General features: G+C 72.7%; 60 protein-coding genes and 1 pseudogene (1 of these 61 only partly in view). 27 read left to right on the forward strand and 34 right to left on the reverse strand.

Features of this window, described 5'->3' with window-relative positions; translation table 11 throughout:
* Positions 1-459 precede the first annotated feature (459 nt).
* The 3 genes from A6Q81_RS07865 to A6Q81_RS07875 form a co-directional block, all read right to left on the reverse strand.
* Positions 460-1,857, reverse strand: a complete 1,398-nt coding sequence (locus A6Q81_RS07865) for a class II fumarate hydratase (protein ID WP_067859356.1) — start codon at positions 1,855-1,857, stop codon at positions 460-462.
* Positions 1,858-1,933: 76 nt separating this feature from the next.
* Entirely contained in the window at positions 1,934-3,634 is a 1,701-nt protein-coding gene (locus A6Q81_RS07870) for a fumarate hydratase (protein WP_286690093.1), read from the reverse strand.
* Between the two features lie 22 nt (positions 3,635-3,656).
* On the reverse strand, positions 3,657-4,280 hold the full coding sequence (locus A6Q81_RS07875; RefSeq protein WP_286690094.1) for a polyamine aminopropyltransferase: 624 nt from the start codon (positions 4,278-4,280) through the stop codon (positions 3,657-3,659).
* 114 nt (positions 4,281-4,394) lie between these two features.
* Between A6Q81_RS07875 and A6Q81_RS07880 the strand changes: the two genes are divergently transcribed.
* Entirely contained in the window at positions 4,395-4,751 is a 357-nt protein-coding gene (locus A6Q81_RS07880; RefSeq protein WP_067859348.1) for a VOC family protein, read from the forward strand.
* 30 nt (positions 4,752-4,781) lie between these two features.
* Here the strand turns inward: A6Q81_RS07880 and A6Q81_RS07885 are convergent, their stop codons facing one another.
* Positions 4,782-5,681, reverse strand: a complete 900-nt coding sequence (locus tag A6Q81_RS07885) for an alpha/beta fold hydrolase (RefSeq protein ID WP_067859345.1) — start codon at positions 5,679-5,681, stop codon at positions 4,782-4,784.
* A gap of 65 nt (positions 5,682-5,746) precedes the next feature.
* Between A6Q81_RS07885 and A6Q81_RS07890 the strand changes: the two genes are divergently transcribed.
* The gene (locus tag A6Q81_RS07890; RefSeq protein ID WP_286690095.1) at positions 5,747-6,355 is read left to right on the forward strand and encodes a GrpB family protein; all 609 of its coding nucleotides are present in this window, start codon (positions 5,747-5,749) and stop codon (positions 6,353-6,355) included.
* A 9-nt stretch (positions 6,356-6,364) separates the two neighbouring features.
* Here the strand turns inward: A6Q81_RS07890 and A6Q81_RS07895 are convergent, their stop codons facing one another.
* From A6Q81_RS07895 to A6Q81_RS07920, 6 genes are read right to left on the reverse strand one after another with little or no spacing between them, the layout of a single operon-like run.
* The gene (locus A6Q81_RS07895; protein ID WP_286690096.1) at positions 6,365-7,084 is read right to left on the reverse strand and encodes a class I SAM-dependent methyltransferase; all 720 of its coding nucleotides are present in this window, start codon (positions 7,082-7,084) and stop codon (positions 6,365-6,367) included.
* Positions 7,085-7,130: 46 nt separating this feature from the next.
* On the reverse strand, positions 7,131-8,138 hold the full coding sequence (gene glpX / locus A6Q81_RS07900) for a class II fructose-bisphosphatase (protein WP_144433772.1): 1,008 nt from the start codon (positions 8,136-8,138) through the stop codon (positions 7,131-7,133).
* Between the two features lie 29 nt (positions 8,139-8,167).
* A complete protein-coding gene (locus tag A6Q81_RS07905; protein ID WP_286690097.1) occupies positions 8,168-9,223 on the reverse strand; it encodes a sulfate/molybdate ABC transporter ATP-binding protein in 1,056 nt (351 codons plus the stop codon).
* Positions 9,220-10,065 (reverse strand): ABC transporter permease, encoded by an 846-nt coding sequence (locus A6Q81_RS07910; RefSeq protein WP_335338723.1) that lies wholly within the window; start codon positions 10,063-10,065, stop codon positions 9,220-9,222. The genes A6Q81_RS07905 and A6Q81_RS07910 overlap by 4 nt, the downstream gene beginning before the upstream one ends.
* Positions 10,062-10,832: a molybdate ABC transporter substrate-binding protein gene (gene modA / locus A6Q81_RS07915; RefSeq protein ID WP_286690098.1), complete on the reverse strand. Its 771-nt coding sequence runs from the start codon at positions 10,830-10,832 to the stop codon at positions 10,062-10,064. The genes A6Q81_RS07910 and modA overlap by 4 nt, the downstream gene beginning before the upstream one ends.
* On the reverse strand, positions 10,829-11,218 hold the full coding sequence (locus A6Q81_RS07920; RefSeq protein ID WP_286690099.1) for a TOBE domain-containing protein: 390 nt from the start codon (positions 11,216-11,218) through the stop codon (positions 10,829-10,831). The genes modA and A6Q81_RS07920 overlap by 4 nt, the downstream gene beginning before the upstream one ends.
* 80 nt (positions 11,219-11,298) lie before the next feature.
* On the opposite strand from A6Q81_RS07920, the gene A6Q81_RS07925 reads away from it, so the two are divergent.
* Positions 11,299-11,829 (forward strand): DUF4245 domain-containing protein, encoded by a 531-nt coding sequence (locus tag A6Q81_RS07925; RefSeq protein ID WP_286690100.1) that lies wholly within the window; start codon positions 11,299-11,301, stop codon positions 11,827-11,829.
* Here A6Q81_RS07925 and A6Q81_RS07930 read toward each other — a convergent pair.
* Positions 11,808-12,050, reverse strand: a complete 243-nt coding sequence (locus A6Q81_RS07930) for an exodeoxyribonuclease VII small subunit (protein ID WP_067859329.1) — start codon at positions 12,048-12,050, stop codon at positions 11,808-11,810. The genes A6Q81_RS07925 and A6Q81_RS07930 overlap by 22 nt on opposite strands.
* Positions 12,040-13,254, reverse strand: coding sequence for an exodeoxyribonuclease VII large subunit (gene xseA, locus A6Q81_RS07935; RefSeq protein WP_286690101.1), 1,215 nt, complete (start codon positions 13,252-13,254; stop codon positions 12,040-12,042). The genes A6Q81_RS07930 and xseA overlap by 11 nt, the downstream gene beginning before the upstream one ends.
* Before the next feature lie 190 nt (positions 13,255-13,444).
* On the opposite strand from xseA, the gene A6Q81_RS07940 reads away from it, so the two are divergent.
* The 3 genes from A6Q81_RS07940 to A6Q81_RS07950 are packed head-to-tail and all read left to right on the forward strand — an operon-like array spanning position 13,445 to position 15,810.
* Positions 13,445-14,434, forward strand: coding sequence for a 4-hydroxy-3-methylbut-2-enyl diphosphate reductase (locus A6Q81_RS07940; RefSeq protein ID WP_067859325.1), 990 nt, complete (start codon positions 13,445-13,447; stop codon positions 14,432-14,434).
* A gap of 18 nt (positions 14,435-14,452) precedes the next feature.
* Entirely contained in the window at positions 14,453-15,349 is an 897-nt protein-coding gene (locus A6Q81_RS07945) for a serine hydrolase domain-containing protein (protein ID WP_067859323.1), read from the forward strand.
* Positions 15,346-15,810, forward strand: a complete 465-nt coding sequence (locus tag A6Q81_RS07950; protein WP_286690102.1) for a hypothetical protein — start codon at positions 15,346-15,348, stop codon at positions 15,808-15,810. The genes A6Q81_RS07945 and A6Q81_RS07950 overlap by 4 nt, the downstream gene beginning before the upstream one ends.
* Positions 15,811-15,837: 27 nt before the next feature.
* On the opposite strand, the gene ggt is transcribed toward A6Q81_RS07950, so the two are convergent.
* Entirely contained in the window at positions 15,838-17,667 is a 1,830-nt protein-coding gene (gene ggt / locus A6Q81_RS07955; protein ID WP_286690103.1) for a gamma-glutamyltransferase, read from the reverse strand.
* A gap of 135 nt (positions 17,668-17,802) precedes the next feature.
* Between ggt and A6Q81_RS07960 the strand changes: the two genes are divergently transcribed.
* Positions 17,803-18,243, forward strand: a complete 441-nt coding sequence (locus tag A6Q81_RS07960) for a YdeI/OmpD-associated family protein (protein WP_286690104.1) — start codon at positions 17,803-17,805, stop codon at positions 18,241-18,243.
* Here the strand turns inward: A6Q81_RS07960 and A6Q81_RS07965 are convergent.
* The 3 genes from A6Q81_RS07965 to A6Q81_RS07975 are packed head-to-tail and all read right to left on the reverse strand — an operon-like array spanning position 18,233 to position 19,907.
* Positions 18,233-19,063 carry a class I SAM-dependent methyltransferase gene (locus A6Q81_RS07965; RefSeq protein ID WP_286690105.1) on the reverse strand — a complete coding sequence of 277 codons (831 nt, stop codon included), beginning with the start codon at positions 19,061-19,063 and terminating at the stop codon, positions 18,233-18,235. The genes A6Q81_RS07960 and A6Q81_RS07965 overlap by 11 nt on opposite strands.
* A gap of 1 nt (position 19,064) precedes the next feature.
* Positions 19,065-19,514, reverse strand: a complete 450-nt coding sequence (locus A6Q81_RS07970) for a DUF6542 domain-containing protein (RefSeq protein ID WP_067859310.1) — start codon at positions 19,512-19,514, stop codon at positions 19,065-19,067.
* Positions 19,515-19,574: 60 nt separating this feature from the next.
* Positions 19,575-19,907, reverse strand: a complete 333-nt coding sequence (locus A6Q81_RS07975; protein WP_286690106.1) for an antibiotic biosynthesis monooxygenase family protein — start codon at positions 19,905-19,907, stop codon at positions 19,575-19,577.
* A 54-nt stretch (positions 19,908-19,961) separates the two neighbouring features.
* Here A6Q81_RS07975 and A6Q81_RS07980 point away from each other — a divergent pair, with 54 nt between their 5' ends.
* From A6Q81_RS07980 to A6Q81_RS08005, 6 genes are all read left to right on the forward strand, one after another.
* The gene (locus A6Q81_RS07980) at positions 19,962-20,522 is read left to right on the forward strand and encodes a GNAT family N-acetyltransferase (RefSeq protein WP_286690107.1); all 561 of its coding nucleotides are present in this window, start codon (positions 19,962-19,964) and stop codon (positions 20,520-20,522) included.
* The gene (locus A6Q81_RS07985) at positions 20,519-21,091 is read left to right on the forward strand and encodes a GNAT family N-acetyltransferase (protein ID WP_286690108.1); all 573 of its coding nucleotides are present in this window, start codon (positions 20,519-20,521) and stop codon (positions 21,089-21,091) included. Before A6Q81_RS07980 ends, A6Q81_RS07985 begins: the two co-directional genes overlap by 4 nt.
* A gap of 11 nt (positions 21,092-21,102) precedes the next feature.
* A complete protein-coding gene (gene ychF / locus A6Q81_RS07990) occupies positions 21,103-22,191 on the forward strand; it encodes a redox-regulated ATPase YchF (RefSeq protein WP_286690109.1) in 1,089 nt (362 codons plus the stop codon).
* Between the two features lie 107 nt (positions 22,192-22,298).
* Entirely contained in the window at positions 22,299-22,532 is a 234-nt protein-coding gene (locus A6Q81_RS07995; RefSeq protein WP_286690110.1) for a FitA-like ribbon-helix-helix domain-containing protein, read from the forward strand.
* Positions 22,529-22,948: a type II toxin-antitoxin system VapC family toxin gene (locus A6Q81_RS08000; protein ID WP_286690111.1), complete on the forward strand. Its 420-nt coding sequence runs from the start codon at positions 22,529-22,531 to the stop codon at positions 22,946-22,948. Before A6Q81_RS07995 ends, A6Q81_RS08000 begins: the two co-directional genes overlap by 4 nt.
* Positions 22,949-22,972: 24 nt before the next feature.
* Complete coding sequence (locus tag A6Q81_RS08005) at positions 22,973-23,311, forward strand: glyoxalase superfamily protein (RefSeq protein ID WP_286690112.1); 339 nt, start codon at positions 22,973-22,975, stop codon at positions 23,309-23,311.
* A 78-nt stretch (positions 23,312-23,389) separates the two neighbouring features.
* On the opposite strand, the gene A6Q81_RS08010 is transcribed toward A6Q81_RS08005, so the two are convergent.
* Together A6Q81_RS08010 and A6Q81_RS08015 are read right to left on the reverse strand one after the other, a co-directional pair.
* Positions 23,390-23,803 (reverse strand): hypothetical protein, encoded by a 414-nt coding sequence (locus A6Q81_RS08010; RefSeq protein ID WP_286690113.1) that lies wholly within the window; start codon positions 23,801-23,803, stop codon positions 23,390-23,392.
* 64 nt (positions 23,804-23,867) lie between these two features.
* On the reverse strand, positions 23,868-24,353 hold the full coding sequence (locus tag A6Q81_RS08015; protein ID WP_286690114.1) for a DinB family protein: 486 nt from the start codon (positions 24,351-24,353) through the stop codon (positions 23,868-23,870).
* Positions 24,354-24,410: 57 nt separating this feature from the next.
* On the opposite strand from A6Q81_RS08015, the gene rnhA reads away from it, so the two are divergent.
* Positions 24,411-24,872: a ribonuclease HI gene (gene rnhA / locus A6Q81_RS08020; protein WP_286690115.1), complete on the forward strand. Its 462-nt coding sequence runs from the start codon at positions 24,411-24,413 to the stop codon at positions 24,870-24,872.
* 206 nt (positions 24,873-25,078) lie between these two features.
* Here rnhA and A6Q81_RS08025 read toward each other — a convergent pair whose 3' ends face one another.
* The gene (locus A6Q81_RS08025; RefSeq protein ID WP_286690116.1) at positions 25,079-25,399 is read right to left on the reverse strand and encodes a hypothetical protein; all 321 of its coding nucleotides are present in this window, start codon (positions 25,397-25,399) and stop codon (positions 25,079-25,081) included.
* 47 nt (positions 25,400-25,446) lie between these two features.
* Positions 25,447-26,685: a YibE/F family protein gene (locus A6Q81_RS08030; RefSeq protein WP_144433769.1), complete on the reverse strand. Its 1,239-nt coding sequence runs from the start codon at positions 26,683-26,685 to the stop codon at positions 25,447-25,449.
* 27 nt (positions 26,686-26,712) lie between these two features.
* Here A6Q81_RS08030 and A6Q81_RS08035 point away from each other — a divergent pair, with 27 nt between their 5' ends.
* Together A6Q81_RS08035 and A6Q81_RS08040 are read left to right on the forward strand one after the other, a co-directional pair.
* The gene (locus A6Q81_RS08035; protein ID WP_286690117.1) at positions 26,713-27,495 is read left to right on the forward strand and encodes a phosphotransferase; all 783 of its coding nucleotides are present in this window, start codon (positions 26,713-26,715) and stop codon (positions 27,493-27,495) included.
* A gap of 62 nt (positions 27,496-27,557) precedes the next feature.
* Positions 27,558-28,448, forward strand: a complete 891-nt coding sequence (locus A6Q81_RS08040) for a bile acid:sodium symporter family protein (protein WP_286690118.1) — start codon at positions 27,558-27,560, stop codon at positions 28,446-28,448.
* On the opposite strand, the gene A6Q81_RS08045 is transcribed toward A6Q81_RS08040, so the two are convergent.
* Positions 28,390-29,136 (reverse strand): YqjF family protein, encoded by a 747-nt coding sequence (locus A6Q81_RS08045; protein ID WP_236749736.1) that lies wholly within the window; start codon positions 29,134-29,136, stop codon positions 28,390-28,392. The genes A6Q81_RS08040 and A6Q81_RS08045 overlap by 59 nt on opposite strands.
* A 10-nt stretch (positions 29,137-29,146) precedes the next feature.
* Entirely contained in the window at positions 29,147-30,751 is a 1,605-nt protein-coding gene (locus A6Q81_RS08050) for an ABC-F family ATP-binding cassette domain-containing protein (RefSeq protein WP_286690119.1), read from the reverse strand.
* Between the two features lie 224 nt (positions 30,752-30,975).
* Here A6Q81_RS08050 and A6Q81_RS08055 point away from each other — a divergent pair, with 224 nt between their 5' ends.
* Both A6Q81_RS08055 and A6Q81_RS08060 read left to right on the forward strand, forming a co-directional pair.
* Positions 30,976-31,410 (forward strand): cupin domain-containing protein, encoded by a 435-nt coding sequence (locus A6Q81_RS08055; protein WP_286690120.1) that lies wholly within the window; start codon positions 30,976-30,978, stop codon positions 31,408-31,410.
* A gap of 24 nt (positions 31,411-31,434) precedes the next feature.
* Positions 31,435-31,719, forward strand: coding sequence for a hypothetical protein (locus A6Q81_RS08060; protein ID WP_286690121.1), 285 nt, complete (start codon positions 31,435-31,437; stop codon positions 31,717-31,719).
* A gap of 73 nt (positions 31,720-31,792) precedes the next feature.
* Here the strand turns inward: A6Q81_RS08060 and A6Q81_RS08065 are convergent, their stop codons facing one another.
* Positions 31,793-33,907 carry a prolyl oligopeptidase family serine peptidase gene (locus tag A6Q81_RS08065; protein ID WP_286690122.1) on the reverse strand — a complete coding sequence of 705 codons (2,115 nt, stop codon included), beginning with the start codon at positions 33,905-33,907 and terminating at the stop codon, positions 31,793-31,795.
* 83 nt (positions 33,908-33,990) lie between these two features.
* On the opposite strand from A6Q81_RS08065, the gene mshB reads away from it, so the two are divergent.
* From mshB to A6Q81_RS08080, 3 genes are all read left to right on the forward strand, one after another.
* Positions 33,991-34,881: an N-acetyl-1-D-myo-inositol-2-amino-2-deoxy-alpha-D-glucopyranoside deacetylase gene (gene mshB / locus A6Q81_RS08070; RefSeq protein WP_286690137.1), complete on the forward strand. Its 891-nt coding sequence runs from the start codon at positions 33,991-33,993 to the stop codon at positions 34,879-34,881.
* Positions 34,878-35,231, forward strand: coding sequence for a hypothetical protein (locus A6Q81_RS08075; RefSeq protein WP_067859261.1), 354 nt, complete (start codon positions 34,878-34,880; stop codon positions 35,229-35,231). Before mshB ends, A6Q81_RS08075 begins: the two co-directional genes overlap by 4 nt.
* Positions 35,232-35,391: 160 nt before the next feature.
* Positions 35,392-37,503, forward strand: coding sequence for a VanW family protein (locus A6Q81_RS08080; protein WP_067859258.1), 2,112 nt, complete (start codon positions 35,392-35,394; stop codon positions 37,501-37,503).
* 56 nt (positions 37,504-37,559) lie between these two features.
* On the opposite strand, the gene A6Q81_RS08085 is transcribed toward A6Q81_RS08080, so the two are convergent.
* Entirely contained in the window at positions 37,560-39,221 is a 1,662-nt protein-coding gene (locus A6Q81_RS08085) for a phospho-sugar mutase (RefSeq protein ID WP_286690123.1), read from the reverse strand.
* 34 nt (positions 39,222-39,255) lie between these two features.
* Positions 39,256-40,047, reverse strand: coding sequence for a purine-nucleoside phosphorylase (locus A6Q81_RS08090; protein ID WP_253025876.1), 792 nt, complete (start codon positions 40,045-40,047; stop codon positions 39,256-39,258).
* Between the two features lie 180 nt (positions 40,048-40,227).
* On the opposite strand from A6Q81_RS08090, the gene A6Q81_RS08095 reads away from it, so the two are divergent.
* On the forward strand, positions 40,228-40,434 hold the full coding sequence (locus A6Q81_RS08095) for a hypothetical protein (protein WP_286690124.1): 207 nt from the start codon (positions 40,228-40,230) through the stop codon (positions 40,432-40,434).
* Positions 40,435-40,553: 119 nt separating this feature from the next.
* Here the strand turns inward: A6Q81_RS08095 and A6Q81_RS08100 are convergent, their stop codons facing one another.
* Positions 40,554-41,372, reverse strand: a complete 819-nt coding sequence (locus A6Q81_RS08100) for an aldo/keto reductase (RefSeq protein WP_286690125.1) — start codon at positions 41,370-41,372, stop codon at positions 40,554-40,556.
* Positions 41,373-41,485: 113 nt separating this feature from the next.
* Entirely contained in the window at positions 41,486-42,604 is a 1,119-nt protein-coding gene (locus tag A6Q81_RS08105; protein ID WP_253025882.1) for a citrate synthase 2, read from the reverse strand.
* An 80-nt stretch (positions 42,605-42,684) separates the two neighbouring features.
* Here A6Q81_RS08105 and pdxH point away from each other — a divergent pair, with 80 nt between their 5' ends.
* Positions 42,685-43,341: a pyridoxamine 5'-phosphate oxidase gene (gene pdxH / locus A6Q81_RS08110; RefSeq protein ID WP_286690126.1), complete on the forward strand. Its 657-nt coding sequence runs from the start codon at positions 42,685-42,687 to the stop codon at positions 43,339-43,341.
* A gap of 22 nt (positions 43,342-43,363) precedes the next feature.
* Here pdxH and A6Q81_RS08115 read toward each other — a convergent pair whose 3' ends face one another.
* Positions 43,364-43,642 (reverse strand): hypothetical protein, encoded by a 279-nt coding sequence (locus A6Q81_RS08115; protein ID WP_253025884.1) that lies wholly within the window; start codon positions 43,640-43,642, stop codon positions 43,364-43,366.
* Positions 43,643-43,692: 50 nt separating this feature from the next.
* Here A6Q81_RS08115 and A6Q81_RS08120 point away from each other — a divergent pair, with 50 nt between their 5' ends.
* Positions 43,693-44,949: an MFS transporter gene (locus A6Q81_RS08120; RefSeq protein WP_286690127.1), complete on the forward strand. Its 1,257-nt coding sequence runs from the start codon at positions 43,693-43,695 to the stop codon at positions 44,947-44,949.
* 200 nt (positions 44,950-45,149) lie between these two features.
* Here the strand turns inward: A6Q81_RS08120 and A6Q81_RS08125 are convergent, their stop codons facing one another.
* The 3 genes from A6Q81_RS08125 to A6Q81_RS08135 form a co-directional block, all read right to left on the reverse strand.
* Positions 45,150-46,454, reverse strand: a complete 1,305-nt coding sequence (locus tag A6Q81_RS08125) for a hypothetical protein (RefSeq protein WP_286690128.1) — start codon at positions 46,452-46,454, stop codon at positions 45,150-45,152.
* An 81-nt stretch (positions 46,455-46,535) separates the two neighbouring features.
* Entirely contained in the window at positions 46,536-47,255 is a 720-nt protein-coding gene (locus A6Q81_RS08130) for a hotdog family protein (RefSeq protein WP_286690129.1), read from the reverse strand.
* A gap of 38 nt (positions 47,256-47,293) precedes the next feature.
* Complete coding sequence (locus A6Q81_RS08135; RefSeq protein WP_286690130.1) at positions 47,294-48,649, reverse strand: cryptochrome/photolyase family protein; 1,356 nt, start codon at positions 48,647-48,649, stop codon at positions 47,294-47,296.
* 46 nt (positions 48,650-48,695) lie between these two features.
* On the opposite strand from A6Q81_RS08135, the gene A6Q81_RS08140 reads away from it, so the two are divergent.
* Entirely contained in the window at positions 48,696-49,385 is a 690-nt protein-coding gene (locus tag A6Q81_RS08140; RefSeq protein ID WP_067859227.1) for an iron-dependent transcriptional repressor DtxR, read from the forward strand.
* Positions 49,386-49,433: 48 nt separating this feature from the next.
* Here A6Q81_RS08140 and A6Q81_RS08145 read toward each other — a convergent pair whose 3' ends face one another.
* The 3 genes from A6Q81_RS08145 to A6Q81_RS08155 are packed head-to-tail and all read right to left on the reverse strand — an operon-like array spanning position 49,434 to position 52,452.
* On the reverse strand, positions 49,434-50,339 hold the full coding sequence (locus tag A6Q81_RS08145; protein ID WP_286690131.1) for an NAD(P)H-binding protein: 906 nt from the start codon (positions 50,337-50,339) through the stop codon (positions 49,434-49,436).
* A 2-nt stretch (positions 50,340-50,341) separates the two neighbouring features.
* On the reverse strand, positions 50,342-51,148 hold the full coding sequence (locus tag A6Q81_RS08150; RefSeq protein ID WP_286690132.1) for a DUF1295 domain-containing protein: 807 nt from the start codon (positions 51,146-51,148) through the stop codon (positions 50,342-50,344).
* Positions 51,145-52,452: an SAM-dependent methyltransferase gene (locus tag A6Q81_RS08155; protein WP_286690133.1), complete on the reverse strand. Its 1,308-nt coding sequence runs from the start codon at positions 52,450-52,452 to the stop codon at positions 51,145-51,147. The genes A6Q81_RS08150 and A6Q81_RS08155 overlap by 4 nt, the downstream gene beginning before the upstream one ends.
* A gap of 128 nt (positions 52,453-52,580) precedes the next feature.
* Here A6Q81_RS08155 and A6Q81_RS08160 point away from each other — a divergent pair, with 128 nt between their 5' ends.
* The gene (locus A6Q81_RS08160) at positions 52,581-53,030 is read left to right on the forward strand and encodes a PGPGW domain-containing protein (protein ID WP_286690134.1); all 450 of its coding nucleotides are present in this window, start codon (positions 52,581-52,583) and stop codon (positions 53,028-53,030) included.
* Between the two features lie 301 nt (positions 53,031-53,331).
* Positions 53,332-53,547, forward strand: a pseudogene (locus A6Q81_RS17210) (S8 family serine peptidase); its annotated part runs 42 nt beyond the window's last position; the annotation flags it as partial.

Raw genomic sequence — 53,547 nt, forward strand, 5'->3', positions numbered from 1 at the left:
TATCGAGACCATTCCAAGCAGACGCTGGTGGTTGGGTCGCGCTGAGCCGTTGTCGGGTGGTCTCGATACGCAGGACTTCGCAAGCTCGTCCTGACTACTCGACCAGCGGATCCTGCCGCTGGTCGAGTAGCGCGGAGCCGCGAGGGACGAGCGTGCTCCGGGCGTATCGAGACCATTCCAAGCAGACGCTGGTGGTTGGGTCGCGCTGAGCCGTTGTCGGGTGGTCTCGATACGTCAGGACTTCGCAAGCTCGTCCTGACTACTCGACCAGCGGCGGGTTCCGCTGGTCGAGTAGCGCGGAGCCGCGAGGGACGAGCGTGCTCCGTGCGTATCGACACCACTCTGGGCTGTCGCTGGGGGTTGGCCCGCGCTGAGCCGTTCGCGGGTGGTCTCGATACGGCGACGCGGCGTTCGTTCCTCACGCGCGGCGCCTGCTCGACCAGCGGAGCTGGACGCTGGTCAGGGGTGGGTCATGCTCATGACGTCGAGGGCGGCGTCGAGCTCGGCCTCGGTCAGGTCGCCGCGCTCGACGTAGCCGTCCTCGACCACGACCTCGCGGATCGTCTTGCGCTCCTTGACGGCCTTCTTCGCGACCTTCGCGGCGTTCTCGTAGCCGATGTGGCGGTTGAGGGGCGTCACGACCGAGGGGCTCGACTCCGCCAGCTCGAGGCAGCGCTCGACGTTGGCCGTGATGCCGTCGACGCACCGGTCGGCGAGCACGCGCGACGTGTTGCCGAGCAGCCGGATCGACTCGAGGACGTTGCGGCCGATGACGGGCAGCTGCACGTTCAGCTCGAACGACCCCGACGCGCCGGCGTAGGTGATGGTCGCGTCATTGCCGATGACCTGCGCGCAGACCATGAGCGTCGCCTCCGGCAGGACGGGGTTCACCTTGCCGGGCATGATGCTCGACCCGGGCTGCAGGTCGGGCAGGTTGATCTCGCCCAGGCCGGTGCGCGGGCCCGAGCCCATCCAGCGCAGGTCGTTGCAGATCTTCGTGAGGCTGACCGCGACCGTGCGCAGCGCGCCGGACAGCTCGACGATCCCGTCGCGCGCGCCCTGCGCCTCGAAGTGGTCGGTGGCCTCGGTGATCGGCAGGCCGGTGTCGGCGGCGAGGATCTCGATGACGCGCTGGGGGAAGCCGGCGGGGGTGTTGATGCCGGTGCCGACGGCGGTGCCGCCCAGCGGGACCTCGGCGGCCGACGGCAGCGCACGCTCGACGCGGGCGATGCCCTTGCGCACCTGCGCGGCGTAGCCGGCGAACTCCTGGCCGAGCGTCACGGGCGTGGCGTCCATGAGGTGCGTGCGACCCGACTTGACGACCTCGGCGAGCTCCTCGGCCTTGCGCTCGAGCGACTGCGCGAGGTGGTCGAGGTCGGGCAGCAGCTGGTTGACGGTCGACGCCGTCGCGGCCACGTGGATCGACGTCGGGAAGACGTCGTTGCTCGACTGCGACGCGTTGACGTGGTCGTTCGGGTGCACGTCGCGACCGAGCGAGCGGGTCGCGAGCGTGGCGATGACCTCGTTGGTGTTCATGTTGCTCGACGTGCCGGAGCCGGTCTGGAAGACGTCGATGGGGAAGTGCGCGTCGTGGGCGCCGCTGGCCACCTCCTGCGCGGCCGCGACGATCGCGTCCGCGAGGTCGCCGTCGAGGATGCCGAGCTCGGCGTTCGCCCGGGCGCACGCGGCCTTGATCTGCGCGAGCGCCTTGATCTGGGCCGGCTCGATCGGGGTGCCGGAGATCGGGAAGTTCTCGACCGCGCGCTGCGTCTGGGCCCGCCAGAGAGCGTCGGCGGGGACCCTCACCTCACCCATGGTGTCGTGCTCGATGCGCCAGGCCGTGTCGTTCTCGCTCATGCCCCCACGCTAGCGCGAGCCGTCCGGACGGCGACCCGGACGTCGCGAAGGGGTGGGAGGGCGCGGGGGAGGCGGGTTACTGGGCCGAGCGCACCCGCAGGCCCGTGACGGGCACGGTCACCGTCCCCGACGGGTCGGTGAAGAAGTCGTTGCCCTTGTCGTCGACGACGATGAAGGCCGGGAAGTCCTCGACCTCGATCTTCCAGACCGCCTCCATGCCGAGCTCGGGGTACTCGATGACCTCCTGGCTGCGGATGCAGTCCTGCGCGAGCCGGGCGGCGGGTCCGCCGATGGAACCCAGGTAGAAGCCGCCGTAGGCGTCGCAGGCCTCGGTCACCTGCTTGCTGCGATTGCCCTTGGCGAGCATGACCAGCGACCCGCCTGCCTCCTGGAAGCGTCGCACGTAGGAGTCCATGCGGCCTGCGGTGGTGGGGCCGAACGAGCCCGACGCCATGCCCTCGGGCGTCTTGGCCGGTCCGGCGTAGTAGACGGGGTGGTCCTTGAGGTACTGCGGCATCGGCTCGCCGGCCTCGAGCCGCTCGGCGATCTTCGCGTGGGCGATGTCGCGGGCGACGACGAGCGGGCCGGTGAGCGACAGGCGCGTCTTCACCGGGTACTGCGACAGCTGCGCCCGGATCTCGTCCATCGGCCGGGTCAGGTCGACCTGCACGACCTCGCCGCCACTGATGTCCTCGGCCGTGCCGGCGTCGGGCATGTACTGCGCGGGGTCGGTCTCGAGCTGCTCGAGGAAGACGCCCTCGGGCGTGATCTTCGCCCGCGCCTGGCGGTCGGCCGAGCACGAGACCGCGATCGCCACCGGGCACGACGCGCCGTGACGCGGCAGGCGCACGACGCGGACGTCGTGGCAGAAGTACTTGCCGCCGAACTGGGCGCCGATGCCGAAGGACTGGGTGAGCTCGAAGACCTGCTGCTCGAGCTCGACGTCGCGGAACCCGTGCGCGCTCATCGAGCCTTCCGTGGGCAGCTCGTCGAGGTAGTGCGCGGAGGCGTACTTGGCCGTCTTGAGGGCGAACTCCGCCGACGTCCCGCCGATCACGACGGCCAGGTGGTACGGCGGGCAGGCCGCGGTGCCGAGGCTCTTGATCTTCTCGTCGAGGAACTCCAGGAGCCGTGTGGGGTTCAGGATCGCCTTCGTCTCCTGGAACAGGAAGGACTTGTTGGCCGAGCCGCCGCCCTTGGCCATGAAGAGGAACGAGTACTCCGGGGTGGGCTTGGTGCCGGGGGAGGAGTAGAGCTCGATCTGCGCCGGCAGGTTGGTGCCGGTGTTCTTCTCCTCGTAGGTGGTGAGGGGTGCGAGCTGGCTGTACCGCAAGTTGAGCTGCGTGTACGCGTCGTGCACACCGCGACTGATGGCCTCGGCGTCGTCGGCGCCCGTGAGCACGCCCTCGGACTTCTTGCCCATGACGATCGCGGTGCCGGTGTCCTGGCACATCGGCAGCACGCCGCCGGCGGAGATGTTGACGTTCTTCAGCAGGTCGAGCGCCACGAAGCGATCGTTGCCCGACGCCTCGGGATCGTCGATGATCTTCCGCAGCTGCGCGAGGTGCGCGGGCCGCAGGTAGTGGCTGATGTCGTGCATCGCCTCGGCCGTGAGCCGGCGCAGCGCCTCGGGCTCCACGTGCAGGAACGTGCGGGTGCTGCCGTCGGGGAGCACGACCTCGGAGGTCGAGACGCCCTCGGTCGTGACGAGGCGGTACGGGGTCTCGTCAGGACCCGTCGGGAGCAGGTCGGAGTACAGGAAGTCTGCGTCGGCCACGGGCAGACGATAGCGTCCGCGCTCAGCGCGCGCGGCCGGTCAGCACCCAGTAGTGCTCGGAGCGTCCCTGGAGGTCGACGGGGACGGCGACCGCCCGGACGTCGTCGAGCAGGGCCGCGAGCCGTGCGCGCAGGGGGGCAGAGTCGGCCATCGACCAGACGGCCAGGGTCCCGCCGGGCCGCAGCACGCGGGCGGCGTCGGCGAGACCGTCGGCCGCGTACACGGCGGCGTTCGTCTCGTGCACGAGGAAGTCGGGACCGTTGTCGACGTCGAGCAGGACGGCGTCGAGGCACGCGTCGGGCTGTGCGGCGACGACGTCGCGCACGTCGCCGACCGCGACGGTGCAGCGTGGGTCGTCGAGGACGGCCGGGCCGGCCCCGGCGCCTGCGCGCACGGCCGCGACGACGCCGGCGTGCAGCTCGGCGACCACCAGACGCTCGACGTCGCCGGCCAGGAGCGTCTGGGCCGTGTAGCCGAGGCCGAGCCCGCCGACGAGCACCTCGCGGGCGCCGACGTCGAGCACGAGCTCGGCGAGCAGTCGTTCGCTGGACGTCTCGACGTCGTCCATGACGAACACGCCGTTGACCCGCAGCTCCGTGGCGCCGTCGGCCCGGACCCGCACCACGACCTCGGCTGCTTCGTCCACGCCCGCACCCTAGCGCCCGAGCTTCACCACGTTTCGGTACGTGATCGCCCGTTCCGGGCGGCGGCGAGGGCGATGACGTACCGAAACGTCGGGGGAGGGGCCTAGCGTCGGGTCATGGCACACACCCACCACGGCATCGACTACATCGAGATCCCTGCGCCCGACCTCGCCGCCGCGCAGCAGTTCTACGGTGACGCGTTCGGCTGGCGCTTCACCGACTACGGACCCGACTACGTCGGCATCCAGCGCGTCGAGGGGGAGGGCGAGGCGGGCGGGTTCGACCCCACCGGCACGCCGTCGACCACCGGTCCCCTCGTCCAGCTCTGGTCGGCCGACCTCGAGGCGACCCGCGACGCCGTCGTCGAGGCCGGCGGCACGGTCGTCGACGACGTGTTCGCGTTCCCCGGCGGCCGCCGCTTCCACTTCACCGATCCCGCCGGCAACCGGCTCGGTGTCTGGAGCGACGTCTAGTCCGCACGGTGTCCCGCGTCGGGGCCGTGGTCAGGCGTGCTGGGCGCGCTCGACGGTGCGGACGATCGCCTCGACGATCTGGTCGTAGAGCTGGCTCGGGAGGTCGTGGGCCATGCCCTCGATCTCGACGTGCTCGGAGCCCCGCAGCGCCGCGGCCGTCGCCTTCCCGCCGGACCGGTGGACCAGCGGGTCGCGCGTGCCGTGGATGACGGTGGCGGGGACGTCGAGCCTGGCGAGGTCGGCCGTGCGGTCGGGCTGGGTCAGGATCGCCATCACCTGGCGCGTCACCCCGCTCGCCGACCAGCCGCGGTCGTAGGTCTCGTAGGCGCGGTCGCGCGCGAACTCGGGGTCGGTCGGGTAGTCCGGCGACGCGATCATCTGGGTGCCTCGCAGCGAGCGCTCCACGTACTCGTCGCGCGTGTGGCCGGCCTTGCTGAGCAGGGCAGGCAGCAGCTTGGGGTTCTGGTAGCCGACGGTGCGCCGGCCCGTGGTCGACATGATCGACACGAGCGAGCGCACCCGCTCGGGGTGCGCCACCGCCATCGTCTGGGCGATCATGCCGCCCATCGAGACGCCCACGACGTGCGCGGCCTCGACGTCGAGGTGGTCGAGCAGCCCGAAGGCGTCGTCGGCGAGGTCGCCGATCGTGTACGGCGGCGTGGTGAGGCCCACCAGCGCCTTCGCGAGGTCGATCCGGCTCACGCGGTGCTGGCGCAGCTTGGTGGAGCGGCCGGTGTCGCGGTTGTCGTAGCGCACGACGAACAGCCCGTGCGCGACGAGCTGCTCGCAGAACGCGACGTCCCACCATCCCATCGGGCCGCCGAGGCCCATGACCAGCAGCACGGGAGGGTCGGCGGGGTCGCCGAACGTCTCGTAGCAGAGGTCGATGCCCGACGGCAGGTGCGCGAACTGTTCTCCGGAGCCGGCCATGCAGGTGATGGTACGAGGAGTCGGGGGCTGGGGCAGGCCGGACGAGACCGGATACGGTCGTCGACGTGGCCACGCCCGAGGAGATCGTCCGCTTCGACGACGTCGAGCCCCCGCCAGGTGCGTCGCCGTGGGTCGACGGGGCCGGGCCCGGACGCGACGTCGTCGTGGTCGAGCCCGACCCTGCCTGGACCGAGCAGGCTGCCCGGCTCGTCGACACCGTGGGGGCTGCGCTCGGCAGGACCGCCGTGAGCGTCGAGCACGTCGGGTCGACGTCGGTGCCGGGCCTCGCGGCCAAACCGCTGCTCGACCTCCTCCTCGTGGTGCCCGACCCCGACGACGAGGACGCCTACGTGCCGGCGCTGGAGTCGCAGGGCTTCCGGCTCGTGGTCCGTGAGCCGTGGTGGCAGGGCCACCGTCTGCTGCGCCACCACGACCCGCGCACCAACCTGCACGTCTTCCACGCGGACGGCGCGGAGGTCGCGCGCATGCGGATGTTCCGCGACTGGCTGCGCACCCACCCCGACGACCGCGACCTCTACGCCGACGCCAAGCGTGCCGCGTCGGCCGCAGCGAGCGACGCAGGCGAGCACGTCATGCAGTACAACGCCCGCAAGCAGGACGTGGTGCGCGCGATCCACGCCCGCATGTTCGCGGCGCACGGGTACCCCGTCTGACGCCGGCGCTCAGGCAGGTCTGCGGAACAGCGCGGTGAGCAGGAACGCCTCGCCGAAGCGACCCGTGCCCCGCTGCTCGCGCATGGGGCGGACCTCGACGGGCTCGAGGTCGTCGAAGATCCACCGCAGGTCGTCGGCGGTGAACGCGATCCCGCCCTCGAGCCCGCCGCGCAGGTAGAGCTGTTCGTCGGGCGCCCCCGTGCCCATGAAGCCGTCGTGGAAGCACACGACGCCGAACCAGCCGCCGGGAGCGAGCACGCGGTCGAGGAGGCGCCGGTAGGCGACGCGACGGTGGGGCGGCAGGTGGTGCAGGCAGCCGGAGTCGTACACGAGCTCGTAGGGCCCGGCGAGCACGTCGCCGACGCCGCCGAACGCGTCGCCCACGTGGTACCGCGGCGACGCGCTGGCGTGGTCCTCCTGCTCCCGCGCCCACGCGACCGCGGTCGCCGAGAGGTCGACGGCATCGACGGCGGCGCCGACGGACGTCAGGTAGCGGCTGTTGCGGCCCGTCCCGCAGCCGAGGTCGAGGGCGCGTCGGGGCCGCACCTCGCCCGCCTCGACCCAGGCGGCCAGGTTCTCGTCAGGGGCGTCGACGAAGAACGGCACGGGCCGGGACCGGTCGGTGTAGAAGTCGTCCCACCAGGCCGCGCCGGCGCCGTCGGTCCAGCGGTCGGCGGTCGACGTGAACAGGTCGTCCATGAGCGCGAGCACGTCGTCGACACTGCGCACGTGCCGCGCCCGTGGTCGCTCCTGCACCTCGACCCCCGACGTCGGCTCAGCGCTCGTAGTCGATGGCCGAGTAGGCCTTGAGCTTCGTCAGCTGGTGCTCGCTGGTGATCTTGCGGATCGTGCCGCTGCGCGAGCGCATCACGAGCGACTCGGTGAACGCCTTGCCCTTGGCGTAGCGGACGCCGTCGAGCAGCTCGCCGTCGGTGATGCCGGTGGCGACGAAGAAGCAGTCGTCGGCGACGACGAGGTCGTCGGTGAGCAGCACCCGGTCGAGGTCGTGCCCGGCGTCGATGGCGCGCTGGCGCTCGTCGTCGTCGGTGGGCGCGAGCCGACCCTGGATGACACCGCCGATCGCCTTGATGGCGCAGGCCGTGATGATCCCCTCGGGCGTGCCGCCCGTGCCGACGAGCAGGTCGACGCCGGTGTCGGGGCGCGCCGCGACGATGGCACCGGCCACGTCGCCGTCGCTGATGAACTTGATGCGCGCACCCGCGTCGCGGATCTCCTGCACCAGGGCGGCGTGGCGGGGCCGGTCGAGCACGCAGACGGTGACGTCGCTGTTGCTGATGCCCTTGGCCTTGGCGACGAGGGCGATGTTCTTGGACACCGGGAGGCGGATGTCGACCTGGTCGGCGGCCTCCGGGCCGGCCACCAGCTTCTCCATGTAGAAGACGGCCGACGGGTCGTACATGGACCCGCGGGGCGCGACGGCCATGACCGAGATCGCGTTGGGCATGCCCTTCGCGCACAGGGTCGTGCCGTCGATCGGGTCGACCGCCACGTCGCACTCGGCGCCGGAGCCGTCGCCGACCTGCTCGCCGTTGAACAGCATGGGCGCCTCGTCCTTCTCGCCCTCGCCGATGACGACGACGCCGTCCATGGTGACGGTGTTGATGAGGCTCCGCATCGCGTTGACGGCGACGCCGTCGGCGCCGTTCTTGTCGCCGCGCCCGACCCAGCGACCGGCGGCCATGGCACCGGCCTCCGTGACACGGACGAGGTCCAGGGCGAGGTTGCGGTCCGGGGCTTGGGCGGCGGGCTGCAGGCTTTCCACGCTCCGCACCCTACCGGCGTCGGCGCCGGTCAGAGGCCGTGCACCTGCACTTCGCTCGCCTTGACCACCAGGTGGACGCGTCGACCGGGCTCCAGGAGCAGGTCGGCGACGGCGTCGACCGTCACGTCGGCACTGACGACGTCGGTGCGCACGAGTGCTCGCCGACCACGCGGCTCGACGGCCGTGACCGTGGCCGGCCAGACGTTGCGGGGGCTGCCGGCGGGCGCCTCCAGGTGCACGGCGACGGCGGCCGGGTCGAGCACGGCCACCGCGGGCGCCCCGGCCGGGGGCGTGGAGCCGGAGGCGTGGACGACGAGTCCCTCGGGCGTGTGCAGGCCCGGTGACGTCGCCGTGCCGCGCAGCAGGTTGAGCCCGGCGAGCTCGGCGGCGAAGACGCTGCGCGGCTGCTCGAGCACGCGCTGGGTGGGGCCGACGTCGACGACGCGGCCGTGCTCGACGACGGCCAGCGTGTCGGTGAGCAGCAGGGCGTCCAGCACGTCGTGGGTGACGAGCACGGCGGTGCGGCCGGCGTCGCGACGTCGACGCAGCACCTGCGCGAGGATCGTTCGCAGCTGCGGGACGACGGCGGCGTCGAGCGCGGCCATCGGCTCGTCGAGCAGCAGCACGCCAGGATCGGGGGCGAGAGCGCGCGCGAGGGCCACCCGCGCTGCCTGCCCGCCCGACAGCGTGCCGGGCCGCCGGTCGGCGAGGTCGGTGCACCCGAGCTCGGTCAGCCGGTCGTGGGCGATCCTCTCCGCCTCGGCGCGCGAGGCCCCACGGCTGCGCGGCCCGAAGGCGACGTTCGCGACGACGTCGAGGTGGGGGAACAGCAGCGGCTCCTGCGCGAGCAGCCCGACCCCGCGTGCGTGCGGCGGTGTCCACCGACCCGTCGCGGTGTCCACGAGCACGCGACCGTCGACCTCGAGGCGCGCGTGCGGGGGTCGCAGCGTGCCGGCGAGCGCCGCGAGCACGGTCGACTTGCCTGCGCCGTTGGGTCCGACCAGCCCCAGCGTGCTGCCGGCGGCGACGTCGAGCGCGAGGTCGACGTCGCGCTCGGGCACCTGCACGCGCAGCGCGATGCTCATGAGCGACCCTCGCGGCCGCGCACGAGCACGATGACGAGCACGGCCACCACGACGAGCAGCAGGGAGAGCGCGACGGCGGCGTCGGGGTCGGTCTCGCGCTGCAGGTAGATCTCGAGCGGCAGCGTGCGGGTGACGCCCTGCAGGCTGCCCGCGAAGGTGATGGTGGCACCGAACTCCCCGAGCGCCCGCGCGAACGCGAGGACCGCGCCGGACACCAGGCCAGGGAGGACGAGCGGCAGGCTGACCCGGCGCAGCACGGTCGAGGGCCGGGCCCCGAGCGTGGCGGCGACGGTCTCGTAGCGGTGCCCGGCGGTGCGCAGGCTGCCCTCGAGGCTGATCACGAGGAAGGGCAGCGCCACGAACGTCTGGGCGAGGACCACGGCCGTGGTCGAGAACGCGACTTGCACGCCGAGCACCTCGAGGCTCGACCCGAGCAGGCCGCGGCGCCCGAAGGTCGCGAGCAGGGCGATGCCGCCGACGACGGGCGGCAGGACGAGGGGCAGCAGGACGAACGCGCGCAGCAGGGCCTGCCCCGGGAACCGGGTGCGGGCGAGCACGAACGCCATCGGCACGCCCAGCAGCACGCACAGCACGGTGGAGGCCGCGGCGGTGCGCAGGCTGAGCCACAGCGCCGCACGCGACGACTCCGACGTCAGCAGCGCTGGGAGGTCCGACCAGTCGACGCGGGTGAGCAGCGCGACGACGGGCACGACCACGAGCGCGGCACCGAGCGCCGCGGGCAGCCAGACCCACCGGGGGAGGTCCCCGGCCGTGCGCTGGGTGCGTCGGGCCCCCGTGCCCCGCTGCACGTCGGGCGCGAGCGGCGCGCCCCCAGGGCTCACGGTCGGGCGAAGCCGGCCGCGCGCAGCACCTTCTGGCCCTGCGAGCCGGTCACCAGCTCGACCCAGTCGCGGGCCAGGCTGGGCTGCTTGGCGTCCGAGAGCACCGCGATCGGGTAGGTGTTGACGACCTGTGAGGCCTGCGGCACGTCGACGGTCCGGACGTCGTCGCCGGCGCCCTTCGCGTCGGTCACGTAGACGAGCCCGGCGTCGGCCTCGCCCGACGTCACCTTCGTGAGCACGTCGGTGACCGACTGCTCCTCGCTGTCGGGCGCCAGCGTGACGCCGGCGGCGGTGGCGAGCTTCTGCGCGGCGCTGCCGCAGGGCACCTGCGGAGCGCAGACCACGACGTCGAGGTCGGGGTTCGCGAGGTCGTCGAGCGACGTGACGTCGCCCGGGTTGTCCGGAGGCGTGACGATCACGAGCGTGTTCGACGCGAAGTCCTGGGGGTCGCCGGCGACGAGGTCGTCGCCGACGAGCGTGTCCATGTTCTTCTCGTCGGCGGAGGCGAAGACGTCCGCGGGCGCGCCCTCGCTGATCTGCGAGACGAGGTCGGAGGAGCCGCCGAAGCTCAGCTGCACGGTGACGCCCTCGTTCGCGGCCTCGAACTCCTTCGCCAGCTCGGTGAAGGTGCCCTTGAGCGACGCCGCGGCGTAGACGACGAGCGTGCTGTCGACGTCGGCCCGCGGGTCGACGGCGTCGTCGTTGCCGCACGCGGCGAGGGGGAGCAGCAGGGCAGCGGCGGCTGCGGCGGTCGCGAGCCTCTTCATGACGGGACCTCCAGGGAGACGTTGGTGGACTTGACGGTCGCCCAGGCGACGCTGCCGGGCTCGAGCCCGAGCGCGTCGACGGACTCGCGGCTGACGAGGGAGACGACGCGGTACGGACCGCAGACCAGCTCGACCTGCGCCATCACCGTGTCGGTGGTGATACGGGTGACGATCCCGCGCAGCTGGTTGCGGGCGCTCGTGTGCTCGGGTCCGTGGTCGGGCGTGGCCGCGTGCTCGGCGGCGAGACGCGCCAGCTCGGTGCCCTCGATGCCCGCCCGGCCGTCGACGTCGACCGGGCTGAACCGACCCTGCTGCTGCCAGCGACGTAGGGTGTCATCGCTGACGCCGATCAATGCTGCGGCGTCGGAGAGCTTGTGCACGACCATGCTGCGGAGCGTAGCCGCACTCGCGGCGGCGTGCCGACGAACGGGCCGCGTCTGCGGCGAGATCACTTCCTGGAGGACGCATGGCCGGCTCGAGTCGCGGCAACCCGAAGCTCGGCGACATCATCCGGTCGGTCGGCGTGCTCGGTGTCGGCCTGCTCGTCGTCTGGGGGGTGGCGCACCTCTTCTACGGCAACGCGCCGAAGGAGCCGCAGGTGCCGGCGGTCGACTACGCGGCGGTGCTGCCCGGGGCCGAGCGCGAGACGGGCGCCGACCTGCTCGCGCCCACGTCGCTGCCCGAGGGCTGGAAGGTGACGTCGTCGCGGGTGCGTGAGGAGGTGTGGAGCCTCGGCACGCTGACCGACGACCAGCGCTTCATCGGCATCCAGCAGGCGCCGGGCGCCGAGGAGGCCACGGTCGAGGAGCTGGTGCCGGGCAGCGAGCGCGTCGCCGAGGTCGAGATCGGCGACCAGACGTGGACGCGCTGGTCGTCGCCCGACGACGAGACCACGTACTCGCGCGTGGTCCCGGGGCCGCGGGAGGACACGACCGCCGTCGTGACGAGCGACGTCGACCGGACGACGCTCGAGCGCTACGTCGCGTCGCTGTCCTGAGCCTCGTCGTCACCGCGGGCGGCGCGGTCGAGGCGCTCGCGCGCGCCGTCGAGCCAGCGCTGGCACACGGTGGCGAGCTGCTCGCCGCGCTCCCAGAGCGCGAGCGACTCCTCGAGGCCGACGCCGCCGGTTTCGAGGCGCTGCACCACGGACACCAGCTCCTCGCGAGCCTGCTCGTAGGAGAGGTCGAGGGTGGTGTCGGGCTCGGGCTCAGTCGGCATGCGGGGTCTCCTCGGTGCGGTCGGTCGTGACGTGGGCGCTGCCGTCGGCGAGGCGCACCACGAAGGCGGCGGGCACGTCGGCCACGGAGGTGAGCACGTGCCCGTCGGTGGTCTGCGCGACCGCGTAGCCGCGCTCGAGGGTGGCGAGCGGCGACAGCGCCCGCACGCGCGCGAGGTGGTGCCCGACGGTGTCGTGCTCACGGTCGAGCCGGTGCCGCAGGGCGCGGTCGGCGCGCTCGCGCAGGTGGGTGAGCGCGTCGTGCTGCGCGTCCACGAGCACGTGCGGCGCGGCGAGGACGGGGCGTGAGCGCAGCTGCGCCAGTCCGTGCGCCTCGCGGTCGACGAGGGCCGTGACCGCCCGCCGCAGCCGCGATCGCGCGTGGGCGATGCGGTCCTGCTCCTCGGCGGCGTCGGGGACCACGCGCTTGGCGGCGTCGGTGGGCGTGGAGGCGCGGACGTCGGCGACGAGGTCGAGCAGGGGCGTGTCCTGCTCGTGCCCGATGGCGCTGACCACGGGCACCCGGCAGGCGTGCACCGCGCGCACGAGCGACTCGTCGGAGAACGGCAGGAGGTCCTCCAGTGACCCTCCGCCGCGGGCGACGACGAGCACGTCGACCTGGGGCGCGAGCTCCTGCACGGCGGCGACGACGTCGCGCGCCGAGCCGGCCCCCTGCATGAGGGCGTGACGGACGACGAAGCGGACGCCCGGCCACCGCAGGCGCGCGTTCTCGAGCACGTCGCGCTCGGCGGCCGAGGCGCGTCCGGTGACCAGCCCGACGGTGCCGGGCAGGAACGGCAGCGGCTTCTTGAGCCGGACGTCGAAGAGCCCCTCGGCGGCGAGCAGCTGCTTGCGTCGCTCGAGCTGGGCGAGCAGCTCGCCCTCGCCGGCGGGTCGGATCTCGCGCACCTGCAGGGTGAGCGAGCCGTTCGGCTCGTAGAACTCCGGCCGCGCGTGCACGACCACCCGCGCGCCCTCGGTGACGGGCGCCGCGGACGCGTCGAGGACGGACACGTGGCAGGTGGCGCGGATCGAGAGGGTGGCCCGCAGGTCGCGGAGGACGAGGAAGCAGACGCCGGGCCGTCGGGTCAGCTGCGCCACCTCGGCCTCGACCCAGATCGCCCCCAGCCGCCCCACCCACTGCCCGATCAGCGTCGACACCTGCCGCAGGGGCGCGGGGGAGTCCGCCGTCGTGTCGAGCGCCATGCTCCTCAGCCTAGGAGGTGGGAGATTCCCAGGTCGCCCTGGGAATCTCCACCGGGCACGGTTTCCTCAGCGGAGCACGGAATGCTCTCCGTGCTCCGCTGAGATTTCCGTGCCTCGTCCGGGCGGTCGCCAGCGCGCGGGGGTCGCGCCGACGGGCTCGCGGTCTGTCGCCGGTCGGTACGATGCACCTATGACGACCCACGTGGACCTCGGCATGCCCCCCGTCGGTGGGAGCGTGCTCCTCGCCGACCCGCGCGGCTACTGCGCCGGCGTGGACCGCGCGGTCATCACCGTCGAGAAGGCGCTCGACCTCTACGGGGCGCCGGTGTACGTCCGCAAGCAGATCGTGCACAACAAGCACGTCGTCAACACGCTGGCCGAGCGCGGAGCGGTGTTCGTCGAGGAGCTCGACGAGGTGCCCGAGGGCGCCACGGTCGTGTTCTCCGCCCACGGCGTGTCGCCGATGGTGCACGAGCAGGCTGCCGAGCGCGGGCTGAAGACGATCGACGCCACGTGCCCGCTCGTCACCAAGGTCCACCACGAGGCGCGCCGCTTCGCCGCCGAGGACTACCGCATCCTGCTCATCGGGCACGCGGGTCACGAGGAGGTCGAGGGCACGGCGGGTGAGGCGCCCGAGCACATCACCCTCGTCGAGAGCCCGGACGACGTCGACGCCCTGGAGTTCCCCGAGGGCACCCGGCTGTCGTGGCTCTCGCAGACCACCTTGAGCGTCGACGAGACCATGGAGACGGTCCGCCGGCTGCGCGAGAAGTTCCCGCAGCTGGAGGACCCGCCGTCCGACGACATCTGCTACGCCACCCAGAACCGCCAGGTCGCGGTCAAGGAGATCGCGAAGGACGCCGACCTCGTCATCGTCGTCGGGTCCTCGAACTCCTCGAACTCGGTGCGCCTGGTCGAGGTCGCGCTCGAGGCGGGCGCGTCGGCGTCCTACCGCATCGACGACGTCAGCGAGCTCCAGGAGGAGTGGCTCGACGGTGTCGAGACCGTCGGCGTGACGTCGGGAGCCTCGGTGCCCGACGACCTGGTCCAGGACGTCCTCACCTACCTCGCCGAGCACGGCCACCCCGACGCGGCCGCCGTGCGCACCGCCGACGAGACCCTCACCTTCGCCCTCCCGCCCGAGCTGCGCCGCGACATGAAGGCCGCCGGCAAGGTCTGAGACCGACGTGGTGGGCGGATGAGCAGACGGACCAGCACGGCCGCCCTGCTCCTCGCCGGCGACGAGGAGTACTGGCGGGCGTCCGGATGGCACCGCGGCGACGCGCCGGTCCGGTGGGGCTCGGTGTCGAAGGTCCTGACGGCCGGGTTGGCCCACGCGATGGTCGAGCGCGGCACGTGGGCCTGGGACACGAGGGTCGAGGAGGTGCTCGACTCGACGTCGCCGATCACCGTGGCCGAGCTCGTCCGGCATCGGTCGGGGCTGCCGCGCACTGCGCCAGGTCAGCGCCGCGAGCTCCTCGATCCCTACCGGCGGTGGACGCGAGAGCGGTTCGATCACGACGTGCTGCCCGAGCTCGACGCGCTCGTCGACCAGCGTCGTCGGGTGGTGGGCGAGTACTCCAACCTCGGCTACGCGGTGCTGACGCGGATGCTGAAGGAGGTCGGCGGACCGTGGCTGGAGCAGGTGCGGAGCACGCTCGTCGAGCCGGCCGGTCTCGACCCGACCGCGTTCGACGTCGCCCGGAGGACCGGTGAGCGTGACGACGTCGTCGAGGCGCTGAGCATCTGGGGCCGCCCCCTCGACGAGTGGGTGATCGGCGACGGCCCGTTCGTCGGGGCGGCGGGTCTCGTGGCCACCCTCGACGACATGGCGGCGCTCGTGCGGGCCTCGGCCGACGGCGGCCTGCTCGATCCCTCTCGGCAGCCCCACGCATGGCGGGTGGACGACGGCCTGGCCGTCCACCACGGCGCTCTCATGCGCTGCGGTGCGGTGGTGGCGTGGCGTCCCGCCACAGGGATCGTGGGGGTGGCCAGCGCCGTCGGCGGACGGGCGGCCTTCGCCGACCGAAGGGCGGCGGACGTGCTGGACCAGCTGGCGTCCGCAGCGGCGTCTGAGGAGGGGGAGATGTCATGAGCGAGCACCGCATGGCCTGGCTGGTGACCACCGACGACGCGGTGGCGGTCGGCGACCCGTGGCGCGATCACGTGCTGCTCACGACCGAGGGGCTCGTGCACCGACGGCTCGACGTCGATGCCGCGGCGATGGTCGACGAGGCGACGTGGTCGTGGGCCGACGTCACCGACCTGCTCGTGTCCGCGCCGACGAGTCGCACGTCGAAGCCCGGACTCTGGGCCTTTCTCAGGGCTGCGGCAGCTGAGGCCACAGGTTGGGGCAGCACCCTGTCGTCGGTCGAGGTGGCGGCACGCATCGTTCATGCCGATGGCACCGATGCGCTGCTGCTCCTCGACGGCCACACCGGGAGCGGGTACCTCGCCGAGGACCAGGAGGAGGCGCGCGCCATGCTGCGGCGCGTGCTGGAGGACCCCGGCACTATCCCGCAGATTCGGAACCTCATCGCCCATCCTGACGCGTGAGATGGGCGATGAGGTTCCGAAACGGGGCTAGCGGCGGTCGGGTCGCACCACCAGCGCGGTGCCGCCACCGCGACGTTGCGGCTCGGCGACGGCGGTGAGGCGGCCGCGGCGGTCCTGCTCGATCGCGGCCACCGCGCCGATCTCGGCCTGCGAGGTGAACGCGTCGCCCGACGGCGTCAGCTGCTGGCCGAAGGGGGCGAGCAGGCCGCCGTACTGCTCGATGAAGGCCGGCTCGGCCGGCGTGACGGCCGCGTTGCGCTGCGACGCGCGTGGCGCGGCGACGGCCTGCGGCAACGTCATGCCGAGGTCGATGCGGTTGAGCAGCACCTGCAGCACCGTCGTGATGATGGTGGCACCACCGGGCGAGCCGACCACGTACTTCACCCGACCGCGGTCGAGCACGATCGTCGGCGACATCGACGAGCGCGGCCGCTTGCCGGGCTCGATCCGGTTCGGGTCCTTCGGGTCGTACACGGCCGTGAAGTCGGTGAGCTCGTTGTTGAGCAGGAACCCGCGCCCCGGCACCGTGATCGCCGAGCCGCCGGTCTGCTCGATGGTCAACGTGTAGGACGCGGCGTTGCCCCAGCGGTCGACGACCGAGAGGTGGGTGGTGGAGATGTTCTCGGTGTCCGGCTTCTCCTCGGCGGCCCGGGTGGTGCAGGGGTCGCCGTCGAGCGCTCCCGCCGCCACCGGCCGCTGCGACGCCTGCGTGGGGTCGATGGAGCAGGCCCGCGAGTCGGCGAAGCGCTGGCTGAGCAGGGTGCGGACGGGGACGTCGGGGACGTCGCCCACGTACGCCGCGCGGTCGGCGAACGCCCGCGCCGACGCCTCGAGGAACAGGTGCAGCGACGAGCCGAGGCGGGCGCCGCCGCCCAGGCGGTAGCCCTCGAGGATGTTCAGCGCCTCGCCGACGGCGATGCCGCCCGACGACGACGGGGCCATCCCATACACGTCGAGACCGCGGTACCGCGCGTGCGTCGGCGCCTGACGGTCGACCCGGTACGTCGCGAGGTCACGCTCGGTCAGGGAACCGGGAGGTGCCGGCAGGTCGGACGCGGGGTCCTTCGGTGGCGCCTGGACCGTGCGCGCGACGTCGCGGGCGACGGACCCGGTGTAGAAGGCGCGCGGCCCCTTCGCCGCGATCAGCGACAGCGTGCGGGCCAGCTCGGGGTTGCGGAAGGTGCTGCCGACCTGCGGTGCGTCGCCGCCGGGCAGGAACAGCCGGGCGGTGTCGGGGAAGGCCGCGAACCGGTCCTTGTTGTCGAGCGTCTGGCTGCGGAACGTCCGGTCGACCGTGAACCCCCGCTCGGCGAGCTTGATGGACGGGGCGAGCGCCTGGCGCAACGACCAGCGACCGTGGTCGCGCAGGGCGGCCTCCCAGGTGGCGGGGGTGCCTGGCACGCCGACGGCTACGCCGGAGGAGACGAGATCGGGCGTGAACCGGTACGGCTTGCCGGTGGCCGGGTCGATGAATGCGTCGCGGGTGATGCCGGCGGGCGCGGTCTCGCGACCGTCGATGGTGCTGACCTTCTTGCGCTTGGCGTCGTAGTAGACGAAGTAGCCGCCGCCCCCGATGCCCGCGCTGTACGGCTCCGTCACACCGAGCGCGGACGCGGTGGCGACCGCGGCGTCGGCCGCGTTGCCACCGCGACGCAGCACCTCCAGACCCACCTTCGAGGCCTCCGCGTCGACGGAGGCCACGGCACCGCCGGACCCGTAGGCGGTCGGCGACGCGACAGGTGGTCGCGACGGCCGCGGCCCGGCGTCGGCGGGTGTCGTGGTGGCGACGAGCGCGCTGGCCGCGAGAGCTCCTGCGGCGAGCCCGGTCACGGCGCGGACGGTCGGTCGTGCGGTCATGGTGCGGCCTCTTCCCCCGAGGACGGCCCGGTGCGGGCCCGGTCCGCCCCACGGTAGGCAGCGGGCCCGACGTGGGCAACTGCGGTGCGAGACCCCGTCCCGGCCCTACGCTGAGGGAGACCCCGGGAGGACGCCTTGACCGAGCTGCACCTAACGACCACGCTGGAGCCGCGCGGGCCCGCCGCCGCGATCGTCCTGTCCGACGAGCAGGTCGCCGTGCTCGGTGACGCGAAGGCCTTCCCCGTGGTCGTGACGATCGGCGCCTCGACCGCGCGCCTGCGGCTCGCCCGCATGGGTGGCGAGAACCTCGTGGGCCTCAGCAAGGCGGCGCGCGCCGAGCTCGGTGTGGAGGTGGGGCAGGAGGTCGACGTCGTGCTGCGCCCCGACGACGCGCCGCGCGAGGTCGAGGTGCCTGCGGCCCTGGCCGAGGCGCTCGACGCTGCCGGTCTGCGGGCCGCTTTCGACGCCCTGGCCCCGTCGCGACGCAAGGAGCACGCTCGCAGCGTGGCCGACGCGAAGGGTGACGACACCCGCGCGCGCCGCGTGCAGAAGGTGCTCGACGCCCTCAGCGGCTGAGCATCGCGACGATCGTGAAGCTGGCCGCGAGCCGCTCCGGTCGGTCGGTGAGCCGGTGCTCGCCCGGGAGGTCGGGGTGCGGCGACATGAACCCGGGCAGCGGCACCCAGGGCACGGAGTCGTGCTCGAGGACGGTCTCCAGCGTCATCCCGTGGGCGAGCAGCGCGGTGAGGATCTCGGCGAGGCCGTGCGACCACTCGTGCGACGGCAGCCCCGGCAGCGAGTGGTCGTCGGGGTCGACGTAGGACGCGGTGTCGGTGAAGACCAACGGCCGCACGTGCTCGGCGTACGGGTAGACCATCTCGATCCGCCCGTCGACGACCTCGAGCGTGCCGAGCATCGGGTGGCAGTCGCGGAAGACCAGGCGTCCACCCGGGCGCAGCAGCGCCGCGACGGTGGCCGCCCAGCGGTCGATGCTCGGGAGCCAGCACACGGCGCCGATACCGGTGTAGACGACGTCGAAGGCGCCGCGTCCCAGGACGTCGGGCGCGGCGTGCACGTCGGACTCGACGTAGGTGATCTCGGCACCGACGTCGGCCGCGAGGTGTCGGGCCTCGTCGAGGGAGGCGGGGGAGAGGTCGAGGCCGGTGACGCGTCCGCCGAGCCGGTGCAGGCTGAGGGTGTCGGTGCCGATGTGGCACTGCAGGTGGACGACGTCGAGCCCGGTGATGTCGCCGAGCCGCGGCTGGTCGAAGCGGACGACGTCGCTGATGGCGTGCGGGTCGCGGCGGTACCGGTCGAGGTCGTAGGACGTCGAGGCGGCGTGTCGCGCGGCGCGGCTGTCCCACATGGCTCGGTTGAGCCGCTGGTACTCCTCCACGTCAACGCATCCGGCGGGTGCGGCGGGGGTGGTGCGGGTCGAGGAGGATGCGCGCGACGATGGTCAGCAGCGCGAGCCCGTGGCCCACGAGGAGCGTGACGCCCCGGTCGATCGTGCCGGTGAGCGTGCGACCGAACCAGCCGGTGCCCTCCGGCAGCCCCGCGACCTCGACCGCGTCGGGCGACAGCGCGGCCGCGAGCCCCACGCACACGACCAGCAGGATCGGTGGCAGCACGCCTGCGGGCAGCAGCGAGCGGACGTCGATCGCGAGCGGCACGGTGACCGCGGTGAGCACGAAGCCCACCGAGAACACCGCACCGAGCCGACCGTCGGTGCTGACGTCGAGCAGCGTGACGAGCAGCAGCGCCACGAACGCGAGCAGGATCGTCCGGCGGGCCCCGACGTCGTTGGGGGCCAGCCCGACGCGTGTGGTTGCCACGGTGGCGGCCATGGACCCGACGCTAGGCCATGACGCCGACAGAACCGTGGCAACGCGCTGGAACGGCGGGCGTCAGGCGTGTCCGGGCGAGCCGCCCGCGACGGTGTAGCTCCAGAGCTCGCTGTGCGAGGCGACCGGCTTGGGCTCCTCGCCGCCGGCACGCTCGGACTCCGACCGGTGCCCGTGCGCGAACGCCGGGGACTGCAGCCAGGCCTGGAACGACTCCTCGTCGCGCCAGCGGGTGACGACGAGCCACTGCTCGCGGTCGTCGGTCGGCTTCAGCAGCTCGAAGCCCTCGAAGCCCTCCGACCCGTCCACGGCACCGGCGCGGGCGGCGAACCGGTGCGCCAGCTCGTCGCCGTTCTCGGCGGGGACGGTGATCGCGTTGATCTTGATGACGGTCATGGGCCCATCGTCGCACCGGCGTCCACGCCCGCAGGGCGCGGATAGGCTCGGCGCATGCTTCCCGACCGCGTCGAGACGGAGCGGTTGTTGCTGCGGCCGTACGAGGCCGCGGACGCCCCGCGGGTGCTTGACACCTTGTCGCGGCTCGACGTCATCCGTTGGCTCGACAACCCGCCGTTCGTCCCGATGCCCGACCTCGAGGCAGCGCTGGCCTGGGTCGAGAAGGTGCGCACGAAGGAGGCCGACGACCCGCGGCAGGCCTGGCGTGCGGTCGAGGTGCGCGAGAGCGGCGACGTGGCCGGATGCGTGCTCGTGGCGCGGCTGGAGCGCCTCGAGGGCGGCTTCGTGGGCGAGTACGAGACGGGCTGGCACCTGCACCCCGACAGTGCCGGGCACGGCTACGCGACAGAGGCCGCCGGGGCACTCACCGCCGCCGCCTTCGAGGCCGGCCACGAGGCGCTGACCGTCACCATGTACCCCGACAACGCTCCCTCGCTGGCCGTCGCGCGACGTCTGGGTGCCGACGACCTCGGTGAGCGCGAGGACCCCTGGTACGGCGGGACCAGTCGTCTGCTCCTGCTCCGCCCGGAGCACGTGGTCGAGGGCCCGGCATGAGCGCGAGCCCTGTGCTGCGGACGGGGCGGCTGCTGCTGCGGCCTTTCGAGCCGGACGACGCCGGTGCGCTGTTCGGCTGGTTCTCGCTGCCGGAGGTGGCTCGGTGGAGCGGTACCGGCGAGCCCATGCGCGACGTCGCGGAGGCAGAGGCGCGGATCGCGCGCATGCCGGAACGAGCTGGCTCGCACCCGGCGGCCGGTGTCCTCGCGGTCTGTCGCGACGAGGCGCTGCCCCCGGTGGGCATGGTGATGCTCGTGCCGATCCCCGCCTCGGCGGGCCGGGAGCACGGCGACGGTGCCGGCGACTGGGAGGTCGGCTGGCACCTGCACCCGCGCGCCTGGGGCAGGGGCTACGCGACCGAGGCGGCGTCGGCGCTCCTCGAGCGCGCCGCGTCGGCCGGGCTGCCCCGCGTGGTCGCGGTGACGCATCCGGACAACGCACCCTCGCAGGCGGTCTGCCGCCGGCTCGGCATGAGCGACCTCGGCCTGCGCGACGACTGGTACGACCGCACGCTGCGTGCCTTCGCCCTGCCTCTCCCGGCGGTCGGGACCCTCGCCCCGCACCAGTAGGCTGGTGCCTCGTGGCACTCAGCATCGGCATCGTCGGACTCCCCAACGCGGGCAAGTCGACCCTCTTCAACGCCCTGACCAAGAACGACGTCCTCGCGGCGAACTACCCGTTCGCGACGATCGAGCCGAACGTCGGCGTGGTCGGCGTCCCCGACTCCCGGCTCGACACGCTCGCGGAGATCTTCGGGTCGGCCAAGATCCTGCCCGCGACGGTCCAGTTCGTCGACATCGCCGGCATCGTGCGCGGTGCGTCGGAGGGCGAGGGCATGGGCAACGCGTTCCTGTCGCACATCCGCGAGTCCGACGCGATCTGCCAGGTCACCCGCGTGTTCCGCGACGAGGACGTCACGCACGTCGACGGCAAGGTCGACCCGGGCAGCGACATCGAGACCATCTCGACCGAGCTGATCCTCGCCGACCTGCAGACCGTCGAGAAGGCGGTGCCGCGCCTGGAGAAGGAGTCGCGCAAGGACAAGGAGCTCGTCGCGCAGCTGGAGGAGGCCCGCAAGGCCCAGACCGCGCTGGAGTCGGGCACGGGCGTGCTGAACGCGGGTCTCGACCTCGCGCTGCTGCGTGACCTGCACCTGCTGACCGCGAAGCGGTTCCTGTTCGTGTTCAACTGCGACGCCGACGAGCTGGCCGACGAGGCCCTCAAGCAGAAGATGCGCGACCTCGTCGCCCCCGCCGAGGCCGTGTTCCTCGACGCGAAGAGCGAGGCCGAGCTGGTCGAGCTCGGCGATGACGAGGAGGCCGAGGCGATGCGTGCGGAGATGCTCGCCGAGATGGGCGTCGAGGAGCCGGGCCTCGACGCGCTGGCCCGCGTCGGCTTCGCGACCCTCGGCCTGCAGACCTACCTCACGGCGGGCCCGAAGGAGGCGCGCGCCTGGACGATCAAGCAGGGCGCCACCGCCCCCGAGGCCGCCGGCGTCATCCACACCGACTTCCAGAAGGGCTTCATCAAGGCCGAGATCGTCTCCTTCGACGACCTCGTCGCCGCCGGGTCGATGAACGACGCCAAGGCCGCCGGCAAGGTCCGCATGGAGGGCAAGGACTACGTGATGGCCGACGGCGACGTGGTGGAGTTCCGCTTCAACGTGTGAGCCACGGATGGTCGAGGTCGAGCACGGCTGGCCGGCTCGCGTCGACGGATGGCGGGTCGCGTCTCGCTGCTATCATCGTTGATAGCAGCGAAGGGTAGGTGGTCGCGGTGACCTCGATCGTGGTCCGCGGGCTCGAGGAGTCCGTCAAGAAGCGTCTCGCCGCGCAGGCGCGCGAGAACGGCAGGTCGATGGAGGCCGAGGCGCGCGACATCCTGACGCGCGCGACCCGGCGCCCCCACATCGGGCTCGCGCTACTGCAGGCGGGGCAGGAGGCGGGCGGGTTCGACGACGTCGAGCTGCCGGGCCGCACCGACCAGGCCCGCGCGGCGGACCTCGAGTGATCGTTCTCGACCGCAACGTCGTCTCCGAGGCTCTGCGGCGCCAGCCGGACGAGCGGGTGCTCGCGTGGCTCCAGTCGTTGACCGACGAGGTCGCCATCACGGCGGTCACGCTCGCCGAGCTGCTGGCAGGCGTGCGCAGGCTGCCGGCCGGTCGGCGCCGCACGACGCTCTCGGCCGCGATCGACGCGGCGGTCGCCCCGTACCGGGAGACGCGGGCGATCCTGCCGTTCGACGACGCCGCTGCCGGCGAGTACGCGGAGGTGCTGGCGATGCGCGAGCGCGACGGTCGTCCCATCCACACGGCGGACGCGCAGATCGCCGCGATCTGCCGCGTCTCGAGCGCCACCTGCGCGACGCGGAACGTCGCCGACTTCGACGGCACCGGCATCCGGCTCGTCGACCCCTGGACCGCCTGACGCTGTCGTGCGACGCTCGTCCCCATGAGCCGCCCGCCCGTCCAGGCCGTCCCGATCCTGCGCGTCCTCGACGTCGACGCGTCACTGCCCTGGTGGACGCGGCTCGGGTTCGCGGAGGAGTTCCGCCACGTCTTCGAGCCCGGTCTGCCGCGGTTCGTCGGCGTCGTGCGCGACGGGTGCCGGGTGTACCTGTCCGAGCACACGGGCGACGCGCCCGGGCCGGCGCTGGTCTACCTGTGGGTGCTCGACGTCGACCGGATCGCCGCCGACCTGGGCGCCGACGTCGAGCAGGTGCCGTGGGCGCGGGAGTGCGAGGTCACCGACCCCGACGGCAACCGGGTACGGGTGGCGACGGCGACCTGAGGGGCAGAGATTCTCCCTTCGCGAGGCACGGTCCACGAGAAGGGAGAAGCGCTGCCCACGCAGAAGGAGAATCGTGCGTCACCCGAGGGCGAGCAGGGCGAGCGCCAGACCGACGACCGCGGCGACGGAGCGCACCCCGTCGAAGACCGCGAGCCGCCGCAGGAGCGACGGCGTGGGGCCGGAGGTCCCCAGGCGTCCGTGGGTCGGGGCGGCGACGAGGGCGGTGGTGAGCAGCGCTAGGCCGTGCGCGGCGACGGCCGCCTGCACGAGCGGACGCGGGTCGGTGGCGACCGCCCACCCGCACACCGCGACCAGTGCCGCGTAGAGGGGAACGACGAGCAGCACGATCCGCCGCGAGTGCGCGTCGTGCGCCAGTGTGAACTGGTCGGCGCCCACCGACGCGAGCGCCGGGTAGACCACCACCGACACGGTCAGCTGGAAGGCCGCGTGCGCGGCCCCCACGACGGCCAGGGCGACGACGGCGTCGGGCACGGGTCCTCCAGAGGTCTCGACCCGACGCTAGCCAGGCTCGCCCCGGCGCGCTCGACGAGCGACCTCAGACCTGCGCGGACGCGCGCCGTGCGAGCAGCTGCTCCACCAGGATGTCGCCGTGCCCGGCGTGGCGGGCGAGCTCGGCGATCATGTGGCCGTAGACGTAGCGCAGCGAGACGGGTCCGTCGTACCACGGCCAGGTCTCGTCGAGGTCGTGGGCGGCGGCGACGGCGCGGGAGATGTCGCACGCCTCGTCGAAGTCGGCGCGGACCGATGCGACCGTGTCGTCGTCGGTCAGCACGAAGCTGTCGGCCGGTGCGGCGGGGAGGCCGAGACGCTCGCGCGGGACGCCCGCCACCCGGGAGTGGAACCAGACGCGCTCGACGAACACCGCGTGCTTGACGAGCCCGAGCACCGTGGTCGCCGACGGCACCAGCCGGGTGCGCGCCTCGGTGTCGTCGACCTCGTCGAGCAGCAGCGCGACCTCCGCCCGCTGCACGTCGAGCAGCCCCTCAAGCACGGAACGTTCGTCGGCGGTGTGCAGGCTCATGGCGTCACGGTACGACCGGCGAGGGCTCGACGACCAGGTGCGAGGATGGTCGACGCCATGACGACCGCACCCTCCACCGTCCCCGTCCTCATCCACACCGACGGCGGCTGCAAGCCGAACCCCGGTCCCGGCGGCTGGGGTGCCGTGCTGCGCTACGGCTCGCACGTGCGGGAGATGTGCGGTGGCGAGCGCGAGAGCACGACCAACAACCGCATGGAGCTGATGGCACCGATCATGGCGCTGGAGACGCTCAACCGACCCTCCACGGTGCACCTGTTCACCGACAGCGCCTACGTGCGGGGCGGCATCACGTCGTGGATGACGGGCTGGGAGCGCAACGGGTGGCGCACGTCTACGAAGCAGCCGGTCAAGAACGTCGACCTCTGGAAGCGGCTCAAGCAGGCCTGCGAGCGGCACGAGGTGGAGTGGTTCTGGGTCAAGGGGCACTCGGGCGTGCCCGACAACGAGCTGGCCGACCAGCTCGCGACGCGCGGCCTGCGCGAGGCCATGCGCGTCTGAGGAGGGGCTGCGTCAGCGGCGACGGCCGTTGGCGCGCAGCGCGTCCAACGCCTGCGCACCGACGAACACGTAGAAACCGAGCGTGCTGGCGACGATCGTGCGGGCGGTGGTCATGACTCGACGGTAGGCCGGTTTCGTGACGTGCGCCTCTCGAGCGCCTCGCGACGGGTGGAGCACCCCACGCGACGAGCCCTGCGTCGAGGGCCTCAGTCGTCCTCGGGCGGCCGGGTGAGCCGGATCGAGCGAGGGGATCCGTCGGGGTTGCGCCGCACCTGGCCGTGCCGCAGCTCGTCGTCCTCGTCGGGGGAAGGCATCACGTGGGCAGCACGCTTCTGACGTTCGAGCTCCTCGGCGGCGTCGGCGCGCGACGGGCTGAAGAAGTTGTCCATGACGCCCATGCCGTTGCCCATGGTGCCGAGACCGTCGCGACCGCCGGGCTGGTCGAGGGAGCGCTGGAACAGCCACAGCGCCACGACGAGCGCGACCAGCACGCCCACCCCGAACAGCACGACGCCGACCCACTCCATGGCGCGAGCCTACGCGGGGCCGGCGACCGCGGCAGGCGTGCCGACGGTCACGACGTCGCGCGACGTCGGCCGGCGGGTCGGGCCGGGGTCAGCGGCTCGTCCTCCGCGGGCGGGGCCAGGGCGACGGCGATGGCCGTGGTCACCGGGACGGCGAGGACGAGCCCGATCGCGCCGACGAGCGTGCGGACGATCTCCTGGCCGAGCTCCTCGGTGGTCGCCATCTCCCCGAGGGGTCGCGAGTAGGCGGAGATGAGCAGCAGCACCGTCATGGCCGAGCCGGCGTAGGCGAAGACGAGCGTGTAGACGCTCGAGGCGATGTGGTCGCGGCCGATCCGCATGGCCGACATGAACAGCTCCCGGGCGCGGGCGGTGGGCTGCAGGGCCCGCATCTCCCACACCGCGCTCGCCTGGGTGACGGTCACGTCGTTCAGGACGCCGAGCCCGGCGATCACCATGGTCGCGGCCACGACGCCGGACATGGAGAGGGTCGGCACGGTGGCCACGAGCGTGCGGTCGTCCTCGGAGCCGATGCCCGTGAGGCTCGCCCAGTCGGTCGCGAGCGCCCCCATCAGGGCGGTGCCGATGATGCCGAAGTAGGTGCCGAAGAGCGCGCTGGTCGTGCGGATGCTCACGCCATGGGCCAGGTAGAGCACGACCGTCATGATCACCGTCGAGCCGACGATGGCCACCGGGAGGGCCGACTTCCCCGCGAGCAGGGCGGGCAGGATGAACTGCATCAGCGCGACCAGCGTGACGCCGATGCCGACGAGCGCGAAGAGGCCGCGCCACCGCGCGACGGCCACCACGAGGACCGCGAACGCGATCGCCAGCGCCTGCAGCGGGAAGGTGCGCTGGAAGTCGTAGAACTCGAACGTCGCCGGCTGGCCCTGGGGTGCGATGCGCAGCACCTCGATCTCGTCGCCCGTGTCGATCCCGGCCTGGTAGCGCGCGGAGTCGAGGGTGAACGTGGCGTCGCCGTCGTCGGTCTCGGCGGTCACCTTGGCGCAGTCGCCGTCGACGGTGGGCTGGTTGTCCGGCCCCACGCCGCCGGACCCGCAGTCGAACGGCTTGACCGCGGTGACGGTGCCGTCGAGCAGGGTCACGCCCTCGCCGCTGAGGGGGTTGGGTGCCTTGGGCACCTGCGACGACGACGGCCAGAGCACGACCATCGCGACGATCGCGGCCACCGAGATGGCGCCGACCACGACGGCGAGCGTCGCGGCGAGGCCCTGACGGGGCGGTCCGACGTCGAGGTCGTCGTGGGAGTGTGCGTGTCCGTGAGCCACGGGGGATAGCGTGCCACGATGACCCACGTGGACGACGCACCAGACGCCGACGGCCCCGACGTCGAGCACCTCCCGGGCGCGGTCGGGGGCGCGCTGCGCATCGGCCGGACGGTCCGCAGGCCGACGGGTCCGTGGACGCCGGCCGTGCACCGCCTGCTCGCCTTCCTCGCCGACGAGGGCCTCGGCGGCGTGCCGAGGGTCGAGGGTCTCGACGACCAGGGCCGAGAGGTCCTGAGCTACGTCGAGGGTCGCGGCGTGCCGGTCGACGACGAGGTCGTGCTCGACACCGTGCTCGTCGAGGCGGTCACCTGGCTGCGCGGGTACCACGACGTCGTCGAGGGCTTCCGGCCCGAGGAGCCGTTGCGCTGGCGGGGGACGGGGGAGGAGCCGGTGACGCTCGCGCCCGACCAGGTCGTCTGCCACCACGACCCCGGCGCCTACAACTGGATCGTCCAGAGCGGCCACTTCGTGGCGATGATCGACTGGGACATGGCCGGGCCTGGGCGGGCCATCGACGACCTCGCGTTCCTCGCCTGGACGGGCATCCCGCTCTACCGCGACATCGGCGTGGAGGAGACCGCCCGCCGTCTCGACCTCGTCGTGGAGGCCTACGGCGAGTGGGGTCCGATGACGTTGCTGGACGCGGTCGTCGAGCGCATGACGACGGCGAGCGAGCGGATCGCGGCCGGCATCGCCCGCGGCGACGCGGGCATCGCGAACCTGCAGAAGGTGGGCGAGCCGCAGCGCACCCGCGACCGCGTCGCCGCCTTCCGGGAGCGCGTCCCGGCCATCCTCGACGCCCTGCCGTAGCCGTCCGTCCGGCACGCGACGCGGAGGGTGGGAAAGTGACGTGCATCACTCTAGGGTGAGGCATGGACTCCGCACTCTCCACGGTCGGCCTACCCGTCGCCCTCGGCATCATCATGCTGGGGCTCGGCCTCTCGCTCACGCCCGAGGACTTCCGTCGGGTCGGGCGCCACCCGAAGGCGGTGGTGGTCGCGCTGGCGTGCCAGCTGCTCCTCCTGCCGCTGCTCTGCTTCGGCCTCGTCACCGCCTTCGACCTCGACCCCCTGCTCGCCGTGGGCATGCTGCTGCTGGCGGCGTCGCCCGGCGGGACGTCGGCGAACCTCTACAGCCACCTCTTCCGGGGCGACGTCGCGCTCAACGTGTCGCTGACGGCGATCAACTCCGTCGTCGCGATCGGCACGCTGCCGCTCATCACCAACCTCGCGATCGAGCACTACGGCCTCGACGACGAGGTCTCGCTGCAGTTCCGGAAGGTCGTCGAGGTCTTCGTGGTCGTCCTGGCGCCCGTGCTGCTCGGCATGCTGGTGCGGCGCCGGCGGCCGGAGCTCGCGGCCCGTGCCGACCGTCCGGTGCGCACCGCGTCGGCCGTCATCCTGCTCGTGCTCGTCCTCGGGATCCTCGCGAGCACCGGCTCCGACGCGGGCGACTACCTGCGCCAGGTCGGGCTCCCCGCCGCGCTGTTCTGCGTGGTGAGCCTCGTGGTCGGGTTCGCGGTGCCCCGCCTCGTCGGGCTCGGCCCGGCGCAGGCGGTGGCCAGCTCGTTCGAGATCGGCGTGCACAACGCGACGCTGGCCATCTACGTCGCGGTCGAGGTGCTCGGCGAGACGGCGATCTCGGTGCCCGGCGCGGTCTACGGCGTGCTGATGTTCCCGCTCGCGGCGCTGTGGGGCGTGCTGCTCACCCGGCGGCTGCTGCCCGCGCCGGCACGCCACGGCGCGGGAGCCCGAACGTCGTGAACGTGCCGGGCGACCACAGCACCGACGCCGGCGCCGTGCCTGCCAGGCCGGGGAAGCCGGCGGCCTCCAGCAGCGTGTCGTCGAGCGAGGTCAGCTCGGCGCGGTGCAGCGGCCAGGCGGTGTGCGTGTTCGGCACCCACCACGTGCGTCCGAGCACCCGGGTGTGCAGCCCGAAGCGAGCCGTGACGAAGTGCTCGAGCTCGCTCGGCTCCTCCAGGCGTTCGCCGGGCCGCACCTCGATCCGACCGCCCGCGCCCCGTGGTCCGGGCCAGCGTCGCGACGTCGTGTAGCGGTGCACACCGTCGTGCTCCTCGACCCGCATCCGCGCCCAGGTGTACGGCGTGCCGAAGACGAGCCGGGCGAGTGCCGACACGACGAGCCGGGCCGACTCCAGCGACAGGAACACGACGCCGTGACGTCCGGTGTCGTCCACCGAGTACAGACGCACGTTCGTCTCGTGGAACGTGCCCAGCCACGGGACCGCCGGCCCGCGCCCGAAGCCCGCGTGCTGCATCCGGAACGGGATCAGGCCCACGTACGACCGACCGTCGAGCACGTCGGGCCGGACCCCTGCCGGCATGAACGGCGCGACGACGTCGGGGTCGACGGCCCAGTGGACGAAGGCGATGTCCGCCCACGTCTGTCGCATGAGCCGGGGTCCGTGCAGGGCAGGTCCGTCGGGGTCCACGGGTCCAGTGTCAGGCCAGCGGGACCACCTCGCCGGGTGAGGGAAGCTCCACGCGACGGTCGAGGCCGAGGTCGTCGAGGAACCGCTCGTCGTGGCTCACCACCAGCAGGGCGCCCTCGTAGCCGCGCAGCGCGTCGACCAGGTGCCCGACGCTGACCAGGTCGAGGTCGTTGGTGGGCTCGTCGAGCAGCAGGAGCTGCGGCGCGGGCTCCGCCAGCAGCACGCACGCCAGGGCAGCCCGCAGGCGTTCGCCACCGGACAGCGTGGCGACGACACGGTCGGCGTCGCGTCCACGGAACAGCAGCCGAGCGAGCTGGGCGCGGACCGTCTGGGGCGGGACGTCGGGTGCTGCCTGCCGGACGTTGTCGACCACGCTGGCCTGCTCGTCGGGGAGCGCCGGGCGCTGCGCGAGGTGCCCCACGGGCACGCCGACGCGGACGCTGCCGGCCTTCGGGGCGAGCTCGCCGAGCAGCACCTGCAGCAGCGTCGACTTGCCGCTGCCGTTCGGGCCCACGAGGGCCACCCGCTCCGGACCTCGGAGATGCAGGTCGAGCGCCGTGCCGACGCGCGGCAGCACGAGGCCGTCCGCGACCACCACGTCGCGACTCCGGGGGACCGCGGTGGCGGGCAGCTCGAGTCGCACCTCGCGGTCGTCCCGGACCCTCTCCTGCGCGGCGTCGAGCCGCGCTCTCGCCTGCTCGACGTGGTCCTCGTGCGCGCCGCGGAGGCGTCCCGCCGAGACCTGGGCCTGCATCCGTCGACCGTGCGCGATGATCTTCGGCACCCGCTTCTCGGCCTCGGCCTTGGCGGCGGTGCGCAAGCGGCGGTCCAGCTTGGTGCGGGCCTCCACGAGCTCGCGTTGCTGACGTCGGACGTCGACCCGCGCGTCTCGGACCGCGCGTTCAGCGGCGTCCTGCTCGGCCGCGAGCACGTCCTCGTAGACGGAGAACCCGCCGGTGACCGTACGGACGGTGCCGGCGTGCACCTCCACGATGCTGTCGACGTGCTCGAGGAACTCGCGGTCGTGGCTCGCCACGAGGGCCACGCCACCGAATCCGTGCAGCGCCTCGGCCAGGTGTGCACGGGCGCGACGATCGAGATTGTTCGTCGGCTCGTCGAGCAGGAGCACGTCCGGGCGGCGCAGGAGCCGAGCGGCCAGCGCCAGCAGCACCAGCTCGCCGCCCGAGAGGCTCGCGGCGTCGCGGTCGAGCCCGACCCGGGGGAGCCCGAGCCGGTCGAGCCAGGCGCGCGCCCGCTCCTCGACGTCCCAGTCGTCGCCGACGGCGTCGAAGTCGCGGGGGTCGGTGCTCCCAGCCTCGACGGCTCGCAGGGCCGTGAGGGTGTCGGCGACGTCGAGCACGTGCGCGACGCTGAGTCCGCGTACCGAGGGCACGGGGTCCTGCGGCAACAGCTCGACGGTGCCGCCGACCGCGACGACCCCCTCGGTGGGCGTCAGGTCGCCGGTGAGCAGCCGGAGCAGGGTCGACTTGCCGCTTCCGTTCGTGCCGACGAGGCCGTGGACGCCGGGTCCGAGGTCGAGGTCGACGTGGGCGAGCACGGTGGTGCCGTCGGGCCAGGTGTGGGTGAGGTGGTGCAGGGACAGGGTCGCGGACATGGGGCCTCCGGGGAGATCGCGGGCGGGCGGGGCTGCGTGAGCCGCGCGGGCGCGCGTCGTCAGGAGGTCACGACGGAAGGTCCTCGCAGGGACCGGGTGCTGCCGTGAAGGAGGTCGACGAGACGCGCTGACGTCGAAGGACGTGCGCTGGGCTCGGACCTCAGAGCTTCACGGTGGCGGATCACCTCGCGGGTAGGGGACCTCCAGGCTACTACCGTGCAGCCATGACCGCCAAGGCCTCCGACGTCCCCAGCACTGCCGCCCGCCTCGCGCTGGAGCCGCACCCGGAGGGCGGGTGGTACCGCCAGACGTGGCGCTCGCCGGTCGACGTGACGCTGCCCGATGGGCGCGTGAGACCCACCGCGACCCTGATCTGGTTCCTCCTGCCGGCCGGCGACTCCTCCGCCTGGCACCGGGTCGCGTCGGACGAGCTGTGGCTGGCCCACACGGGCGCGGTCGCCCTGGAGCTGGGCGGCTCCGGAGCCGTGCCGGAGGCCGTCGAGCGGCATGTGGTCGGGGTCGGCGCCACGCAGGTGTCGCAGCTGCTCGTGCCGGCGGGCGTCTGGCAGCGGACGCTTCCGGGCGAGCAGGAGGCGCTGGTGAGCTGCGTGGTCTCGCCCGGCTTCGACTTCGACGACTTCGCCCTGCACGAGGGCTGACCCGACGTCCTACGATCGGGGGCCATGGACGAGATCTGGTTCGACGAGCGCGACGACGCCGCGGAGCTCGTGAAGGCCCTCGAGGCCGAGGGCTACACGGTGACCGCCCGGGCCGAGGGCTTCGCGGGCGAGGACGACTCCGAGGACCGCGCCTGGGCGGTCGTCGTGGAGCCGTTCGACAAGCGCGTCGTCGACATGGTCGACGTGTACGGCGGCTGGCTCCCGGGCGACCCGCGTCGCGCCGACACCGCCCCGCCCGCGGTCCCCGACCTCCCCACCGCTCCCAAGCGCCTCAAGCGCGAGCAGTAGGACCGGCCCTTGCGTTCTGTGGACCTTCTGACGATCACCGCGGCGAGGACCGTCATCAGGTCCGCAGGACGCGTCAGGCGTCGAGGTGGGTGCGCAGGAAGTCGACCTGGAGCAGCTTGAGGTTCTCCGCGACGACCTCCTGCGGGGTCATGTGGGTGACGCCCGACAGCGGCAGCACCGTGTGCGCCCGGCCTGCGGCCAGCAGCGCCGAGGAGAGCCGCAGGGTGTGCGCGGCGACCACGTTGTCGTCGGCCAGCCCGTGGATGAGCATGAGCGGTCGCTCGAGCCGCTCGGCGAGGGGCAGCAGCGAGTTGCGGTCGTAGACGTCGGGCTGCTCGTCGGGGTGGCCCAGGTAGCGCTCGGTGTAGCAGGTGTCGTAGAGCCGCCACTCGGTCACGGGCGCGCCGGCGACGGCCGCGTGGAACACGTCGGGCCGGGCGAGCACCGCGAGCGCCGACAGGTAGCCGCCGTACGACCAGCCCGTGATGCCCACGCGCGAGGTGTCGACGTCGTCGGGCCAGCGCTCGGCGACGCCGGCGAGGGCGTCGACCTGGTCGTCGAGCGTCACCGTGGCGAAGGAGTCGAGCACCTCGCGCTCCCACGCCTTGCCGCGCCCGGGCGTGCCGCGACCGTCGGCGACGACGACGCAGAAGCCCTGGTCGGCCAGCCACTGGGCCTCGAGGAACATACGGGCCGACGCGAGCACGCGCTGGGCGTGCGGTCCGCCGTAGGGGTCCATGAGGACGGGCAGGCGACGCGACCCCGGCACGTGGTCGCGCGGGAACAGGACGGCGGCGCGCAGCTGCCGGGCGCCGACCGACACCATCGTCACCGCGGGGTCGAAGGGAGCGGGCTCGGCCACGACGCGCAGCTGCGACACGGCGTCGGAGCCGTCGCGGTGCACCGTGAACGTCGTGCCCACCGTGTCGAGCGCCGACCGGCTCACCACCGTGGTGCCACCGCCGACCGCGGCCCCGTGCACGGCCTGGCCCGACGTCAGCGGCTCGACGGAGCCGTCGAGGCCGACGCGCACGACCTGCACCTCGGTGGGCTCCTGCGACGCGGTCACGACGACGGCGTCGGGGTGGGTGCTGACGATGCCGCGCACCTGCCAGCCCCGCGGGCCGACCGGGGTCCCGTCGACGACGACCTGGCGCGCCTCCTCCCCCGCCGCCCCTGTCACGTCCTCGACGGAGACCAGCCGGCCACCGGCCGCGTACCGCGGCGCGCTCAGCACCTCGACCCACGCCTCGTCGGTGAGGGTGCGGAGGGTGCGCGTCGAGCCGTCGGCGATGTCGACCGCGAGCACCCCCGCGGTGCGCTGGTCGCGGGTGAGGACCTGCAGCACGGGTGCGCCGTGCTCGGTCCAGGTGACCGAGGCCAGGTACTCGAACCGCTCGTGGTCCCATCCGACCTCCGTGCGCTGACCGTCGAGCGTGACGTGCCAGAGGGTGACGTCGCTGTTGGCGGTGCCGGCGGCCGGGTAGCGCTGCTCGACCGGCGCGCGGTCGGGGTGCTCGGGGTCGGCCACGTGCCAGGTCGCGACCGGGGCGTCGTCGTACCGCTCGACGAGCAGCGACTCGCCGTCCGGCGCCCACCAGAACCCGCGGAAGCGGCCCATCTCCTCGGCGGCGATGAACTCGGCCTGCCCCCACACCTGCGTCGGGGTGTCCGGCGTGGCCAGGGCCGTGTCGGCCGGCTCGGTGCTCGACGCGCCTCCCGGCAGGTCGACGACGCGCAGTGCTCCGTCGGCCGCGTAGGCCACGCGTCGACCGGTCGGGTCGACCCGCGGGTCGATCACGCCGTCGACAGTCGGCAGCTCGTGCACCTCGCCGGACGCCAGCTCGACCGCCCAGGCGCGACCCGAGAGCGCGAACGACGCCCAGCGTCCCGCCGTGTCGGTCGCGTACCCGACGACGCCCGCACCCTGCTCGCGCGAGCGCTCCCGCCGGGCCCGCTCCGCCGCCGACAGCTGCTCGCCGTCGGCCAGCAGCGCCGCGGGGTCGACGAGCACGCGCTCCTCGCCCGTCGCGACGTCGTGCGCCCACAGCGCACCGGTGCGCGAGACGCCGTCGGCGGTGCGCACGAACCACACGGTCGAACCGTCCGGCGAGACGGTGAGGTCGCGCGGGATGCCGAGGGTGAACCGGGCGGTGCGGGCGGCGAGGCGAGGGTAGGAGACGCTCATGCGCCCATCCCATCATCCGGACCGTCGGGGGCCGGCATCACCCGCTCGCCTCGCCCGACCGTCGGGGGCCCGGCCCTCGTCTCCTGCTCGTCCACGCCCATCCCGACGACGAGACCATCAACAACGGCGCCACGATGGCGAAGTACGTGAGCGAGGGCGCGCACGTCACGCTGGTCACCTGCACGCTGGGCGAGATGGGCGAGATCCTCGTGCCCGAGCTCGAGCACCTGGCCGCCGACCGCGACGACGCGCTCGGCGAGCACCGGCTCACCGAGCTGACCGAGGCGATGCGGCTGCTGGGCGTCACGGACTTCCGGCGGCTCGGCGGCGACGGCCGGTTCCGCGACTCCGGCATGAAGTGGGGCGACGACGGCAACGCCACGGCCGCCGACGACATCCACGAGAACGCCTTCTGGCACGCCGACCTGCTCGAGGCGACGAACGAGCTGGTCGCCGTGATCCGCGAGGTCCGTCCCCAGGTGCTGGTGACCTACGACGACTTCGGCAACTACGGCCACCCCGACCACGTGCAGGCGCACCGCGTCGCGCACTACGCCGTCGCGCTCGCCGCGGCCCGCTCCTACCGCCACGACCTCGGCGACGCGTGGGACGTCGCCAAGGTCTACTGGACGGCGATGTCGGCCCGGGCGATGCGCGAGGGCATCAAGGAGATCCGCGAGGCCGGCGACCTGCAGTTCATGGAGGGGCTCGACCCCGACCACCTGCCACCCTTCGCCATCGACGACGACGACCTCGACGCCGAGATCGACGGCAGCCCGTGGGTCGACGCGAAGCTCGACGCCATGCGTGCCCACGCCACGCAGATCTCGGTCGACGGGCCGTTCTTCGCCCTCTCCAACGACGTGGCGTTCCGCGCGTGGGGCACCGAGCACTACCGCCTGGTCAAGGGTGTCGCGGCACCCGTGCCCGGCACGTCGTTCGAGGACGACCTCTTCGCCGGCACGGGCGTGTGAGCGTGCGGGCGGTCCTCGCCCGCGCCGGCGTGCTGCTGCTGGGCGCGTGGGTCGGTGCGCTCGGTGCCGTCGTGCACCGCATGACGGTGGACGTGGGCGGCCTCGACGTCCCGTGGGGGCTCGTGCTCGCGCTCGTGGCCACGCTGGCCACGGCCGTCGCGTGCGACGGCCTGGTGCGGGTCGGTGCGGCGTGGTTCGGCTTCGGCTGGACCCTCGTCCTGCTGCTCCAGCAGGTGCAGTCGACGGGCTCCTACCTGGTGGCCTCGGACACCCTGGGGTGGACCTTCACGATCGGCGGACTGGGGCTCTGCGCAGCCGCGGTCGTGGTCGCGCCTCGCCTCGCCAGGTGAGCGCGGTGCGGGGCCGCCGGGGTCGCTCCGTCATCATGGGAGGAATGCGACCAGCGCCGACGGGCGTGACGCAGGGGTCGATCCTCTGTTGTACTACCGGTCGCACGGGGCACGATCGCGCGATCGTCGCCGCAGAGCCGACCACCCGAGGGAGCCAGGCATGAACGACGAGCGACCGGAGTCGCCCGACGTGGAGGGTACCGACGAGGGACACCTCGACGAGACCGTCTCCGACGCCGACGTCGAGCCGGTGGTCGAGTCCGACGAGCTCGACCTCGACGACGCCCCGACCCAGAGCTGGTCGCTCGCCGACCACGACGCCCCCCGGGCTGGGGGCGAGCGGTCCGGGGACGAGGGGTCCGAGGGCGAGTGGACCGAGGACGAGGCGGAGGTCGCCGAGTCGTCAGCGCCGGCCGAGGCCTTCGAGGACGTCGACGACGCTACGCAGGACGACGCATCGCTCGCGGCGGCACCCCCGCCGCACGCGGTGGACCCCGACGGCTGGTCCGACGAGCCCCCGACCGGCGACGGCGACGCCGGCTACCCGGGCGACGAGGGATCCGGGCGGCACTGGGGACGCTGGGCGCTCGTCGCCGTCGTCGTCCTGCTGGGCGGTCTCTACGTCGGTGGCTACCTGCTCACCGGCAGCCGGCTCGCCGCCGGCACCACCATCGGCGGCGTCGACGTCGGCGGCATGTCGCCCGCCGGCGCACGCTCGACGCTGGAGAAGGAGCTGGGCCCGAAGCAGGACGACCCGGTCGTCCTGGTCCACGGCGACGAGCGCTTCGAGGTCACGCCGTCCGACGCCGGTCTCGCGCTCGACGTCGACGCCTCCGTCGACTCCGCAGGCGGTGCGCGCAGCTGGGACCCACGCGACATGGTCGCGCTCGTGGTCGGCAGCCGCAACCGCGCCCCCGTGCTCGACGTCGACGAGAAGGCGCTGCGGTCGGCCGTCCAGGGCATCGGCGAGGCCGTCGACGTGCCCGTCACCGAGGCCCTCATCACCTTCCCGAACGCCACGCCGCGGACGCGCCAGCCCAAGGACGGGCTCACCATCCGCACCGCCGACACGGCGCAGCTCATCCAGGACGAGTACCTGGTGCAGGACGAGCCGGCCAAGGTCCCGACGGCCGCGGTCGAGCCCGCCGTCGACGTCGCAGGCCTGCGCGAGGCGGTCTCCTCGATCGCCCGGCCGGCCGTCGCGGCACCGGTGACCATCCGGGTCGGCCGGCAGAAGGTCGAGCTGCCCGTGACCGCCTACGCGCCGGCCCTGCGCGTCGAGCCCGTCGACGGCGCGATGACCCCGGTCATCGACCCGGAGCGGCTCGCCGAGCCCCTCACCGACGCCACCACCGGCATCGGGCGCAAGGCGGTCGACGCCACGGTGGAGATCCGTGGCGAGCGCCCCGTGGTCGTGCCGGGCAAGGAGGGCATCGGCCTGCAGCCGAAGGAGATGGCCGAGAAGCTCGTGCCGGTGCTCACGCGCAGCGGAGCCGAGCGCGCCGTCACGGTCGAGGCCAAGGTCGTCGAGCCGGAGTTCACGACCGAGGACGCCAAGGCCCTGCGCATCACCGAGAAGGTCAGCGAGTTCACCACCGAGTACCCGCACGCCGAGTACCGCAACATCAACCAGGGCCGAGCCGCGCAGCTGCTGGACGGCACCATCGTCGAGCCGGGGGAGACGTTCTCCTTCAACGACACCGTGGGCGAGCGGACGGCGGCGAACGGCTTCACCAGCGGCTCGGTCATCAACGGCGGTCGCTTCCGCGACGAGCTCGGCGGTGGTGTGTCGCAGGTGGTCACCACCACCTACAACGCCGCCTTCTTCGCCGGGCTCGACGACGTGGAGCACCACCCGCACGCGTTCTACATCGACCGCTACCCGGTGGGCCGTGAGGCGACCGTCTACTTCGGGTCGCTCGACCTGCGTTTCCGCAACAACCTCAAGAGCGGCGTGCTCATCCGCTCGTTCGTGCAGCCGAGCTCGCCCGGCGGCGTCGGCCGCACGACGGTGCAGATCTGGGGCACGAAGGAGTTCGACGTCGAGGCGGGCCAGTCCGAGCGACGCAACTTCCGCACCGGCCAGACGCGCTACGACGACTCGGCCTCCTGCGCACCCCAGGGTGCGTTGCCCGGCTTCGACATCGACATCTACCGCACCCTGCGCAAGGACGGTCGCGTCGTGAAGCGCGAGACCGACACCGCCGTCTACCAGGCGGCCGACCGCATCATCTGCGGCAAGAAGCCGGAGCCGAAGAAGGACGACGACTGAGACCCGCCTGACGGGTCGCGGCGACGCCCGAGCGAGAGGCGCCGCCGCCCGCTCGGTCAGGCGAGGCCGAGGGCCGTCGCGAGGTCGGAGCGCAGCGCCTCCAGGGTGGCGTCGGCCTGCTCGCGCGACACCTCGACGGAGTCCTGCACCGACACGACGACCTCGATGTAGCACTTGAGCTTGGGCTCAGTGCCCGACGGGCGGCAGATGATGCGCGCCGAGTCGATCGCGGGTCCGTGCGGGGCGGCCTCCGTCGCCGGCGGCAGAGCCAGGGCGAGGCGGATCCCGTCGGTGGGCGGGAGGCCCGCGTACCCGTCGGCGAGGTCGTCGACGGCCGTCACCTCCAGGCCGCCCAGCAGTCGCGGCGGCGTGGTGCGCAGCGTGCTCATGGCGTCGGCGATGATCGACAGGTCGTCGACGCGCACCGACAGCTGGCCGGTCGCGTGCAGACCGTGCTCGCGGTAGAGGTCGTCGAGCAGGTCGAGGAGCGTGCGCCCCTCGGCCTTCAGCTCCGCCGCCAGCTCAAGCACCGCGAGGATCGCGGACACGCCGTCCTTGTCGCGCGCGACGTGCGGGGCCACGCTGTAGCCCAGCGCCTCCTCGTAGCCGAACGCGAGGTCGCCGATCTTGCCGAGCCACTTGAAGCCGGTGAGGGTCTGCTGCCAGCGTCGGTCGTGCGCCTCGGCCTGGCGGCCGAGCATGTCGGAGGAGACGATCGACGAGCCGTACGTGCCGTCCACGCCGCGGCGCAGCAGCAGCTCGGCCAGGAGCACTCCCGTCTGGTCGCCCGTGAGCATCCGGAACGCCTCACCATCCCTGACCCCCACGGCGCAACGGTCGGCGTCGGGGTCGTTGGCGACGATGACGTCGGCCTCGACCTCCGCCGCGAGCTTCAGCGCGAGGTCCATCGCGCCCGGCTCCTCGGGGTTCGGGAACGCGACGGTGGGGAAGTCGGGATCGGGGTCGCCCTGCTCGGGCACCACGTGCAGGGCGGGGAACCCGGTGCGTCGCACGACCTCGACGAGGGTGTCGCGTCCGACGCCGTGCATCGGCGTGTACACGGCGACGACGTCGCGTGGGCCGTCGTGCGCGAGGTCGACGACGGCCTGCACGTAGGCCTCGGCCACGTCGGGGCCGCAGACGGTGTAGTCGTCGCTGCGGGGCAGCTCGTCGACCCGGCCGACCTCGTCGATGAGCGCGGAGATGTCGGTGTCGGCCGGCGGCACGATCTGGCTGGAGTCGCCAAGGTAGACCTTGTAGCCGTTGTCCTGCGGGGGGTTGTGCGACGCCGTCACCATGACGCCGGCCGAGCAGCCGAGGTGCAGGATGGCGTGGGCGAGCACCGGCGTCGGCAGGTGCACGGGCAGCAGGTAGGCGCGCACGCCCGCCGCCTGCATGATCTCGGCGGTGTCGCGGGCGAACACGTCGGAGTTGTGCCGCGCGTCGTACCCCACGACCACCGACGGCTCCCCGTCGACCTCACGGCGCAGGTACGCGGCGAGACCTGCGGCGGCCTTGGCGACGATGACGCGGTTCATCCGGTTCGGACCGCCGCCGAGGGCGCCGCGCAGCCCGGCGGTGCCGAACTGCAGACGGCTGCCGAAGCGGTCCTCGAGCGCCGCGGTGTCGTCGGCGTCGACGAGGGCCTGCAGCTCGGCTCGGGTCTGCGGGTCGGGGTCCTGGCTGATCCAGTCGAGTGCGAGGTCGACGACGGACATGGGTGCTCCTCGGGGCGTGGGTGGCCGGTCAGGCTCAGATGCGGGGGATGACGTCGGCGAGCAGGGCGCCCATGCGGCTCGCGGCCGCCTTCCCGGCCTCGAGCACCTCCTCGTGGTTCAGGGGTTCGCCGGAGATGCCCGCGGCGAGGTTGGTCACCAACGACAGGCCGAGCACCTCGAGGCCGGCCTCACGGGCCGCGATGGCCTCGAGCGTGGTCGACATGCCCACCAGGGTTCCCCCGATCGCGCGGACCATCCCGATCTCGGCCGGCGTCTCGTAGTGCGGTCCAGGGAACTGCACGTAGACCCCCTCGTCGAGCGACGGGTCGACCTCGCGGCAGAGGGCGCGCAGGCGGCTCGAGTACAGGTCGGTCAGGTCGACGAAGTTCGCGCCCTCGATGGGGGAGGTGGCCGTCAGGTTGATGTGGTCGCTGATCAGCACGGGGGTGCCGGGGGTCCAGCGCGGGTCGAGCCCGCCGCAGCCGTTGGTGAGCACGACCGTGCGCACGCCCGCGGCCGCTGCGGTGCGGACGCCGTGCACGACGGCGGCCACGCCCTTGCCCTCGTAGAAGTGGGTCCGGCCCAGGAACACCAGGGCGCGACGCTCGCCCACCTGCACCGAGCGGACGGTCCCGCCGTGGCCCGCGACCGCCGGGGCGCTGAAGCCGGGCAGGTCCGCGAGCGCGATCTCGTGGTCGGGGGTGCCGAGCGCGTCGGCGGCGGGCAGCCAGCCCGAGCCCATGACGAGGGCGACGTCGTGGGCCGCCCCTCCGGTGCGTTCGGCCAGGGCATCCGCGGCGGCGCGGGCGAGGTCTGCGGTGGTCACCGTCCCACCCTACGAGACGTCGCGGTCGGGGCATCCGCGGCCGGCCGCGCACCGGACGCCCGGCGTTCCAGGCGCGAGCGACGTCCGCGCCGCAAAAAACTGATGACTACCAGGGTCTAGTCCCAAAGGACTAGTTCGGTGTAGTCTCCTGCTACCAGGACGACCACGGAAGGAACCACGGTGTCGACGAACCGCACGCGCTCCATGATCGCCTCAGCCGGTGCCGCCGCCCTGTTCACGATGGCTCCGGCCGCCGCGAACGCGACCGTCCAGGGAATCCAGCCGCTCGGCCAGGGCATCCAGCCCCTGGGTGAGGGCATCCAGCCGCTCGACGACACCGCCGGCATCCAGCCGCTGGTCGCGGGACTGGTGCCCGACGCCGGCTGACACGACGTCCGACCTGTCGGGGGACGGGTCGGCGGTGGAGCATCTCGGGGGGATGGTCCATCACACACGACGAGACCCTGGCCGTTCGGGGGGATGGCCAGGGTCTCGTCGCGTGCGGGTCAGTTGAACTCGGCCGGGTCCGGGCCGGTGCGCTCGTCGCGGTTGATCGCGCTGATGCGCTGCAGCTCCTCGTCGGAGAGCGTGAGCTCGGTGGCGGCGAAGTTCTCGGCGATGCGCGACGGCGTCACCGACTTCGGGAAGACCACGTTGTCGAGGGCGAGGTGCCACGCCAGCACGACCTGGCCCGGCGTCGCGTCGTGCGTCTGCGCGATCTCCACGACCGCGGACTCGTCGAGCACCCCGCCCTGGGCCAGCGGGCTCCACGCCTCGGTCACGATGTCGTGCTCGGCGTGGTAGGCGCGCAGCACGTCCTGCGTGAGGGCCGGGTGCAGCTCGATCTGGTTGACCACCGGGGTGGTGAGTCCCTCGTCGGCGAGGCGCTGCAGGTCCTGCACGCGGAAGTTCGAGACGCCGATCGAGTGCACGCGCCCGTCGGCCTTGAGCTGCTCGAAGGCCTTCCACGTGTCGACGTAGGTGTCGTGCGCGGGCGTCGGCCAGTGGATCAGGTAGAGGTCGAGCGTGTCGATGCCGAGGCGGCCCATGCTGGCGTCGAAGGCGCGCAGCGTGGACTCGTGACCCTGGTCCTCGTTCCACAGCTTCGTGGTCACGTAGACCTCGTCGGCGAGGCCCGTGGCCTTCAGGGCGGCGCCGACGCCCTCCTCGTTGCCGTAGATCCGGGCGGTGTCGATGTGGCGGTAGCCGACCTCGAGCGCCTGCTCGACGGCCGCCTGGGTGTCGGCGGGGTCGATCTGGAACACGCCGAAACCGACCTGCGGGATCGTCGTGCCGTCGTTGAGTGCGATGTCGCGTACGGTCATGTCTTCCACCGTAGGGGCCTGCTGGTGATGCGCAGCCCGAGCCGCGACGACGACGACGGCGCCCGCCCCGACGTGGTCGGGGCGGGCGCCGTGTGCTCGCGCGGGGCGTGGGGTCAGCGGTCGGCCCAGGCCGGGTTCCAGCCGTCGACCTCGTCGGCCTTGCGCTCGGACGGACCGACGTAGATCGACGAGGGACGGATGAGCCGGCCCTTCTTGTACTGCTCGAGGATGTGCGCGCTCCAGCCGGCCGTGCGGGCCGACGTGAACATCGCGGTGAACATGTTCGGGGGGACCTCGGCGAAGTCGAGGACGATGGCCGCCCAGAACTCGACGTTGGTCTCGAGCACGCGGTCGGGGCGACGGGCGCGCAGCTCGGCCAGAGCGGCCTGCTCGAGGGCCTCGGCGACCTCGGCGCGCGGCGCGTTCAGCTCCTTGGCCGTGCGGCGCAGGGTGCGGGCACGGGGGTCCTCGGCGCGGTACACGCGGTGCCCGAAGCCCATGAGGCGCTCGCCGGAGTCGAGGAGCTGCTTGACGTAGCCCTCGGCGTCGCCGGACTTCTCGACCTGCTCGATCATGTGCAGCACGCGCGAGGGCGCGCCGCCGTGCAGCGGTCCCGACATGGCGCCCACCGCGCCCGAGAGCGCGGCGGCGACGTCGGCGCCGGTGGAGGCGATCACGCGTGCGGTGAAGGTGGAGGCGTTCATGCCGTGCTCGGCGGCCGACACGAGGTAGGCGTCGATGGCCTTGGCGTGGTCGGGGTTGACCTCGCCGCGCCAGCGCATGAGCATGCGCTCGACGATCGTCTCCTGCTCGTCGATGACCGCCTGGGGCACCATCGGCAGGCCGACGCCGCGCGCCGCCTGGGCGACGTACGACAGGATCATGACGGCGGTGCGGGAGAGGTCCTCGCGGACCTGCTCGGGGGTCTGGATGTCGTACAGCTGGCGCAGGCCCCAGGCCGGCGCGGTGAGCGCGATGGCGCTCTGCACGTCGGCGCGGATGTCGCCGGAGTGGACGGGGATGGGGAACGGCTCGGCGGGCGGCAGGCCCGGCTCGTAGTGGCCGTCGACGAGGAGTCCCCAGATCTTCTCGAACGGCACGCGACCGACGAGGTCGTCGATGTCGACGCCGCGGTACCGCAGCGCGGACCCTTCCTTGTCGGGCTCGGCGATCTCGCTCTCGAACGCGACGACTCCCTCGAGCCCGTGGTGCACCTGTACGTCATCAGCCATGTCTGCATTCTGCCCTGAGCCATGAGCACCCGGCACGGCGAGTCCTGCTGGCTGGTCCGGGCGGCGCTAGCGTGAGCCGCATGGAGCGTCCGATCGACCACGACCGTCTGGCGGCGATGCGCAGCGAGTACGAGGAGGGCGGGCTCGACGAGGCGCAGGCGGGCGACGACCCGTTCGACCTGCTGACCCGGTGGCTGCGGGACGCCGTCGACGCGGGCGTGCCGGAGCCGAACGCGATGGCGCTCGGCACCGCCACCCTCGACGGTCGCCCGTCGGTGCGGATCGTCCTCATGAAGGGCCTGGACGAGCGCGGCGTCACGTTCTTCACGCACTACACGTCGCGCAAGGGCAGCGAGCTCGAGGCGAACCCGCGGGCGGCCGCCACCTTGCTGTGGCACCCCGTGCAGCGCCAGGTGCGGTTGGAGGGGTCCGTGCAGCGTCTGCCGGCGGCCGAGAGCGACGCCTACTTCGCGAGCCGACCGCACGGCGCCCAGGTCGGCGCCGTCGGGTCCCACCAGTCCCGACCCGTCACCGACCGGCGTGCCCTCGAGGCCCAGGTCCGGGCCGCGGAGGACGCGGCGGGCGACGGCGAGGTGCCGCGACCGTCGACCTGGGGCGGCTACCTCCTGGTTCCGGAGACCATCGAGTTCTGGCACGGTCGACGCAACCGCGTGCACGACCGGCTGCTGTACCGCCGCGACGTGGGGGGATGGGAACGCGTGCGGCTCCAGCCGTAGTGATCGGGACGACGCACAGCCGTCAGAGGTAGAGCGCCGCCGCGGCGAGGGCGGGCAGCAGGCCGAGCAGGGTCCACGGCGACACGGGGGAGAGGCGGTGGACGAGGCGCCCGGCGGACACCGCGGCCATGCCGAGGGCCGCCATCACGCCGACGAGCACCAGCGCCGCGTCGTGCCGCTCGTCGGCGAGCATTGCGACCGCGGCGGTGAGGGCACCGAGCGGGAAGCACGAGACGGCGAGCACCAGCAGGCTGATGATCCACTGCTGCACCTTCTGCGTCGACATCGGTGCGCGGGCCATGAGGGCATCCTGCCAACCGGCAGGTCCGGGGCATGCGTCAGGATCGTTGCGTGAGTCGACTGTCCGGGGTGCTGACCGACGTGCGCCCGCTGCGGGCCTCCCCGGCGTACCGACGGCTCTGGATCGGCCAGACCGTGTCGGCCTTCGGCCAGCAGATGACGATCGTCGCGATCGCCTTCGAGGTCTACTCGCTCACCCGCTCGTCGTTCTCCGTCGGTCTGATCGGGCTCGCCGGGCTGCTGCCCCTGGTGCTCGGCGGTCTCTACGGCGGCGCGCTCTCCGACGCCTTCGACCGACGCCGGGTGGCGCTGTTCTCGGCGCTCGGGCTGTGGCTGTGCTCGATGGCGCTGGTGGCGCACAGCCTCGCCGGCATCGACTCCGTGGGATTCCTCTACGGGCTGGTGGCCGTGCAGTCGGCGCTGTTCGCGGTGAACCAGCCCGCCCGCTCGGCGATGCTGCCGCGACTGCTCCCGGCCGAGCTGCTGCCGGCGGCGAACGCGCTGGGCATGGCGGCCACGAACCTCTCCTTCACGGCCGGCCCGCTGCTCGGCGGCGTCCTCATCGCGTGGAAGGGCGTCGACGCCGCCTACGTGGTCGACGTCGTGCTGTTCGTCGCCGCGCTGTACTCGTTGTCGCGGCTCCCGGCCATGCCCCCGACGTCGCAGCAGGGCTCGCCCGGCCTGCGGTCGGTGGTCGAGGGGCTGCGCTTCCTCGGCACCGCGCCGAACGTGCGCATGACGTTCGTCGTCGACCTGTTCGCCATGGTGCTGGCGCAGCCGAGGGCGCTGTTCCCGGCGCTCGCCGTCACCGTGTTCGCCACGGGGCCGGAGACCTTGGGGCTGCTGCAGGCGGCGCCTGGGATCGGTGCCGTGGCCGCGTTCCTCGTCTCCGGCTGGGTCAGCCGGGTCCATCGCCACGGCGTGGCCGTCGTCGCGGCGGTGTGCGTGTACGGCACGGTCGTGGCCCTGGCCGGCGTCTCGGTGTTCTCCGGCGCCTCGCTGCTGTGGCTGTGCGTGCTGATGCTGGCCTGCTCCGGTGCGGCCGACATGGTCAGCGCGGCGTACCGGTCGACCATCCTGCAGACCGCCGCCCCCGACGAGATGCGCGGTCGGATGCAGGGGGTGTTCATCGTCGTCGTCGCCGGTGGGCCGCGACTCGGCGACTTCGTGATGGGCTCGCTCGCCGGTCTGGCCGGCGAGGCGTGGGCGATGACCGTCGGCGGAGCGCTCTGCGTGGCCGCGACGGCGTGGTTCGGGCTGCGGTCGCGAGGCTTCCGCGCCTACGACGCGCGCAACCCCACCCCCTGAACAGCGGAGCGGAGGTTCCGTCAGGTGGGCTTGGGGCTGGAGCTACTGGGCTTGACGTACCGGCCCGAGACGACGGACCGGGTTGCAGACGACGAGGAACGACGTGTTCCCTCGATGGAGCGAATCGTTCCCATCGCACGCTCAGTGGTCTTGATCTTCCGGGCCATGTCAGGTTCCTCCGTCGCCAGCGTATCGCGCTCTCACCATGGTGTACCCCGAGCCTCCGACACAAGCCAGGCCCAGCACTGGATCGCCAGGGACGTGGCAGCAACGGCAGAACCGCTCCACCACAGCACGTCTGTGAAGGGCGAGTGCAGGACTCCTACGAGGCTTGCCGCCCCGGCGAGCAGGAGAACGATGCAGACGACCGTCAACAAGCGCAACGGCCACCACAGGTGCGAGAGCACGGCGTTCTCGCTCGGTCGTGAGAGCGCCAGCGAGTACGCCGCAGGAATGATGAGGAGCACGGCACCAGCGCCGTCGCTACTGGTCAGGAGAGCCTCGTGCGCGCCGGGCAGCAGTCGTTCGAGAGCGAAGACCACGGTCGTGAAAGCAGTGGTGAAGAGAGCAACTGACCTCATTCCCCCGCGGGGAACCATGAGGCTCAAGACTGCCTTCTCCTGTGGCGAGACGTCGTAGGACTCGACTGTGTGTCCTATCAACCCGACCTGATCGTCTTCACGGAACGGTGAGTGGCCCGCTCCCATCGGTAGTGACATGTGAGAGATCAGCATCCCCGGTACCGCATGGACCTCCAAGTGGTACGACGCCGCGTCCGAGGCGCCGCCGACGTCCAACTGCAGAGGTAACGCTCTCAGCCCCAGCCCCACCTGGAAGCGCTCCACGAGCGTTGGTAGCTCGTCCGGAAGATCGATCTGCCAGTGCGACGAGTACTTCACGATCTGCCTCTGACAAGAATCGACGGGCAGGAGGGTGATGAGCAGAAAGTTTCGAGCCAAGTCTTGGGCGAGGTTCCTCGTGTCCCGGTCCAGACGCTCGGCCTCGAGCACGCTGGCACCTTGAACCGTGCCGTCGACGAGGTCGTCCGCAATCTTGGCTGCTTCCGCAGCGGGGCTGTGAACCACGTCGTACAGAGCCTGGAGGATGTCAGGTCCCAGATCATGGCCGAGGTCGACCCTGAAGCGTTCTGCGAGGACCGACCAGGCTACGAAGCCGTCGTCGGTGCGCCCCAGAACAGTCAACGGACGTCCGTCCTGGTCCTGCAGGTCGAAATCTCTGAGCGGTCGCTTCTCCAGCATCGTCAAGGGCACGATGCGCCACGTCGGCTGCTCGGCGTCGCCTCCGACGGTTGCATCTCCGTAGGGCGTGAAGTCCAGCGAGACCCGCCGCCGCCCGAGCTCTCCTTCGAGCAGGCGCAGGCTTTCAACCTTCCTGTGCTTCCAGGAGGACCCGACTGCGAGCGCGGCGGCGACCTTCGACCCGAGCTCGTAGTCGGGCCTTGCCATGTCGGGGAACAAGACATGTGCACTCGCACCTACGGTCATCCGGTCAGCGTCGCAGATCCCGCTGACAACGTGCGGACGCGACCGTTGCGGTCGGAGTTCTGTGCGGTGGGAGAGCTGCTCTCAGGAGAAGCGGGCGAGGTCGATCTCGATCCACACCTGCTCGGCGCGACCGAGCAGCTCGCCGTCGGTGGTGTGCAGGGCGGTGGCGGTGCGGAACTTGCGACCGTCGCGCTCGCGCAGCAGACCGGACGCGACCAGCGGCTCGCCCGCGGCCGGACGGCGCAGCACGTGCGCCGTCATGCGGCCGAGCACCATCGCCTGAGCGGTGAAGTCGGCGGCCCAGCCGCCCGGGCAGTCCAGCGCCGCCCAGGTGGTCGGCACGTCGAGCAGCCCGTCGTCGCCGGCCACGCCCGGGTCGGGCGTCCAGGTGCCTGCGGTGCGCCGGCCGTCGCCCACCGGTCCGGTGAACAGCCGCAGGCCGTCGCCGGCCTCCCGGGCCGTGCCGCAGGTGAAGCACCGGTCGAACGGGTGCAGCGTGAAGCCGGGGTAGGACGCCACGCCGGCCTCGGCCTCCTCGGCCGACGGCGCGGGCAGGGGGTCGTGCTCGAACGCACCGGCCGACGCCTGCCCGATCAGCGCCCCGCCCGCCGTCACGAGCCGGACCTCGTCGGGGTGCTCCTCCCACGTGAGCGGCACCTCGAGCGGCGGGGGCTGGCGCAGCGTGGCCGTCACGACCTCGTCGCCGTGCCGCTGGGTCTGCTCGTGGGCGAGCAGCCCGCTGACCCACCCTCCGTTGCCGGAGTGCTCGGGGCCGTTGAACCTGCGGGGGATCGTGGTCACTGATCCACCGTAACCAGGCGCGGACCGTCCGCGACGGATCAGGACCGGAGCGCCTCGTACCGACGCAGCGACTCCTGGCGCTCCTCGGCGTGGTCGACGATGGGGGCGGGGTAGTCGGCCGGCGGCTCGTCCAGCCTCCACGGCTCGTGGACGAACTTTCTTGGCACGTCTTGCAGCTCCGGCACCCAGCGTCGGACGTAGGTCCCGTCGGGATCGAACTTCTTGCCCTGCGACGTCGGGTTGAAGATGCGGAAGTACGGCGACGCGTCGGTGCCGCAGCCCGCGACCCACTGCCAGCCGTGCTGGTTCGACGGCGGGTCGGCGTCGACGAGCAGGTCGAGGAAGTGGTCGGCGCCCACGGTCCACTCCAGGTGCAGGTCCTTCACGAGGAAGCTGGCGACGATCATGCGCACCCGGTTGTGCATCCAGCCCTCGGCGAGCAGCTGGCGCATGCCGGCGTCGACGATCGGGAACCCGGTGCGTCCGTCCTTCCACGCCTGCAGGTCCTCGCCCGGCTCGTCGTAGTCCATCGCCTCGAACCGCTTGTCGTAGTAGCCGGCGAGCGTGTCGGGTCGGTGGTGCACGACGTCGGCGTAGAACTCGCGGAACGCGAGCTCGCGCGCATACGCCTCCGCCCCCTTGCTGCCTCGCTCGGCGAGGTCGGCGAGCATCGTGCGCGGGTGGATCGTCCCCCACTTCAGGTGCACCGACATGCGCGACGTCGCGTCGCGCCCGGGCAGGTCGCGCAGGTCGTCGTACTCGTCGACCTGGTCGAGGTACTCGCGCCAGCGACGCCGGGCGGCGTCCTCGCCCAGCGGCGGGAGCGCGACGCCGTCGGGCGGGTCGACGTCGGGGATCTGCTTGGTGCGCACGTCGGCGCGGATCCACGGCACCGACCGCACGCCGGGAGCGGGCGCGCGCCACCCGTGCTGCCGCCAGGCGCGGTAGAACGGCGTGAAGACGCGGTACGGGCTGCCGTCGTCCTTCGTGACCCGCCCCGGCGCGACGGCGTACGACGAGCCCGTGCGCACGAGGGCGACGTCGTCGTCGGCGAGCGCCTTCTCGACCCGGTCGTCACGGTCCTTCTCGTACGGGCCGTAGTCGGCGGCCACGTGCACGCTCGTCGCCCCGACCGCCCGGGCGACGCGGGGCACCGCCTCCCACGGCTTGCCGTGCACGACCGTGAGCCCGCCGACGCGCTCGTCGAGGTCGCGCAGGAGCGCCATGAGGTAGGCCAGGCGGGTCCGACCGTTCGGTCCCCAGTAGTGGTCGTCGAGCACGAACATCGGCACGACCCCGTCCGGGCCCGCCTCGATCGCCTCGCGGAGCGCGGGGTTGTCGTTCAGCCGGAAGTCGGAGCGGAAGCAGATCACGGAGGTCGACACGGTTCTCATCCTCACGCGTGCACGGGCTGTCTGCACGCCATGGAACAATGGGCGCGTGAGCGAGCTGATCGACACCACCGAGATGTACCTGCGCACCGTCTTCGAGCTGGAGGAGGAGGGCATCGTCCCCCTGCGCGCGCGCATCGCCGAGCGTCTGCACCAGAGCGGCCCGACGGTCAGCCAGACCGTCGCCCGCATGGAGCGCGACGGCCTGCTCACCGTCGAGGGCGACCGTCACCTCGAGCTGTCCGACAAGGGCCGCGCCCTCGCCACCCGCGTCATGCGCAAGCACCGCCTCGCGGAGCGTCTGCTCACCGACATCATCGGTCTGGAGATCGAGTTCGTGCACGAGGAGGCGTGCCGCTGGGAGCACGTCATGTCCGAGCAGGTCGAGCGCCGCCTGGTCGAGCTGCTCGAGCACCCCACGGAGTCGCCGTACGGCAACCCAATCCCGGGCCTGGACGAGCTCGGCGAGACCGTCGACCCCTCCCTGTTCCTGCACGGCGTGGAGCCGCTCACCCGTGCGGTCCGCGGTGGCGACGAGCCGGTCCGCCGGATCGTGCGTCGCATCGCCGAGGAGCTGCAGAAGGACACCGAGGTCATGTCGGTGCTGCGCCGGGTCGGCGCGCTGCCCGGCAACGACGTCCTCGTCTCGCGCGGTCACGACGGCGTCGTCGTCGCCCGCCAGGGCGAGACCGCCGAGGTCGACGCCGACGCCGCGGTGCACATCTTCGTCAGCGAGTAGCCGCCCCGGGCCTGGCCCGCACGGTCAAGCCCTACGACGACGCGACGCTCAGGCGTTCGCGCGCCGCAAGGCCTCCTCGACACCGGTCGGGCCGCCCTCGGGCGGGCCCACGAGCGTCTCGAGGTCGCGCTCGGTGCACACCATGTCGAGGCTGAGGCTGTGCACGAGGGCCGCGTTCAGCGAGCTCGACCCGGGCGCGAGCGTGCCGACGACCAGGCTGAACGTGTGCGGCAGCAGCACGGGGAACAGCAGCGTCGGAGGACGACGACGGCCCGACGCGTGCGCGTGCGCCTCCAGCAGCTCCCGGTAGCTCATGACGTCGGGACCACCCACGTCGAAGCCTCGGTTCACGTCGTCGTCGAGGTCGGTGACGGCGACGAGGTAGTGCAGCAGGTCGTCGAGCGCGACCGGCTGCATGTGCCGGCGCAGCCACGTCGGCCCGACCACCACGGGCAGCAGCCGGGTCGCGACCTCCATGAGGTCGAACGACGCCGACCCGCGTCCGATGACCATGCCCGCGCGCAGGACGACGGCGGGCACCGCGCCGGCGAGGAGGATCTGCGCGACCTCGTCGCGCGACGCGAGGTGCTCGGTCGGCTCGCTGCCGGCCGGCGGGCGCAGGCCGCCCAGGTAGACGATGCGACGCACGCCGGCCCGCTCGGCCGCGGCGGCGAACGTCTGCGCCATCTCGCGGTCGGCGGCCGCGTAGTCGTCGCCGTCGGACATCGCGTGCAGGAGGTAGTGGGCCACGGCCACGCCGTCGAGCGCCCGCTCCAGCGACGCCGCGTCGGTCGCGTCGCCGCGCACGACCTCGACGTGCTCGACCCACCCGGCGTCGGGCAGCCGGGCCGGGTCGCGCACGAGCACGCGCACCTCGCGGCCGAGCTCGACGAGTCGCGCGGCCAGGTGGGCGCCGACGAAGCCGGTGACCCCGGTGACGAGCACCGGCGCCATGCTCAGGCCTTCTTCGGGGGCAGGGGGATGAAGCCGCTCGTGCGACGCACGTAGTCGTCGTAGCCGGGCTTGCTCTTGCGCATGCCCTTCTCGTTGTTCGCGGCCCCGGTGACCTTGGTGAGGAAGATCGTCATGGCGATCGGGCTGACGACGGTGGCGACACCGGCCCACGACGACGCGGCGACCAGCCAGATGCCGGCCCACACGCAGGCGTCACCGAAGTAGTTCGGGTGCCGGGTGTAGCGCCACAGGCCCTGGTCCATGATCTTCCCCTTGTTGTCGGGGTCCTTCTTGAACTGGGCGAGCTGCCAGTCGCCGACGGCCTCGAAGAACAGGCCGACCGCCCACACGACGACGCCGAGCCACCCGAGCCAGCCGACGACGCCGAGGTTGTTCATGCCGACCATGACCGGGGTGGCGACGAGGAACATCGCGATGCCCTGCGGCAGGAACACCCGGGTGAGCGCGACCTGCGCGAACGAGCGGCCGTCGGCCTCGGCCAGCTCGGCGTAGCGCGGGTCCTCGTCCTTGCCGCTGTTGCGGTGGTACAGGTGCGCGGCGAGGCGCAGGCCCCACAGCGTCACGAGGACCAGCAGGAGGAGCTGCGGCGCGGGCATGCCGTCGCCGGCGTTCGTCACGAAGACGGACACGACGGCGACGAGCACGAACCCGAGGGGCCAGGCGGTGTCGACGACGGTGAGCTTCTGCACGCGCACGGAGATGGCCATGCAGGCGCCCATGAAGACGACGACGGTCGCCAACCCGATCGCGAGCGTGAGCAGGCTGTGCGAGCCGTCGTTGGCGATCATGCGAGCCACTCCAGCGGGGTCAGCGGCATGTCGGAGCGTCCGGCCGGCGACGGCTTGACGGCGAGGATCTGGTCGACACCCATGCGGTTCTCCTCGAACGCGAGCGACCCGCCCGCCAGGTAGAGACGCCACACGCGGGCGGTCTCCTCGCCGACGAGCGCGACCGCGGTGCCCCAGTTCTCCTCGAGGTTGCGGGCCCAGCCGGCGACCGTCATCGGGTAGTGCTCGCGCATCGCCTGCACGTCGCGGATCTCCAGGCCGGCCCCGGCGATCAGGCCGATGGTCTTGGCGATCGGCTTCATGTGCATGTCGGGGGCGATGTAGGTCTCGATGAACGGGCCGCCGCCGGGACGGTCGCCGACCTGGTCGTTGCTGCGCGACATCTGCTGGATCAGCACGCGGCCGCCGGGACGCAGGTAGCGGTGGATCGACTCGGTGAACACGACGTACTCCTCGTCGCCGACGTGCTCGCCCATCTCGATCGAGGCGATCGCGTCGATGGTGCCGTCGGCCACGCCCGCCCCCGCGAGGTCGCGGAAGTGGCGCAGGCTCACCTCGACGCGACCCTGCAGCCCGCGCTCTGCGGCGCGCTTCATGACGAAGTCGCGCTGCTCGTGCGACAGGGTGACGCCGGTGACGTGGACGCCGTAGTGCTCGGCGGCGTGCAGGCTGAGCGAGCCCCAGCCCGAGCCGATGTCGAGCATCCGCATGCCGGGGCGGAGGCCGAGCTTGCGGCACACGAGGTCGAGCTTGGCGGTCTGCGCCTGCTCCAGCGACCAGGTCGGGTCGGCGTGGAAGCCGCTCGAGTAGGCCATCTGCGGGTCGAGGACGAGCTCGTAGAAGTCGTTGGAGAGGTCGTAGTGGTGGCTGATGGCGGCGCGGTCGCGCTCGCGGCTGTGCAGCTCGCCCGTCAGGTTCGACTCGGCGGCGGGTGCCTTCGGACGTCGACCGATCGCGCCGAGCCGCACGGCCAGCCAGGCGCCGCGCAGCGCGTGCCGGGCCTTGATGCGCGGGCGTGCGGCGTTCGCGTCGGCGGCGCGGGCGTCGCGGACGGCCTCCCACATGGTCCGCAGGCCGTCGGCGAGGTCGCCCTCGATGTCGAGGTCGCCCTGCACGTACGCGCGGGCGACGCCCAGCTCGCCGGGGGAGTACAGCACGTGGCGGACCGCGCGCTTGTCGCGCAGCACCAGGACGGGTGCGTCCTCGGGGCCGGCCTCGCTGCCGTCCCACAGCCGCAGTCGGACGGGGAGGGTCATGCCGAGGGCGTCCTCGGCGAGGGAGTGCAGCGCAGCAGCCTTGTTCATGGGGTCAATCCTGGTCCGGTCGGGTCGGCCCCGCCAGCCGGGGTCCGCGAGGGTGGTTCGACGCCGTCGGCGTCGGGGATCGGTGGGCGTCGGGTGCCGCGGCTGGGGCCGTGCGGCATCCTGAGCGCATGGAAGGTCGGGCCCGCGATCAGGGCGTGGTGGAGAGGGTCGTCACGGAGGTGCTCGGCTGGGCGGTCGTCGTCATCGGCATCATCCTCTGGCCGTTGCCGGGTCCTGGTCTGCTCATCATCCTCGCGGGCATCACGATCCTGGCACGGCAGCACGCGTGGGCGCGGCGGGTGCTGGACCCCTTGCGCGAGAAGGCGGTGGAGGCGGCCCGGTTCGGCGTGGCCACCTGGCCGCGCATCGTCCTGAGCGCGCTCGGCGGCGTCTGGCTCGCCGTGCTCGGTGTCGTGTGGTGGGTGAGCCCGACGATCCCGGAGTTCGAGGTGCTGGGCGTCGGCTTCGGGCCCCAGCTGCCCGCGGCGGGCTGGGCCACGGGTCTCGGGCTGGTCGCGTCGGCCTTCGCGGCGTGGGGTCTGCTCGTGTACAGCGTGCTGAGGTGGCGGGAGCGGTAGTCTCCGGCGCGTGACCTCACGCACGCGCAGCGTCCGGACGACCGCCCTGGTGGCGGTCCTCGCGGTCCTGGCGGGCACGGCCTTCGTGCCCGCGTCGGCCGCGTCGCGGGCGGACTCCGCGCGCGCTACGGCGGCGCGCATCGTCGCCTCCGCCCCGTCCGGGGGAGCGTTGCGGGTCGTCACGACCGTCACCGCACCCGACGGTCGACCCGTGGTGCGCACCGTCCGCGTGGCCGACCGTGCCCAGGCGCAGCGGGTCGTGGCCGCCCAGCTCGACGACCCGTCGGCGGTCACCGTCTCGATGGCGCAACCCGTCGCCGCGCTGCGCTCGAACGACACCCTGCGCGGTCGGCAGTGGGCACTCGACCGGCTCCAGGCGGAGACGCTGTGGCGCCGGGCCGACGGTCGCGCCACCCGCTCCACCCCGCGCGCCGTGGTCGCCGTCGTCGACACGGGCGTCGATCGCACCCACCCCGACCTGCGCGGCAACGTCATGCGCGGCGTCGACGTGCTCACA

The organism is Aeromicrobium sp. REDSEA-S38_B2, from assembly GCF_001628525.1.
GTDB lineage: Bacteria > Actinomycetota > Actinomycetes > Propionibacteriales > Nocardioidaceae > Aeromicrobium > Aeromicrobium erythreum.

Excerpts from the sequence above, each read along its gene's own strand:
- A6Q81_RS07980 (WP_286690107.1), top strand. The coding sequence starts at position 19,962 with ATGCTTCCCGACCGCGTCGAGACGGAGCGGTTGTTGCTGCGGCCGTAC.
- A6Q81_RS08115 (WP_253025884.1), bottom strand. The coding sequence starts at position 43,642 with ATGGCCCGCGCACCGATGTCGACGCAGAAGGTGCAGCAGTGGATCATC.
- A6Q81_RS08085 (WP_286690123.1), bottom strand. The coding sequence starts at position 39,221 with ATGTCCGTCGTCGACCTCGCACTCGACTGGATCAGCCAGGACCCCGAC.
- A6Q81_RS07950 (WP_286690102.1), top strand. The coding sequence starts at position 15,346 with ATGAGCGAGCACCGCATGGCCTGGCTGGTGACCACCGACGACGCGGTG.
- A6Q81_RS07975 (WP_286690106.1), bottom strand. The coding sequence starts at position 19,907 with ATGACCGTCATCAAGATCAACGCGATCACCGTCCCCGCCGAGAACGGC.
- A6Q81_RS08005 (WP_286690112.1), top strand. The coding sequence starts at position 22,973 with ATGAGCCGCCCGCCCGTCCAGGCCGTCCCGATCCTGCGCGTCCTCGAC.
- A6Q81_RS08025 (WP_286690116.1), bottom strand. The coding sequence starts at position 25,399 with ATGGAGTGGGTCGGCGTCGTGCTGTTCGGGGTGGGCGTGCTGGTCGCG.
- A6Q81_RS08145 (WP_286690131.1), bottom strand. The coding sequence starts at position 50,339 with ATGGCGCCGGTGCTCGTCACCGGGGTCACCGGCTTCGTCGGCGCCCAC.
- A6Q81_RS08065 (WP_286690122.1), bottom strand. The coding sequence starts at position 33,907 with ATGAGCGTCTCCTACCCTCGCCTCGCCGCCCGCACCGCCCGGTTCACC.
- A6Q81_RS08160 (WP_286690134.1), top strand. The coding sequence starts at position 52,581 with ATGGAAGGTCGGGCCCGCGATCAGGGCGTGGTGGAGAGGGTCGTCACG.
- A6Q81_RS07930 (WP_067859329.1), bottom strand. The coding sequence starts at position 12,050 with ATGCCGACTGAGCCCGAGCCCGACACCACCCTCGACCTCTCCTACGAG.
- A6Q81_RS08080 (WP_067859258.1), top strand. The coding sequence starts at position 35,392 with ATGAACGACGAGCGACCGGAGTCGCCCGACGTGGAGGGTACCGACGAG.
- A6Q81_RS07940 (WP_067859325.1), top strand. The coding sequence starts at position 13,445 with ATGACGACCCACGTGGACCTCGGCATGCCCCCCGTCGGTGGGAGCGTG.
- A6Q81_RS08155 (WP_286690133.1), bottom strand. The coding sequence starts at position 52,452 with ATGAACAAGGCTGCTGCGCTGCACTCCCTCGCCGAGGACGCCCTCGGC.
- A6Q81_RS07920 (WP_286690099.1), bottom strand. The coding sequence starts at position 11,218 with ATGGTCGTGCACAAGCTCTCCGACGCCGCAGCATTGATCGGCGTCAGC.
- A6Q81_RS08055 (WP_286690120.1), top strand. The coding sequence starts at position 30,976 with ATGACCGCCAAGGCCTCCGACGTCCCCAGCACTGCCGCCCGCCTCGCG.
- A6Q81_RS07970 (WP_067859310.1), bottom strand. The coding sequence starts at position 19,514 with ATGGCCGCCACCGTGGCAACCACACGCGTCGGGCTGGCCCCCAACGAC.
- A6Q81_RS07925 (WP_286690100.1), top strand. The coding sequence starts at position 11,299 with ATGGCCGGCTCGAGTCGCGGCAACCCGAAGCTCGGCGACATCATCCGG.
- A6Q81_RS08125 (WP_286690128.1), bottom strand. The coding sequence starts at position 46,454 with ATGACCGTAGGTGCGAGTGCACATGTCTTGTTCCCCGACATGGCAAGG.
- A6Q81_RS08015 (WP_286690114.1), bottom strand. The coding sequence starts at position 24,353 with ATGAGCCTGCACACCGCCGACGAACGTTCCGTGCTTGAGGGGCTGCTC.
- A6Q81_RS08105 (WP_253025882.1), bottom strand. The coding sequence starts at position 42,604 with ATGGCTGATGACGTACAGGTGCACCACGGGCTCGAGGGAGTCGTCGCG.
- A6Q81_RS07880 (WP_067859348.1), top strand. The coding sequence starts at position 4,395 with ATGGCACACACCCACCACGGCATCGACTACATCGAGATCCCTGCGCCC.
- pdxH (WP_286690126.1), top strand. The coding sequence starts at position 42,685 with ATGGAGCGTCCGATCGACCACGACCGTCTGGCGGCGATGCGCAGCGAG.
- A6Q81_RS08150 (WP_286690132.1), bottom strand. The coding sequence starts at position 51,148 with ATGATCGCCAACGACGGCTCGCACAGCCTGCTCACGCTCGCGATCGGG.
- modA (WP_286690098.1), bottom strand. The coding sequence starts at position 10,832 with ATGAAGAGGCTCGCGACCGCCGCAGCCGCCGCTGCCCTGCTGCTCCCC.
- A6Q81_RS08050 (WP_286690119.1), bottom strand. The coding sequence starts at position 30,751 with ATGTCCGCGACCCTGTCCCTGCACCACCTCACCCACACCTGGCCCGAC.
- A6Q81_RS07945 (WP_067859323.1), top strand. The coding sequence starts at position 14,453 with ATGAGCAGACGGACCAGCACGGCCGCCCTGCTCCTCGCCGGCGACGAG.
- A6Q81_RS08135 (WP_286690130.1), bottom strand. The coding sequence starts at position 48,649 with ATGAGAACCGTGTCGACCTCCGTGATCTGCTTCCGCTCCGACTTCCGG.
- ggt (WP_286690103.1), bottom strand. The coding sequence starts at position 17,667 with ATGACCGCACGACCGACCGTCCGCGCCGTGACCGGGCTCGCCGCAGGA.
- A6Q81_RS07905 (WP_286690097.1), bottom strand. The coding sequence starts at position 9,223 with ATGAGCATCGCGCTGCGCGTGCAGGTGCCCGAGCGCGACGTCGACCTC.
- A6Q81_RS07885 (WP_067859345.1), bottom strand. The coding sequence starts at position 5,681 with ATGGCCGGCTCCGGAGAACAGTTCGCGCACCTGCCGTCGGGCATCGAC.
- xseA (WP_286690101.1), bottom strand. The coding sequence starts at position 13,254 with ATGGCGCTCGACACGACGGCGGACTCCCCCGCGCCCCTGCGGCAGGTG.
- A6Q81_RS07865 (WP_067859356.1), bottom strand. The coding sequence starts at position 1,857 with ATGAGCGAGAACGACACGGCCTGGCGCATCGAGCACGACACCATGGGT.
- A6Q81_RS08100 (WP_286690125.1), bottom strand. The coding sequence starts at position 41,372 with ATGACCGTACGCGACATCGCACTCAACGACGGCACGACGATCCCGCAG.
- A6Q81_RS08060 (WP_286690121.1), top strand. The coding sequence starts at position 31,435 with ATGGACGAGATCTGGTTCGACGAGCGCGACGACGCCGCGGAGCTCGTG.
- A6Q81_RS08040 (WP_286690118.1), top strand. The coding sequence starts at position 27,558 with ATGGACTCCGCACTCTCCACGGTCGGCCTACCCGTCGCCCTCGGCATC.
- rnhA (WP_286690115.1), top strand. The coding sequence starts at position 24,411 with ATGACGACCGCACCCTCCACCGTCCCCGTCCTCATCCACACCGACGGC.
- A6Q81_RS07985 (WP_286690108.1), top strand. The coding sequence starts at position 20,519 with ATGAGCGCGAGCCCTGTGCTGCGGACGGGGCGGCTGCTGCTGCGGCCT.